47 protein-coding genes and 6 pseudogenes (2 of these 53 running past the window's edge) are annotated in these 57135 nt (G+C 70.2%); 29 read left to right on the forward strand and 24 right to left on the reverse strand.

Translation table 11 applies throughout. The features are described 5' to 3' along the window. Together ACWD26_RS00890 and ACWD26_RS00895 are read left to right on the forward strand one after the other, a co-directional pair. On the forward strand, positions 1-1246 hold the 3' portion of the coding sequence (locus tag ACWD26_RS00890) for an endo-1,4-beta-xylanase (protein WP_451264794.1). 185 nt of this gene lie to the left of the window's left edge; only the last 1246 of its 1431 coding nucleotides appear in the window; its start codon lies beyond the left edge, outside the window; the stop codon is at positions 1244-1246. Positions 1247-1278: 32 nt separating this feature from the next. Further along, positions 1279-2652, forward strand: a complete 1374-nt coding sequence (locus ACWD26_RS00895) for an RICIN domain-containing protein (protein ID WP_451264796.1) — start codon at positions 1279-1281, stop codon at positions 2650-2652. A 65-nt stretch (positions 2653-2717) separates the two neighbouring features. On the opposite strand, the gene ACWD26_RS00900 is transcribed toward ACWD26_RS00895, so the two are convergent. Further along, on the reverse strand, positions 2718-2885 hold the full coding sequence (locus tag ACWD26_RS00900; protein ID WP_451264798.1) for a hypothetical protein: 168 nt from the start codon (positions 2883-2885) through the stop codon (positions 2718-2720). Between the two features lie 347 nt (positions 2886-3232). Here ACWD26_RS00900 and ACWD26_RS00905 point away from each other — a divergent pair. From ACWD26_RS00905 to ACWD26_RS00935, 7 genes and pseudogenes are all read left to right on the forward strand, one after another. Beyond that, a pseudogene (locus ACWD26_RS00905) lies at positions 3233-3458 on the forward strand (GlsB/YeaQ/YmgE family stress response membrane protein). 663 nt (positions 3459-4121) lie between these two features. Beyond that, the gene (locus ACWD26_RS00910; protein WP_023586116.1) at positions 4122-4325 is read left to right on the forward strand and encodes a cold-shock protein; all 204 of its coding nucleotides are present in this window, start codon (positions 4122-4124) and stop codon (positions 4323-4325) included. A 341-nt stretch (positions 4326-4666) separates the two neighbouring features. After that, a pseudogene (locus ACWD26_RS00915) lies at positions 4667-5775 on the forward strand (DEAD/DEAH box helicase); the annotation flags it as partial. Between the two features lie 543 nt (positions 5776-6318). After that, positions 6319-6924: a dihydrofolate reductase family protein gene (locus tag ACWD26_RS00920; protein ID WP_323377619.1), complete on the forward strand. Its 606-nt coding sequence runs from the start codon at positions 6319-6321 to the stop codon at positions 6922-6924. Positions 6925-7087: 163 nt separating this feature from the next. Next, positions 7088-7501 (forward strand): annotated as a pseudogene (locus ACWD26_RS00925) (helicase-related protein); the annotation flags it as partial. Positions 7502-7591: 90 nt separating this feature from the next. Further along, positions 7592-7951 carry a CBS domain-containing protein gene (locus ACWD26_RS00930; RefSeq protein ID WP_451264801.1) on the forward strand — a complete coding sequence of 120 codons (360 nt, stop codon included), beginning with the start codon at positions 7592-7594 and terminating at the stop codon, positions 7949-7951. A gap of 49 nt (positions 7952-8000) precedes the next feature. After that, entirely contained in the window at positions 8001-8276 is a 276-nt protein-coding gene (locus tag ACWD26_RS00935; protein ID WP_451264803.1) for an SCO5918 family protein, read from the forward strand. A 129-nt stretch (positions 8277-8405) separates the two neighbouring features. Here ACWD26_RS00935 and ACWD26_RS00940 read toward each other — a convergent pair whose 3' ends face one another. Beyond that, on the reverse strand, positions 8406-8762 hold the full coding sequence (locus ACWD26_RS00940) for a hypothetical protein (protein ID WP_451264805.1): 357 nt from the start codon (positions 8760-8762) through the stop codon (positions 8406-8408). A gap of 66 nt (positions 8763-8828) precedes the next feature. Further along, positions 8829-9204, reverse strand: a pseudogene (locus ACWD26_RS00945) (ATP-binding protein). A gap of 1313 nt (positions 9205-10517) precedes the next feature. On the opposite strand from ACWD26_RS00945, the gene ACWD26_RS00950 reads away from it, so the two are divergent. Beyond that, positions 10518-10856, forward strand: coding sequence for a MerR family transcriptional regulator (locus tag ACWD26_RS00950; protein WP_451264807.1), 339 nt, complete (start codon positions 10518-10520; stop codon positions 10854-10856). A gap of 598 nt (positions 10857-11454) precedes the next feature. Here the strand turns inward: ACWD26_RS00950 and ACWD26_RS00955 are convergent. Continuing rightward, a pseudogene (locus ACWD26_RS00955) lies at positions 11455-11745 on the reverse strand (IS1380 family transposase); the annotation flags it as partial. Here ACWD26_RS00955 and ACWD26_RS00960 point away from each other — a divergent pair. From ACWD26_RS00960 to ACWD26_RS00970, 3 genes are read left to right on the forward strand one after another with little or no spacing between them, the layout of a single operon-like run. Next, positions 11735-11884, forward strand: coding sequence for a hypothetical protein (locus tag ACWD26_RS00960; RefSeq protein WP_451264809.1), 150 nt, complete (start codon positions 11735-11737; stop codon positions 11882-11884). The pseudogene ACWD26_RS00955 and the gene ACWD26_RS00960 sit on opposite strands and share 11 nt — an antisense overlap. A 38-nt stretch (positions 11885-11922) precedes the next feature. Next, positions 11923-12279: a hypothetical protein gene (locus tag ACWD26_RS00965; RefSeq protein ID WP_451264811.1), complete on the forward strand. Its 357-nt coding sequence runs from the start codon at positions 11923-11925 to the stop codon at positions 12277-12279. 3 nt (positions 12280-12282) lie between these two features. Further along, positions 12283-12609 carry a hypothetical protein gene (locus ACWD26_RS00970; protein WP_451264813.1) on the forward strand — a complete coding sequence of 109 codons (327 nt, stop codon included), beginning with the start codon at positions 12283-12285 and terminating at the stop codon, positions 12607-12609. A gap of 1108 nt (positions 12610-13717) precedes the next feature. Here the strand turns inward: ACWD26_RS00970 and adh are convergent. The 5 genes from adh to xylB all read right to left on the reverse strand — a co-directional run bounded on the left by adh (position 13718) and on the right by xylB (position 20445). After that, the gene (gene adh, locus ACWD26_RS00975; RefSeq protein ID WP_451264815.1) at positions 13718-15241 is read right to left on the reverse strand and encodes an aldehyde dehydrogenase; all 1524 of its coding nucleotides are present in this window, start codon (positions 15239-15241) and stop codon (positions 13718-13720) included. Between the two features lie 144 nt (positions 15242-15385). Further along, entirely contained in the window at positions 15386-16660 is a 1275-nt protein-coding gene (locus tag ACWD26_RS00980) for a GAF domain-containing protein (protein WP_451264817.1), read from the reverse strand. 97 nt (positions 16661-16757) lie between these two features. Then, positions 16758-17357 (reverse strand): N-acetylmuramoyl-L-alanine amidase, encoded by a 600-nt coding sequence (locus ACWD26_RS00985; RefSeq protein ID WP_451264819.1) that lies wholly within the window; start codon positions 17355-17357, stop codon positions 16758-16760. Positions 17358-17700: 343 nt separating this feature from the next. Beyond that, positions 17701-18909, reverse strand: a complete 1209-nt coding sequence (locus tag ACWD26_RS00990) for an ROK family protein (protein WP_451264821.1) — start codon at positions 18907-18909, stop codon at positions 17701-17703. Positions 18910-19002: 93 nt separating this feature from the next. Continuing rightward, entirely contained in the window at positions 19003-20445 is a 1443-nt protein-coding gene (xylB, locus tag ACWD26_RS00995) for a xylulokinase (protein WP_451264823.1), read from the reverse strand. Positions 20446-20590: 145 nt separating this feature from the next. Here xylB and xylA point away from each other — a divergent pair, with 145 nt between their 5' ends. Both xylA and ACWD26_RS01005 read left to right on the forward strand, forming a co-directional pair. Beyond that, complete coding sequence (gene xylA / locus ACWD26_RS01000) at positions 20591-21757, forward strand: xylose isomerase (RefSeq protein WP_257562583.1); 1167 nt, start codon at positions 20591-20593, stop codon at positions 21755-21757. Positions 21758-22202: 445 nt separating this feature from the next. After that, entirely contained in the window at positions 22203-22478 is a 276-nt protein-coding gene (locus tag ACWD26_RS01005) for a hypothetical protein (RefSeq protein WP_451264826.1), read from the forward strand. Between the two features lie 105 nt (positions 22479-22583). On the opposite strand, the gene ACWD26_RS01010 is transcribed toward ACWD26_RS01005, so the two are convergent. After that, complete coding sequence (locus ACWD26_RS01010) at positions 22584-23876, reverse strand: SWIM zinc finger family protein (protein WP_451264828.1); 1293 nt, start codon at positions 23874-23876, stop codon at positions 22584-22586. After that, the gene (locus ACWD26_RS01015; protein ID WP_451264830.1) at positions 23873-26809 is read right to left on the reverse strand and encodes a DEAD/DEAH box helicase; all 2937 of its coding nucleotides are present in this window, start codon (positions 26807-26809) and stop codon (positions 23873-23875) included. The genes ACWD26_RS01010 and ACWD26_RS01015 overlap by 4 nt, the downstream gene beginning before the upstream one ends. A gap of 237 nt (positions 26810-27046) precedes the next feature. On the opposite strand from ACWD26_RS01015, the gene ACWD26_RS01020 reads away from it, so the two are divergent. Then, the gene (locus tag ACWD26_RS01020; RefSeq protein ID WP_200304952.1) at positions 27047-27259 is read left to right on the forward strand and encodes a hypothetical protein; all 213 of its coding nucleotides are present in this window, start codon (positions 27047-27049) and stop codon (positions 27257-27259) included. A 41-nt stretch (positions 27260-27300) separates the two neighbouring features. Here ACWD26_RS01020 and ACWD26_RS01025 read toward each other — a convergent pair whose 3' ends face one another. The 3 genes from ACWD26_RS01025 to ACWD26_RS01035 form a co-directional block, all read right to left on the reverse strand. After that, complete coding sequence (locus ACWD26_RS01025) at positions 27301-28164, reverse strand: hypothetical protein (protein ID WP_451264832.1); 864 nt, start codon at positions 28162-28164, stop codon at positions 27301-27303. A 158-nt stretch (positions 28165-28322) separates the two neighbouring features. Further along, the gene (locus tag ACWD26_RS01030; RefSeq protein WP_451264834.1) at positions 28323-28619 is read right to left on the reverse strand and encodes a hypothetical protein; all 297 of its coding nucleotides are present in this window, start codon (positions 28617-28619) and stop codon (positions 28323-28325) included. A 192-nt stretch (positions 28620-28811) separates the two neighbouring features. Beyond that, positions 28812-29420 (reverse strand): class I SAM-dependent methyltransferase, encoded by a 609-nt coding sequence (locus ACWD26_RS01035; RefSeq protein ID WP_451264836.1) that lies wholly within the window; start codon positions 29418-29420, stop codon positions 28812-28814. Positions 29421-29563: 143 nt separating this feature from the next. Between ACWD26_RS01035 and ACWD26_RS01040 the strand changes: the two genes are divergently transcribed. The 7 genes from ACWD26_RS01040 (at position 29564) to ACWD26_RS01070 (ending at position 36385) form a co-directional block, all read left to right on the forward strand. Continuing rightward, on the forward strand, positions 29564-30337 hold the full coding sequence (locus ACWD26_RS01040; protein ID WP_451264838.1) for an MHYT domain-containing protein: 774 nt from the start codon (positions 29564-29566) through the stop codon (positions 30335-30337). A gap of 52 nt (positions 30338-30389) precedes the next feature. Then, the gene (locus tag ACWD26_RS01045; RefSeq protein ID WP_451264840.1) at positions 30390-32924 is read left to right on the forward strand and encodes a sensor histidine kinase; all 2535 of its coding nucleotides are present in this window, start codon (positions 30390-30392) and stop codon (positions 32922-32924) included. After that, positions 32921-33358: a roadblock/LC7 domain-containing protein gene (locus ACWD26_RS01050; RefSeq protein WP_451264842.1), complete on the forward strand. Its 438-nt coding sequence runs from the start codon at positions 32921-32923 to the stop codon at positions 33356-33358. Before ACWD26_RS01045 ends, ACWD26_RS01050 begins: the two co-directional genes overlap by 4 nt. 20 nt (positions 33359-33378) lie before the next feature. Further along, entirely contained in the window at positions 33379-33795 is a 417-nt protein-coding gene (locus tag ACWD26_RS01055) for a DUF742 domain-containing protein (protein ID WP_451264844.1), read from the forward strand. Between the two features lie 185 nt (positions 33796-33980). Next, positions 33981-34595: a GTP-binding protein gene (locus ACWD26_RS01060; RefSeq protein ID WP_451264846.1), complete on the forward strand. Its 615-nt coding sequence runs from the start codon at positions 33981-33983 to the stop codon at positions 34593-34595. A gap of 211 nt (positions 34596-34806) precedes the next feature. Next, the gene (locus tag ACWD26_RS01065) at positions 34807-35220 is read left to right on the forward strand and encodes a roadblock/LC7 domain-containing protein (RefSeq protein WP_451264848.1); all 414 of its coding nucleotides are present in this window, start codon (positions 34807-34809) and stop codon (positions 35218-35220) included. A gap of 130 nt (positions 35221-35350) precedes the next feature. Further along, positions 35351-36385, forward strand: a complete 1035-nt coding sequence (locus tag ACWD26_RS01070; protein ID WP_451264850.1) for a DUF6397 family protein — start codon at positions 35351-35353, stop codon at positions 36383-36385. A gap of 46 nt (positions 36386-36431) precedes the next feature. On the opposite strand, the gene ACWD26_RS01075 is transcribed toward ACWD26_RS01070, so the two are convergent. Next, a complete protein-coding gene (locus ACWD26_RS01075; protein ID WP_451264852.1) occupies positions 36432-37307 on the reverse strand; it encodes an acyl-CoA thioesterase in 876 nt (291 codons plus the stop codon). A 19-nt stretch (positions 37308-37326) separates the two neighbouring features. Then, the gene (locus ACWD26_RS01080; RefSeq protein WP_451264854.1) at positions 37327-39840 is read right to left on the reverse strand and encodes a DEAD/DEAH box helicase; all 2514 of its coding nucleotides are present in this window, start codon (positions 39838-39840) and stop codon (positions 37327-37329) included. Positions 39841-40006: 166 nt separating this feature from the next. Between ACWD26_RS01080 and ACWD26_RS01085 the strand changes: the two genes are divergently transcribed. Next, entirely contained in the window at positions 40007-40801 is a 795-nt protein-coding gene (locus ACWD26_RS01085; RefSeq protein WP_451264856.1) for a metal-dependent hydrolase, read from the forward strand. A 17-nt stretch (positions 40802-40818) separates the two neighbouring features. On the opposite strand, the gene ACWD26_RS01090 is transcribed toward ACWD26_RS01085, so the two are convergent. From ACWD26_RS01090 to ACWD26_RS01100, 3 genes are all read right to left on the reverse strand, one after another. After that, a complete protein-coding gene (locus tag ACWD26_RS01090; protein ID WP_451264858.1) occupies positions 40819-41289 on the reverse strand; it encodes a DUF5709 domain-containing protein in 471 nt (156 codons plus the stop codon). A 401-nt stretch (positions 41290-41690) separates the two neighbouring features. Next, positions 41691-43472 carry an ABC transporter ATP-binding protein gene (locus ACWD26_RS01095; protein ID WP_451264860.1) on the reverse strand — a complete coding sequence of 594 codons (1782 nt, stop codon included), beginning with the start codon at positions 43470-43472 and terminating at the stop codon, positions 41691-41693. Further along, positions 43469-45319: an ABC transporter transmembrane domain-containing protein gene (locus tag ACWD26_RS01100; RefSeq protein ID WP_451264861.1), complete on the reverse strand. Its 1851-nt coding sequence runs from the start codon at positions 45317-45319 to the stop codon at positions 43469-43471. Before ACWD26_RS01100 ends, ACWD26_RS01095 begins: the two co-directional genes overlap by 4 nt. A 391-nt stretch (positions 45320-45710) precedes the next feature. Between ACWD26_RS01100 and ACWD26_RS01105 the strand changes: the two genes are divergently transcribed. The 3 genes and pseudogenes from ACWD26_RS01105 (at position 45711) to ACWD26_RS01115 (ending at position 49777) form a co-directional block, all read left to right on the forward strand. Next, a complete protein-coding gene (locus ACWD26_RS01105) occupies positions 45711-46406 on the forward strand; it encodes a hypothetical protein (RefSeq protein ID WP_451265257.1) in 696 nt (231 codons plus the stop codon). Between the two features lie 81 nt (positions 46407-46487). Next, positions 46488-48218, forward strand: a pseudogene (locus tag ACWD26_RS01110) (peptide-N4-asparagine amidase). A gap of 143 nt (positions 48219-48361) precedes the next feature. After that, complete coding sequence (locus tag ACWD26_RS01115; protein ID WP_451264863.1) at positions 48362-49777, forward strand: cation:dicarboxylate symporter family transporter; 1416 nt, start codon at positions 48362-48364, stop codon at positions 49775-49777. A gap of 206 nt (positions 49778-49983) precedes the next feature. Here the strand turns inward: ACWD26_RS01115 and ACWD26_RS01120 are convergent, their stop codons facing one another. Then, on the reverse strand, positions 49984-50442 hold the full coding sequence (locus ACWD26_RS01120) for a MarR family winged helix-turn-helix transcriptional regulator (RefSeq protein ID WP_451264865.1): 459 nt from the start codon (positions 50440-50442) through the stop codon (positions 49984-49986). Positions 50443-50601: 159 nt separating this feature from the next. On the opposite strand from ACWD26_RS01120, the gene ACWD26_RS01125 reads away from it, so the two are divergent. Together ACWD26_RS01125 and mltG are read left to right on the forward strand one after the other, a co-directional pair. Next, the gene (locus ACWD26_RS01125) at positions 50602-52611 is read left to right on the forward strand and encodes an ABC transporter ATP-binding protein (protein ID WP_451264867.1); all 2010 of its coding nucleotides are present in this window, start codon (positions 50602-50604) and stop codon (positions 52609-52611) included. Between the two features lie 43 nt (positions 52612-52654). Next, complete coding sequence (mltG, locus tag ACWD26_RS01130) at positions 52655-53524, forward strand: endolytic transglycosylase MltG (RefSeq protein ID WP_451264869.1); 870 nt, start codon at positions 52655-52657, stop codon at positions 53522-53524. 26 nt (positions 53525-53550) lie between these two features. Here mltG and ACWD26_RS01135 read toward each other — a convergent pair whose 3' ends face one another. From ACWD26_RS01135 to ACWD26_RS01150, 4 genes are all read right to left on the reverse strand, one after another. After that, the gene (locus tag ACWD26_RS01135; RefSeq protein ID WP_451264871.1) at positions 53551-54630 is read right to left on the reverse strand and encodes an NAD(P)-binding domain-containing protein; all 1080 of its coding nucleotides are present in this window, start codon (positions 54628-54630) and stop codon (positions 53551-53553) included. Between the two features lie 108 nt (positions 54631-54738). Beyond that, positions 54739-55770, reverse strand: a complete 1032-nt coding sequence (locus ACWD26_RS01140; protein WP_451264873.1) for an ABC transporter substrate-binding protein — start codon at positions 55768-55770, stop codon at positions 54739-54741. Between the two features lie 144 nt (positions 55771-55914). Next, the gene (locus ACWD26_RS01145) at positions 55915-56739 is read right to left on the reverse strand and encodes an ABC transporter ATP-binding protein (RefSeq protein ID WP_451264875.1); all 825 of its coding nucleotides are present in this window, start codon (positions 56737-56739) and stop codon (positions 55915-55917) included. Next, positions 56712-57135 carry the 3' portion of an ABC transporter permease gene (locus ACWD26_RS01150; RefSeq protein ID WP_451264877.1) on the reverse strand. Its footprint extends 470 nt past the window's final position, so only the last 424 of its 894 coding nucleotides appear in the window; its start codon lies off the right edge, out of view; the stop codon is at positions 56712-56714. The genes ACWD26_RS01145 and ACWD26_RS01150 overlap by 28 nt, the downstream gene beginning before the upstream one ends.

Here is a 57135-nt window from a genome sequence, read left to right on the forward strand (position 1 = left end):
CTCGGGCAGGCTGGGCGACTCGGCGTACACGTCGATCGCGAGCCGTGAGTTCAACTCGGTGACAGCCGAGAACGAGATGAAAATCGACGCCACCGAACCGCAGCGGGGCCAGTTCAACTTCGCCGCCGGCGACCGCGTCTACAACTGGGCGGTGCAGAACGGCAAGCAGGTGCGCGGCCACACCCTGGCCTGGCACTCCCAGCAGCCCGGCTGGATGCAGAGCCTCAGCGGCAGCAACCTGCGCCAGGCGATGATCGGCCACATCAACGGCGTGATGGCCCACTACAAGGGCAAGATCGCCCAGTGGGACGTCGTGAACGAGGCCTTCGCCGATGGCAGTTCGGGAGCACGGCGCGACTCCAACCTGCAGCGCACCGGCAACGACTGGATCGAGGTCGCCTTCCGCACTGCGCGCGCCGCCGACCCGGCCGCCAAGCTCTGCTACAACGACTACAACGTCGAGAACTGGACGTGGGCCAAGACCCAGGCCATGTACGCCATGGTCCGGGACTTCAAGCAGCGCGGCGTACCGATCGACTGCGTCGGCTTCCAGGCGCACTTCAACAACGACAGCCCCTACAACAGCAACTTCCGGACCACCCTGCAGAGCTTCGCCGCCCTCGGCGTCGACGTGGCCATCACCGAACTCGACATCCAGGGCGCCTCGGCCACGACCTACGCCAATGTGACCAACGACTGCCTGGCCGTCCCGCGCTGCCTCGGCATCACCGTCTGGGGCGTGCGCGACACCGACTCCTGGCGACCGCAGCACACACCGCTGCTGTTCAACAGCGACGGCAGCAAGAAGCCCGCCTACACCGCCGTCCTCAACGCACTCAACGGCGGCTCCTCCACACCCTCTCCGGGTTCCGGACCGATCAAGGGCGTTGGCTCGGGCCGCTGCCTGGACGTGCCCGGCACCAGTACCACCGACGGCACCCAGCTCCACCTGTGGGACTGCCACAACGGCACCAACCAGCAGTGGACGTACACCACCGCCGGTGAGCTCAGGGTCTACGGCAACAAGTGCCTGGACGCCGCCGGCACCGGCAACGGCACCAAAGTCCAGATCTACAGCTGCTGGGGCGGCGACAACCAGAAATGGCGCCTCAACTCCGACGGATCCATCGTCGGCGTCCAGTCCGGCCTCTGCCTCGACGCCGTCGCAAGCGGCACCGCCAACGGCACCCTCATCCAGCTCTACTCCTGCTCGAACAGCGGCAACCAACGCTGGACCCGCACCTGAGGGGACCTGCCCACAGACGAAAGGGTGAATCGATGAAGACCTACGGTGCGGCTTCCCCCGCCCCTCCGCGCAGACATCGCTGGTGGTCCCGGGTCGCCGCCCTGGTGGCGGCGACCCTCGCCATCGGCATGCTCGCCGCGGTGAATCCGACGCCCGCCGAGGCGGCGACGGTGGACACCAATGCCTGGTACGTCCTGGTCAATCGCAACAGCGGCAAGGCGCTGGACGTCTCCGGCACGTCCACCGCCGACGGCGCGCGCGTCGGCCAGTGGACGCGCAGCGACGGAAATAACCAGCAGTGGCAGTTCGTGGACTCCGGCGGCGGCTTCTACCGCCTCAAGGCCCGGCACTCGGGCAAGGTTCTCGACGTGGCCGGCGCCTCGACCGCGGACGGTGCCGCGATCCAGCAGTGGGCCGACCACAACGGGGCCAACCAGCAGTTCCGCCTGTCCGACTCCGACGCGGGCCACGTCCGGCTGATCAACCGCACCAGCAGCAAGGCGGTGGAGGTCCAGGGCGCCTCCACCGCCGACGGCGGCAACGTCGTCCAGTACACCGACTGGGGCGGCGCCAACCAGCAATGGCAGATGATCAAGCTGTCGTCCGGTGGTGGCGCAGGCGGCTGCGGCAGCGCCCCAACTCTGGCGAGCGGTACGCACACGATCCAGAGCGGCGGCAAGAGCCGCAGCTTCATCCTCAGGGTTCCCGCCAACTACGACAACAGCCGCCCCTACCGGCTGATCTTCGCGTTCCACTGGCGGGGCGGAACCGCCGGCGACGTCGCCTCGGGTGGCACGAGCGGGAGCGCCTGGTCCTACTACGGCCAGCAGGAACAGTCGAACAACAGCGCGATCCTCGTCGCCCCCCAGGGCCTCGGCAACGGCTGGGCCAATTCGGGCGGTGAGGACGTCACCTTCGTCGACGACATGATCCGGCGCATCGAGGGCGGCCTCTGTGTCAACCCGGCACAGCGTTTCGCCACGGGATTCAGCTGGGGCGGCGGCATGAGCTACGCACTCGCGTGCAGCCGGGCGAACGTCTTCAGGGCCGTCGCGGTCATCTCCGGCGCTCAGATCAGCGGGTGCAGCGGCGGCAACCAGCCCATCGCCTACTTCGGAATCCACGGCATCAGCGACTCCGTCCTCAACATCGGGCAAGGACGGTCCCTGCGCGACAAGTTCGTCAGCAACAACGGCTGCACCCCCCAGAGCCCGCGCGAGCCCGCGCCGGGCAGCCGAACGCACATCACCACCACCTACTCGGGCTGCCGTGCCGGATACCCGGTCCAGTGGGCCGCGTTCGACGGGGGCCACATACCCGGTCCGGTCGACGGCTCCACCGGCGAAAGCGGCGTCGCCACCTGGACCAAAGCAGAGATCTGGAGGTTCTTCGCACAGTTCCAGTGACACCCGCACCACGGGGTGGAGCCAGGTCCAGCCTGGCTCCACCCCGTGGACGTCTGCCCTGGGCCCTAGAAGAAGCCCAGCTTCTTCGGCGAGTACGACACCAGCAGGTTCTTCGTCTTCTGGTGGTACACGGCCTCGCCCACCTCTGACCTGCGGCAACGGATGGAATCTCCTTGCGGATAGCTGAGTTGGTCCGCACCTGGTCCGGATCTTGGTGCGCGGTGCCAAGTCATGCCCGTGGTACTACATGGCACATGTCGTAGAACCCGGCCACGGGCGTCCAGTTGGTCCAGGGTGAGCGCGTAAGTCCAGGTCAGAGCCTTGTGACGTGAGTGCGTCCGTGGGGTTGGTGACTCGCCTGTGATTGCTCGTGACACGTGAGGACCCTCGTCGGCTTGCTCCGGCGAGGGTCTTGCACAGACGGGGACCGCGTCCGCACGCCGATGGCAGCCGAGGAACGGGCACGCGCGCATGGTCTCGTCCTGCGGGTTCCAGGAAGGAACCGGTATCCCGAGACGAGGGTGCTCTTTCGGAGGGGGACAGCGGCTCAGAAGAGAACGCTGGAATTGCCGGGTGATTGATGCCGGGCAAGGACCCGGGCGGGCATCATCATCACCATGCTCATCGGCATCGTCGGCGGTCTGCCCGGCGGCTGGCTCGGCAAGGTCATCTTCGGCGTCGACTCCATCGACGGGTTCTTCGATCTCTCCACCTGGATCGCCGCGATCGCCGGCTCCGTCATCCTGCTCGCCCTCTACCGCCTCGTCACCGGCAACCGGCATTCGCACCATCACCCGACCCGCTGAAGGCACAACGCCTCTGGACAGCTCGTGCCTGGCCCAGGCCGGCTTTCAGGTGCTGGGCGACGCGGACAGCGGGGTTCCGGGGCTGCGGGTGACCGAGGTGTCTGCGGGCGCTTTGGTCAGCTGGACGGCCTCGGGCGGGTTCACCGCGCTCGCCCGTGACCAGGCAGGCCGTGCTGCAGACCGCAGTAGGAGGACTGCTGGTCCACACTGCACACACCGTCACCGACACGCCTGATGGCGGTGGGCGTGGTGGTGCTCGCCGAAGCGGCCCTGCCACGAGGCGACAGGGCGAGGCGCAGCTGCGTTTCCTTGGCGCAGCGGCGGCTTTTCGCGCAGCGTGCCGATTGACCACCCTTCCTGAGGCGTTTGAACGCCGAGTGAATCAATATCTGTTCCCGAGGGATCAGTTTTTGGGGGGCCGCGCAGCGGGGGTTTTTGTCGCGAAGAGCAGAGCGGTATTATCCAACGTGCACGGGCCGTTCCGCGTGCTACTGTCTATCTCAGTTGCAGTTGTGGTTCCCAAAACTTCGAGTGCCCCCCGCCAGGCTTCTGCCGGTCGGGAGCACTTTTGTATTTCCGGTCATTTCCGGGCGGGGTAATCATCGCGGCGACACGGCGTCCGCGTGGTGCGGACGCCGATGTACTGCCCCAAGGAGATATGACATGGCTGCTGGTACCGTGAAGTGGTTCAACGCGGAAAAGGGCTTCGGCTTCATCGAGCAGGACGGTGGCGGCGCCGACGTGTTCGCCCACTACTCGAACATTGCCGCGCAGGGCTTCCGTGAGCTGCTCGAGGGCCAGAAGGTGACCTTCGACATCGCGCAGGGCCAGAAGGGCCCGACGGCCGAGAACATCGTTCCGGCCTGATGCTCGCGCTCAATCCGTAGCTGGGGCCCGCATCCTTCGGGGTGCGGGCCCCAGCTGCACGCGTATCCCGCAGCCGCTTTCACCCGCGGGACGACCCGGAGGAATCCGCAGTAGGCATCACAAGCGGTTCCTCCCTCAGGGCGCAGACGCATCCTGAAGAGCTGCACCGCAGCCGGCGCCCGGATCTCAAGGTCCTTATCGCGTCACCCATTTCAGCACCTGTGCCCGATGTTTCCTCCAGCCAGATCTGCTTTCTGTTGTCACCGGTCCATACCTGTAATTCTCCATGCCATTCATCCAGCGGAATTCCTTGATATGTGCCACATCGAGGAAGGTTCCGCATGAACCGCACGTACACGAACGACCGCTCCGCCCGCTCCCGTGACGGCCGTGCCGACGCTGGAAGGGGCGGCGGTTACGGCTCACCGGCACCGCGTCGTACCGGCGGGCCCGTGCGCTCCGGCGGTTACGGCCGCCGGCCCAACGCGGTCCAGGGCGAGTTCGCGCTGCCCAGGACGATCAACCCTGCGCTGCCCGCCGTCGAGGCGTTCGCCGACCTCGGCATGCCCGAGCAGCTCCTGGCCGAACTCGGCAAGCAGGGTGTGACCGTACCGTTCCCGATCCAGGGAGCGACGCTGCCGAACTCCCTGGCGGGCCGTGACGTACTGGGCCGCGGGCGCACCGGTTCCGGCAAGACCCTCGCCTTCGGCCTCGCCCTGCTCGCCCGCACCGCTGGACGGCGTGCTGAGCCCCGCCAGCCGCTCGGGTTGATCCTCGTACCGCAGCGTGAGCTGGCGCAGCAGGTGACCGACGCGCTCACACCGTACGCCCGCTCCGTCAGGCTGCGGCTGGCCACGGTGGTGGGCGGGATGTCGATCGGCCGGCAGGCCGGCGCGCTGCGGGGCGGGGCCGAGGTCGTCGTCGCGACGCCCGGACGGCTCAAGGACCTCACCGACCGCGGCGACTGCAGGCTGAACCACGTGGGCATCACCGTGCTGGACGAGGCCGACCAGATGGCTGACATGGGCTTCATGCCGCAGGTCACCTCGCTGCTCAACCAAGTGAGTCCGGAGGGGCAGCGGATGCTGTTCTCCGCCACCATGGACCGTAACGTCGACCTGCTGGTGCGCCGCTATCTGACCGACCCCGTCGTGCATTCGGTCGACCCGTCGGCCGGTGCGGTCACGACGATGGAGCACCACCTCCTGCACGTCCACGGCGCCGACAAGCACGCCGCCACGACCGAGATCGCTGCCCGCGACGGCCGCGTGATCATGTTCCTGGACACCAAGCACGCCGTCGACCGGCTGACCCAGGACCTGCTCAACTGCGGGATGCACGCCGCCGCGCTGCACGGCGGCAAGTCGCAGCCGCAACGCACCCGCACACTGGCGCAGTTCAAGACGGGGCGCACGTCACCGTGTTGGTGGCAACCAATGTCGCGGCGCGCTGATGGTGCTCTTTGAGCACCCCCTGCTCAGGGGTGTCCCCACAGCTGCTCGCGATTCTCCAGCTGTGGAATGACCTCCTGGGGCAGGGGCCTGTTTGTCCTCGGCTGATGATTAGGTCTGGTTCGCGATCCGGCGGCCGAGCTGTTCGAGGAACTCCTGCAAGCTGGACGCGGTGACCTCGGAGCGGGGCCGTACTCACGGAAGTGCTCCGCCGCCGTCGCACGTGAGTGGATGAAGCACCCGCTGTCGACGTCGGGCAGCGAGGCCTCACCGATCACCCAGTAGAGCGGGGTGGGCCGTTCGCGGGTGGGGCTGAGCTGGGGCTATGACAGAACTCAAACCGCCGTTCCCAATCATGGAGATCATTACCCGACTGCGTGCATAGCGCAAGCATGTGGGCCTCGGGCCCTCCGAAACAGTGCCGCTCCGCCGACCTGATCGGCTGCAGCGTCATGGGCTTTCTCGTTACTCCACAGCGCGGCCGATGAGTTTGTGGCTCCCGGCCGGTCCAAGCTCGTGACACCCTAGGAAAGGACACTGCCATGTCGGAGCTTCTCGTCGACTTCATCACCTCCCTCGACGGCTACGCATCGGGAGAGGGATGGCCCGGGTTCTGGGGCCTCGAGGGCCCGGAGTACCTCGCATGGCTTGGCGAGCAGCCCGAGGCCACCTACCTGATGGGAGCGAACACCTACCGCCTGATGTCGGGCTTCGCCGCAGGCGAGGTCCCGAATGGCCAGGACGAGTTCAGGCCCGAAGAAGAGGCGTCCGTCGACGAGCTCACGCAAGCGTCCAAGGTGGTGTTCTCCTCCTCACTCGAGGAGCCACTGACGTGGGCCAACTCCACGCTTGTCCGTGACGACGCCGTCGAGGCGGTCCGCGCCATGAAGTCGAGTGGCTCGGGGCTCCTCAGTACGATCGGCAGCCTCAGCCTGTGCCGGTCCCTGCTACGAGCCGGACTCGTCGACCGCTTCCGGGTCGTGATGTTCCCGGTGATCACCGGGGCCACGGGCGAGGAACGTATCTACGACGGCTATCCGGACGTTGCCCTCGAGATGATCGAGCACCGCACCTTCGACGGCCGCATCCAGCTGGTCGAGTACAAGCCCCGCGTGCTCGAGCACCCGCCGCTCGGCGTCCCTGCGTGACGTCGCCCCATCCGCCGGTATGGGCGGCCGCCAGGCCGGCGCCGGCGGCTTCGGTCGCTGGGCCCTCACACGCGCTCTTCACTCCCCAGATTCGCCACACGCTTCAAGACGCAACGAAGTGGAGGGAAGACCGTCCCTGGCCGATTTCAGAGATCCTCATCAGCGCGGCATCCACGTCGACAATCTCGACCTGGTCGTCAACGTCGATCCGCCGACCGACCACAAGGACTACCTCCACCGCGGCGGCCGTACCGCCCGCGCCGGCGAGTCCGGCAGCGTCGTCACCCTCGTCACACCGAACCAGCGCTGAGGCATGGTCCGCCCCATGGCGGACGCCGGAATCCGGCCGCAGACCACCCAGATCCGCTCGGGGGGCGAGGCCCTGAGCCGGATCACCGGCGCCCAGGCCCCGTCCGGCATCCGGGCTGGAGGACGGGGCCGAGGTCCGGCCGGTCGTCATCACCGCACCGGTGGCCGAACGCCCCAAGCGCAGCGCCTCCTCCCGAGGTCGACGCCGCCCCTCCTCGGCTACCCGGCGCACCCCCGACGCCAGTCCGTCCTCGACGCGGTGGCCTAGAACCTTCGTGACCGTGAAGCTGACCCATCTCTACAGGAGGCACCTTTTGACACTGGTCAGACGCAGCCCCGCCCGGCGGACGCCGACCCGATGCACAGGACGGCGGAGGAGGTCATGGACGCGGCCGGACCGAAGGTCTGTGACGACATGAGCGTCGAGGTGGCGCTGGCCGTCATGGCCGCCGCACGCTCGGGCCGACTGGTCGTCTGCGACCAGGACGAACAGCGCATCGGCCTGGTGACCCGAACCGACCTCACCGCCGTCCGCGAGAGCGGCGCTCACGCGGACCGCGTCCGCCTGCGCGACATCCTCGGCGACCACGGATCGTTCGCCTCCCCCGTGACCACGATGGGCGAAGCCGAGCACGCGATGCGCTCCCGACGGCTCGGTGCCCTGCGAGTCGTAGACGAGCAAGGCAGCGCCCCGGGCATCCGCGCCCTCTCCCGCTGAACGCCTCGCCCCTGGTCGGACCGTTCTTCCCTTCTCCCTGTGAGGCCACATGCGCTGCGTCATCGCCCGCTTCCCCTTCGAGCTCACCAAGGGCGGAGTGCTGGAATCGATGAAGGGCATCAAGCCCGAACCGGTCACCGGAGAATCGGTGATCATCGGCCGCCACTACCCCGTGAAGCAAGTCGGCCAAGTCATCACCCGCCAGGACCGCCGTGACTTCAGCGCCGCCGAAGTCCTCCGGGCCATGACTCAGCTCGGCTTCACCTGCCGCGCCCTTCCCAAGGCCGCGCCTCTGGGCATCCCCAGCTCGCTGCAGCACGCCTGAGCGATGCTCGGCCCCCCGTGACGGTCTGACCGGGTAAACAGGCACAAGCCGACATCTGACCAGCAGTGTGGGCCCGACCGGTACGCCGGTCGGGCCCACACTGTGTGCAGCGGTTGCCGTCGCCGGCGCTCAGTGGTCGGAATAACTGAAGTCGCCCACGGTCCAGGCGCTGACGTCCTCGATCGCAACCCGGTACATCCCGCCTGTCTCCGGGATCCCCATAGCGCCCTGCAGGATCCGGGCGACATGGAAGTGCAGATGCGTAGGCGGCCCGTTCGTCGCGGGAGTGTTGAAGACAGCGGCGAACTCGCCCAAGCGGGCGGAATCCGTCAGTACCTCCGAGACCCTCTGTCGCCACACTGCTTCGGGAGCCAGCCGACCGGTGATGACAGCACCACCGGTGACCACGGTCAGGGACATCTGATTGCTTTGGCCGGACTCCACCAGGGCGGCGAGGTCAACCAGCAGTTCGTCAGGCTTCGACACGAGGCAGATTATATTCACCGGCCGTCCGGCTGCTTGAGCGGTGACGCTACCAGGCAAGGCAGGCGCTCATGGTCTCTTGCCGCCGGAGGCCCGGCGGGTGACCGTCGTGGTGTGGGCGAGGCGGTTGACCATGGGCCAACCGAAGCCCCCCGGTGCCGGTGTTCAGGTCAAGGGTGCGCATGCGCGGCGCATGCCGACCGCCGTCGTGGACGGCCACCTCGATGGCGTCGGGGTGCGCAGTCAGTTCCAGTGTGCAGCGGCCCCCGTCGTGGCGCAGGGCATTGGTGACGAGCTCGGACACGACCAGGACAACAGTGTCCGCTGCGTCAGGGGCCACGGCCGGCTGCCGCAAACCTTCGAGGAAGGCCCGCGCCGTATCGCGTGCGTCGGCAACGGCCGTTGCGGAACGGACAGCTGCGGTGTCGGCAATCACCATGATCATCAGGGTCACCCTGGTCTCTGGATCGTCCATGCCCTGCCCGTGCCTACCCACCCCCTGTGCCCGCCTCTCACCCGCCGACCCCGCAGAGCCACAGCGCTTGGCCGAAGGGGGGTGAGGACCACAGTCGACGCATGACGGCACCTGCTGCCGTGAGCCCGTGTCTCGGCAGCCCACGGTCTGCTCGGGTCGGGGGCCGTGCGGGGTTCGAGCAACCGGCCCATCCGCGACGATGCCACCGGCTGGGCGAGCACGAGAGAGTGGCCGCGGACGAGGAGGCAGATCCTCGTCACGGCGCTGAGGTGGCAGCAGGAGCGTCGACCCGCAGATCGCGGCACCCGAGTGCACACTTCTACGAGCTGCTCGATCATCCCGGGATCGTCGAGGGCGGCGCAGACCCTCGTGCCGTTCTTCGCGAGACGCAGTGTTGGCCGCTGCCCGCCGACGGTAGCCGCGGCGCGGTCGGCGACGTCACGCCCAGCCCGACGTGCTGCGCGGCGGTAGGGCACTGTGAGCGCCGGACTGAGCCTCGGAGCTGCTTGAACCACCATGGACCGGTCGAGGCGGATCACTTCGTCTTCGAGCGCGCGAAAATCTATGTCAGCTAAAGTAGACATTGGGCTGCGGTGTGGTTAAAGATTCTCTCGTAGCCGAGATCGAGCGAGGCCCGGCAGACATGAACTGCCGGTCAGCAGTGCAGCAGTTGCAGTTCGTAGGACGGTGCGGTGGTGGAGTTCCGAAGCCAGAGCGGTTGCAGGACGGCGACGGGACTGACGACCGGACCGGGTGGCCCGCTGATCAGGGGCCGCCATGAGCAGTACCGCAGTGGCAGTACCCGTAAGTGCAAGTTCGCAGTACCCAGCAGTGAAGTCAGTGAGCAGTACCTCGGTGAAGGCGTCGGCTGCGGGCGCGCGCACCGGGAGGTTCGGCAGTGGGGTTCTAAGCCAGAGCAGACGCAGGACGGGCGACGGGGCTGGCTGCCGAAGAGTGGCGCTGTTCGAGGCCACCAGCAGTTTGCGGTACCAGCAATTCGCAGTTTCCGTCAGTGAGTAGTTGATCAAGAGGGAGAACGGAGGAGCCGAGCGCCATCAGGATCGCCCGGGTGGAAGTCTTGGACCCGGGTACCGCAGGACATCGACAGTGAGGTGGTCTTCGGTCAAGCAACCGCGATCCCCGCGCCCCCGACAGCGTCTCGGTCGGGTCCGCGGAAACAGAGGGCCGGTGCAGTATCAGGGCCGGCAGATGGTGTAGTTCCTTCGGGGCCCTGGTGCCAGTACGGCGCCAGGGCCCCTCGGCGCGTTCCACAGAGAGGTGCAATGACAGCAGACGACACGTTCGGCCGTCTCGACGACGACGATTACCCCGCCTACACCATAGGCCGGGCCGCCGAGATGCTCGGCACCACACAGGGCTTCCTCCGCGCCATCGGCGAAGCCCGCCTCATCACCCCACTGCGCTCCGCAGGTGGCCACCGCCGTTACTCCCGCTACCAGCTGCGCATCGCCGCCCGGGCCCGGGAACTCGTCGATCGGGGCACCCCCGTCGAGGCCGCCTGCCGGATCGTCATCCTCGAAGACCAGCTCGAGGAAGCCCAGCGCATCAACGCCGAATATCGCCGCGCCGCCGAATCAGCGAACCCGACGGCAGCAGCATGAGATCAGCGTGCCTGTCAGCGTCGGCGGGCACCGCACGCACGGTCTCGTGTGCGGCGTGATCACTTCCTATGGTGACGCGGCGTGTGGGCGTGCAGCGTCTGCGTCAGCTGTCGTGGTTCGGAATTCCCTCTTGCCCGCGCCTCTGGTGTGGGCGTTTTGCTGTGCTGTGCCGCAGGGACCAGGGCGATCACCTCCGTCTGCCACATGGAGTGGATGTTGGAGGCCGCGGAGATCGAGCTGGAGCGGCGGGTGATCGCGCGGGAGGAACTGGTCGAGGCCCTGGCTGTGTCCGCCGCCGGGACGACTGCCGTGACCGAGGCGGAGCAGGAAACGGCGTGCTCACCGGTGCCGGGCTCGACGGTGCAGCCATGGCGGGACGGGCTGCCGGTGACGGTGCTGGCACCGGACTACCAGCGTGAACTGAACGGGTTCGGACGCGTACAACAACGACAACAGGGCCTCCAGGAACCGCTCGGAATGGGGTCGCACCCCCGAGCTACCAGGAGGCCCTGCCTTCATGCGCCTACACCGGGAAGATCACCCCGGCGGGAAACCTGTTCGACCCACACGTTCCATGATCGGTTGAGATACGGCTTCTGAGTTCAAGCCAGATGGTGTTGACGTCGAAATGGCGGGAGGGGAAGCGGCCGAAGCCAGTGTTCTTGCCGCACCGGATGTGGTCCTCGACGGTGGCGTGTCCGCGGTGGCGGACCTCAAGGAGCTGTGCGGAGCCGCCGCCGGAGTAAGGGATATCGGTAAGGAATACCTGGTGCCCCAGGCCCTCGTCGTGGTCGAACAGGGACAGTTGGGCGCCGGGGTGCGGTCGTTCGCGCCGCACGGTGATGCGGGTGCCGACCGGGTAACCGGCGAGGTCGACCATGCCGGTCACCCAGCTCGATGACCTCCTCGGCGAGCGATCCAACCAGACGAGGGTCGTCCTCGGCACCCCCGCGACCGGAGTTACCGACATCGGTGACAGCCTGCGTACGGTCGCCGGACGCATCGTCGACTGGAAGCTGCCCCCGTAGGCAACGCACGTGTCTACCGACAGGAAATCACGGGCGGAGTGCCGCGTGAGCGGCGAGTCGTCATCAGCGACTTCGTCAACTACCCAGCACGCCCGGAAGTCTGCCGGGAGGCCGTCGACCAGGCCGAGACACTGCTGCCCGGCGCGCCGGGCGTGACTCGCGCGGTCGTCCTCATTACCGACCCCACCCAATTGGCCCTGTGGCGGCCCCTATTGACGGGCGCCGAACGCACAACGGCTGCTCCCGTCGTGCTGCACCGACACGACCGCCGTACTCTGCGCGTCTGGGCCCAGCGTGTAGAGATGTTCCACACAGAGGACCGCCTGGACCGCCTCTACGGACTGACCGGTGGCTGGCCGCTCCTGGTGGACCGCGCCCACCGCCTGCACGGCTAAGTAGTGGACTCCGACGAGACGTTGCGCCGCTTGGGAGGCCTGGGCACGGCTCGGGCCGAGGCCCGCGCATTCGCGGAGGCGACGGGCCTGTACGCGGACCCGATGCTGGCGACGGGGTACCAGGCTCTCGCTGCGGAGTTCAAGGACGATCCGTCCGACCTGGAGAGCGCGGTGACCGCCGTGGCGGTCCAGGCCGGATTCGAAGATCAGGACGAGAACGAGGCCCGGTGGATCGTCACCTGCTTGGACACCCTCCAGGTCTTCGACCGCGAGGACGGCCAGCAGAGACTGGAACCGCTGCTCCGGGAGTGTCTGGCGCTCCAGAGGTGACTGACACGGCGACGTCCTCGCCGGGTTCGGCGCGACGAGGACGTCACAGCGGCAGAACGCCCTGCACACTGGAAACGTGGAGGGCGCTGCAAGCGATACCCCAGTCGGTCAGTAAGACCCGGCCCGGCAACAGGTGGCTGTCGCTCAGCGTCAGAGCGGCGAGTCGGCGGGCGCGGGTGGGGGCGATGTCGAGGACGCGCAGCGCCTCAGCGGTCTCCGGGCCGGCCCCGTCCGGCGCTTCCCGTCGTCCACGTCTTGATCAGCAGGTCCGAGCGGTCGTCCGGCTTGCTGGTGCTGGTGCTGGTGCTGGTGGGCGGCACTATGAGACCAGGACGGCGTCGGCTTGACGTCCCGGCACCGCGTTGAATCGTGCCGGATCGCTGGGCAGCTGTGCGTCCCCCTGTGGGATCACCGAATCCCGACGAGTTGCCGAGCTGGGGCCTTGGTACGCATGCCGTGCTCCCCGTTAACTCGACGGCGAGACGGACAGCTGCGAGAGTTCCGCGCTACCGTCCGGGACCACGCCGATGGCCTGTTCAGGCGCGACTTCATGCGTCTCCGTCCGAACAGGCCTTGGGCGGCGAACTCTCATTGTGCTGTCCCCTAGTCCGGCCAGCGGCCCACTGTGGCGCTGGGGGCGACAGAGGTGCGCATCGTCTGCTACGACCCAACTGATTGTCTGAGGCTGTGCCGCACAGTGTGTGTTGTTCGCCGTGACTCGCAACGCGCTGCAATACACATAGGAAGCGACGGCTCAAAGACCGGTACCAGTGCCCCGGCCCGTCTTTTCCGTCACTCAGGCCAGCCCTCTGAGCAGCGCTTCATCGGGTCCGAGCCATGTCTGGGCGTCCAGTACGGGGGCGTGTGACAAGCATGGAAGGGCCGCCCGCTCTTGATCTCCCCGGACGGGTTGGGGCATTAGTCGCCACCGTCCCGCCGAGGTTGGTCAGGCCAAGCGAGTCCGCTCCTTGGTCCGTGACTGGTCCGGAAGATCCGCCTCAGGCATAGGCGTATCGGGATAAAAAGGCCAGCCCGGGAGTGGTGTGACGCGTTGGCGATGGAGGCGCCTAGAGGGCAAAGGCCCAGCTGGGCGCCCACTTCAGGCGCCCTAGAAGAACCCAAGTTTCTTGGGCGAGTAGCTACAAAGAATGTTCTTCGTCTGCTGGTAGTGGTCCAGCATCATCTTGTGGGTCTCGCGGCCGATGCCCGAGCCCTTGTAGCCGCCGAACGCCGCGTGCGCGGGGTACGCGTGGTAGCAGTTCGTCCAGACGCGGCCCGCCTGGATGGAACGGCCCGCGCGGTAGGCGGTGTTGGCGTCCCGCGTCCAGACACCCGCCCCGAGGCCGTACAGCGTGTCGTTGGCGATCTTGATCGCGTCGTCGAAGTCGTTGAACGCGGTGACGGAGACGACCGGCCCGAAGATCTCCTCCTGGAAGATCCGCATGCGGTTGTCGCCCTCGAAGATCGTCGGTTGGACGTAGTATCCGCCCTTCAACTCGCCGTCGTGCTCGATGCGTTCGCCCCCGGTGAGGACCTTCGCCCCCTCCTGCCGGCCGATGTCCAGGTAGGAGAGGATCTTCTCCAACTGGTCGTTGGAGGCCTGGGCGCCGATCATGGTGTCGGTGTCCAGCGGGTGCCCGGTCTTGATCTGCTGGGTGCGGGCGACGGCCGCCTCCATGAACTCGGCGTAGTGGCCGCGCTGCACGAGCGCCCGCGACGGGCAGGTGCACACCTCGCCCTGGTTGAGCGCGAACATGGTGAAGCCTTCGAGGGCCTTGTCACGGAAGTCGTCGTTCGCCGACCACACGTCGTCGAAGAAGATGTTCGGCGACTTCCCGCCGAGTTCGAGGGTCACCGGCGTGATGTTCTCCGAGGCGTACTGCATGATCAGACGCCCGGTCGTCGTCTCGCCCGTGAACGCCACCTTCGCCACCCGCGGGCTCGACGCCAGCGGCTTGCCCGCCTCCACCCCGAACCCGTTGACGATGTTCACCACACCCGGCGGCAGCAGATCCGCCACCAGGCTCAGCCAGACATGGATCGACGCCGGGGTCTGCTCGGCCGGCTTGAGTACCACCGCGTTGCCCGCCGCCAGCGCGGGCGCCAGTTTCCATGTCGCCATGAGGATCGGGAAGTTCCACGGGATGATCTGGGCGACCACACCCAGAGGCTCGTGGAAGTGGTACGCCACCGTGTCGTCGTCGAGCTCCGCCAGCGAACCCTCCTGCGCCCGGATCGCCCCTGCGAAGTACCGGAAGTGGTCGATGGCGAGCGGGATGTCGGCGGCCAGCGTCTCGCGCACCGGCTTGCCGTTCTCCCAGCTCTCCGCGACCGCCAGCTTCTCCAGGTTCGCCTCCATCCGGTCGGCGATCTTCCGCAGGACGTCCGACCGCTCGGTCACGGACGTACGCCCCCACCCGGGCGCGGCCGCGTGCGCCGCGTCCAACGCCCGCTCCACGTCCTCACTCGTGCCCCGCGCGATCTCCGTGAACGGCAGCCCGTTCACCGGGCTCGGGTTCTCGAAGTACTGCCCCCGCGCCGGCGGCACGTACTCACCCCCGATGAAGTGGTCGTAGCGCGCCTCGTAGGAGACGACCGCGCCGTCCGTACCGGGTGCTGCGAAACGGGTCATGGATACCTGCCTCCCGGGAAGTGCCACCCGCCCTTGGGCAGCTCTCGCGAGGAGGCTAGAAATCCGAAAGTTGCAACGACGTTGCGGCGCCCCCCTTACGCGAGCAGCTCCTCGATGAGACGGGGCTCGGCGCCCGGGCACTGCTCAGGGGCACCGAAGCCGCCACCCCGGTGGTGCCGTCAGTTCCGACTCCAGTTCGCGCAGCCGCGCCCGTACCGCCGGCGTCGGTCGCACCACCGCGAGGGCCCGCCAAACGTCCAGGTCGTCCTCACCCCACGGCGCGTGCGCCCACTCCGCCAGGAGGTCGGGGTCGCGGCGGCCGATCAGGGCCGCACGCAGCCCCTCGGCCAGCCTGTGCCGCAGCCGTACGACCGCCGGGGCCTGCGAACCGGGCAGCAGCGGACCCCCGTACGACGCCACGGCCGCAGTGATCGCGCCCGTCTCCAGCCTCCGTTCCACCACCGCCACATCGGACTCCACCGCAACCGTGAGCCGGTACGGACGCGAACCCAACAACCCCGGCCCGAGCAGCCGGCGCAGCCGGGCCAGTTCGGCCCGCAGCGTCACCGGTGTCACCGACTCGTCCTCGTACAGCGCGCACAGCAACTCGTCCCCGGACAGCCCTTCCGGGTGCCGGGCGAGCAGCACCAGGATCTCGCTGTGCCGACGGCTGAGCCTGATCTTCCGTCCGCCGACGAGGAGTTGGGCCTCGTCACGGCCCAGAGCGGCCAGTTCGAGGGCGTCGGGTGAGGCTGGGGGAGGGGTGAGCAGGGCGAGTTGGGACTCCGCCGCCCGGGCCACGGCCTGGACGAAGCCCAGGCTGTGCGGATGCGCCAGGCCGTCGCCGCCGGTGATGTCTATCGCCCCGAGCACTCGCCCGGTGCGCGGGTCGTGCACGGGCGCCGCCGCGCACGTCCACGGCTGCACCCGCCGTATGAAGTGCTCGGCCGCGAACACCTGCACGGGCCGGTCCAGGGCGACCGCCGTGCCCGGAGCGTTCGTACCGACCGCGGACTCCGCCCAGCGCGCCCCCGGCACGAAGTTCATCCGGTCCGCCCGCCGTCTCGTCGCCGAGTCCCCTTCCACCCACAGCAGTCTGCCCTGTGCGTCGCACACCGCCAGCAGATGCTCGCCGTCCGCCGCGAACGTGCCCAGCAACTCGCGGACCAGCGGCATCACCCGCGCCAGCGGATGTTCCGCGCGGTAGGAACCCAGGTCACCGTCCGTCAGCTCCACCCGCGCGGTGCCCTCCGGTCCGACACCCGCCCGGGCCGAACGCCGCCACGAGTCGGCCACCACGGAACGCACCGGTCGCGCCACCGTTCCCTGCTGGGTGAACGCCTCATGGGCGCGGCGCAGCACCCGCACTCGTTCGACGGGGTCGGCTCCCGGTTCCAGAGCCACCCAAGGATCGGTCAACTCGGCCTCCCGGAAAGGCGTGCACAGCGGGAACCATCGTCACGCCGGACGCACGCCCCGACAAGCCGCGCGCCCCCGCTTCCCGGCTCGCGTCGCCTCAGACGGCGTTGACGAGACGTATGTAGCGAGCCCAGTCCCAGTGCGGCCCCGGATCGGTGTGGTCGGTGCCCGGGACTTCGTGGTGGCCGATGATGTGGGCGCGGTCCTTCGGTATGCCGTACCTGCCGCAGATCGCCGCGGTGAGTGCCGCGGACTGCTCGTACATGGCGCCGGTGAAGTACTCGGGCCGGTCCACCCAGCCCTCGTGCTCGATGCCTATGCTCCGCGCGTTGTAGTCCCAGTTGCCGGCGTGCCAGGCGATGTCGCGCTCACGCACACACTGGGTGACCCGGCCGTCGGTCGACCGGAGGACATAGTGTGCGGAGACCTGCTTCGCCGGATTCCAGAAGACGGGCAGGGTGTTCTTGTACGTCGTCTGCGTCACATGGATGATCACCAGGTCGACGAGTCGGGCGGTCGGATGGTCGGCCGCCGTGTAGTTGGCCGGGCTGGCCGGCTCCCATCGGGCGGGCTTGTGGTCGACGACCGGAGACCGCGCGCCGGCCCGGGGGCTCGGGAGCAGGGCGTAGGGGATCGCGGCGAGGGCGGTGCCCTGCAACAGCCGTCGCCTGCTCGGCAACGGCCTGGATCGCTCCATCTGGGTCTGCCTTTCCGGGGAAGGGGAATCCTCTCGGACCTTGTGCTCGAAGACGCATCCGCAGGTCGAATGGCTGCGCCTCACGTGAATCACGGTACGTCGATCGCCGATCGGGCCGCCCGGGCATGTGGAGAACGGTGGAAAAGCGGCGGGGTGTGGATAACTCCGTCACCCGGCAGGGGGAATTGACGGCGCAAGCCTGACCATGGTGCGGGGTGCTGACCGCGCCGCGACGAGCTGCGGCCGCGCCACGCCGGGCTACCGCCGAGCCGCCACAGGCCACGACCGCGCCGCGACGGGCTACCGCCGAGCCGCCACGGGCCACGGCCGCGCCGCGACCGAGCTACGGTCGCCCTCCGACCGTCGCCGGATCGTCCAGCACACCCCATACCACCGAATGTGCCGCGCCGAGCAGCGGCCCGTCGGAGCCCAGCCGCGACACGGTCACGGCACACGCAGGTCCGGCCGTCCGCCGTGCCAACTCCCGCTCCAGCGAGGGAAGCAGCCAGGGCGCGAGGGCGGCGAGGGCGCCGCCCAGCACCACCGTCTCCGGATCCAGCAGATTGACCGCACCGGTCAACGCGACACCGAGCGCGGTGCCGGCCCCGCGCAACGCTCGGTGCACGTCCTTGTCACCGGCGGCGGCCCGCTCGGCGAGGAAGTCGACGCGGTGCTCTCCCGGTTCCAGCCCGGCCGCCCGCAGCACGGCCTCCTCACCGGCGTACTGCTCCAGACAGCCACGTCCGCCGCAGGCGCAGTCCGGCCCCTCGGGCCGTACGGGCACATGGCCCAACTCGCCCGCGAAGCCGCGTGTTCCGCGGAGCAGACGGCCGTCCACGACGACCGCCCCACCGATGCCGATCTCCGCGGAGACGTGCAGGAAGTCCCGCGGTGTGCCCTCGCCGAGCCAGAGTTCGGCGAGGCCGCCGAAATTCGCCTCGTTGTCCACGGTCAACGGCAGATCACCGGGCAGCAGGGCGCCGAGGTCCGTGTCGTGCCAGTCGAGGTTGGGGGCGCGGACCACGGTCCGGGCGTCACCCGACACCAGCCCGGGCACGGCGACCGCGAGACCCGCCGGCCACAGCCCCTCGCTCCTCGCTTCGGCGACGACCTGCCGGACGAGCTCGGTCAGCTCGCCGATGACCGGCTCGGGCGACCGGCCGCGGTTGGTGCCGTGGCGTACCGCCCGCACCCGTACCTCACCGCGCAGGTCCACGGCACAGACCGCGAGGTGGTCGACCCCGATCTCCGCGCCGATCCCGGCGGGACCGCTTCCGCTGAGTGCGAGCGCCGATCCGGGCCTGCCGACCCGGCCGGGCCGTTCGGGGCCCAGCTCCTCCAGGAGCCCCGAGCGGATCAGCTCGTCCACCAGCGTCGACACCGCGGCCCGGGTCAGACCGATGCGTGAGGCGACGGCGGCGCGGGACAGTGGTCCCTCCGCGTTGACGGTGTGCAGGACCCGGGAGAGGTTGCGGCGCCGCATGCCCTGCTGATTGTCGGGCAGACGGCGGCCGGAGCCGCTCGGGTGGGCCTCGTGCAGTGGTGCGCTCATGCCTCCCTCGGCTCCTGTCGGCGTGTCCTGGTGGGTGTCCCGTAGATCATGCCGGACGCGGAATTTCGCGCGTCGGACACCCCCTTGCGGCGGTCAGTGGCCGCCCTCGCGCTCCAGCAGCGGGGCCGCGTCGGCGAGGACCCCCGAGATCCTGGCCAGGGTCTCCTCGTCCCGTTCCACAGCCTCCAGGACCGGCCCGCGGGTGGTGTCCCAGCGGCGGGCGACCGCGGCGGGGTCCTCGCCGGTGAGCAGCCCGGCGGCCTGCGCGGCGGCGCCCAGCGCGACCAGTTCCTTGGCCTCGGGTACCTGCACGGCACGCCCCGACAGCCTGCGTACGGTCTGCTGCCATGCCGTGCCCCGCGCGCCGCCACCGATGAGCAGCAGCGGCGCGGAGGTGTCCGCGTCGGCGTCGAGCACCAGGTCGAGGGCGCCGAGCAGCGCGTGGACGGCGCCGTCGTACGCGGCCTGGAGCAACTGCCCGCCGGTCGTGTCGTGGCGCAGCCCGTGCAGCAGGCCCGAGGCGTGTGGCAGGGCCGGGGTGCGTTCGCCGTCCAGGTAGGGGAGCAGGGTGACGCTCGTGCCCGGCTCCACGGCCTCGCGGTCCAGGCCCAGCAGCGCGGCGATCCGGTCCACGGCCTGGGTGCAGTTCAGCGTGCAGGCGAGCGGAAGCCAGTCCCCGCGCGCGTCGGCGAAGCCCGCCACCGTCCCCGTCGGGTCGGCGGGGCGGCGCGTGGAGACGGCGTACACCGTGCCGGAGGTGCCGAGGCTCAGCACCGGGGTGCCGGGGCGCAGCCCGAGCCCCAGCGCGGCGGCCGCGTTGTCACCGGTACCCGGAGCGACCAGGGTGCCCTTGGCGAACGGCAGGCCGTGGACGTCCCGCACGGTCCCGGCGACCTCACCCGGCCGGACCACGCGCGGCAGCAGCGCCGGGTCCAGGCCCACATGGGCGAGGACCTCCTCGTCGTACGCCTCGGTCGCGGAGGCCCACCACCCCGTACCGGAGGCGTCGCCGCGGTCGGTGGTGCCCTGGCCGGTGAGGCGCTCGGTGAGGTAATCGTGCGGCAGGCGTACGGCGGCGGTCGCGCGGATCGACTCGGGCTCGTTCTCGGCCAGCCAGGCCCACTTCGTGACCGTGAAGGACGGTCCCGGCACGCTGCCGGCGCGCTCGGCCCAGGCCTTCGCGCCGCCCAGCTCCTCCACCAGCCGGGCGACCTGCGGCGCCGAGCGCACGTCGTTCCACAGCAGCGCGGGACGGACCGGTTCGCCTCGGGTGTCGAGGGCGACGAGGCCGTGCTGCTGGCCGCCGATCGACACGGCCGCGGCCTCGCGTGCCGCCTCACCGCACTGGTGCAGCGCCTCGCACAGCGCGTCCCACCACTGCCGGGGATCGCTCTCCCGGCCCGCCCCCGAGGAGACGGTGTGCGGCGCCTGCCCGCTCGCCACCACTCGTCCGGTCGACGCGTCGACGACCAGGGCCTTGGTGGACTGTGTGGACGAGTCCACACCGACGACGAGCGGACCCTCGGCTGCTGACATCGGCTCTCCCTCTCACGCGGCTCGTGACTGCCGCTGACGCGGCTGACGCCTCTTTCGGGCGACATCTTGCTCTTCCCAGAGACGCGTCCGCATACTAATTTGTAAATCGCCATGACGAAATAGTCGGAGCGCAAGGAGCCGCGGCATGAACTACCAGCCCACCCCCGACGACAGGTTCACCTTCGGCCTGTGGACCGTCGGCTGGCAGGGGAGGGACCCGTTCGGCGACGCCACCCGGCGCGCCCTCGACCCGGTCGAGTCGGTGCAGCGTCTGGCGGAGCTCGGTGCCTACGGGGTGACCTTCCACGACGACGACCTGATCCCCTTCGGGTCCTCGGACAGTGAGCGCGAGGAGCACATCAAGCGCTTCCGCGCGGCCCTGGACACGACCGGCATGACCGTGCCGATGGCCACCACCAACCTCTTCACGCACCCGGTCTTCAAGGACGGCGCGTTCACCGCCAACGATCGCGACGTGCGCCGGTACGCGCTGCGCAAGACGATCCGCAACATCGACCTGGCGGTCGAGCTGGGCGCCAAGATCTACGTCGCCTGGGGCGGCCGTGAGGGTGCCGAGTCCGGCGCTGCCAAGGACGTCCGGGACGCGCTCGACCGGATGAAGGAGGCCTTCGACCTCCTCGGCGAGTACGTGACCTCCCAGGGCTACGACCTGAAGTTCGCGATCGAGCCCAAGCCGAACGAGCCGCGCGGCGACATCCTGCTCCCCACGGTCGGCCACGCCCTGGCCTTCATCGAGCGCCTGGAGCGCCCGGAGCTGTACGGCGTCAACCCCGAGGTCGGCCACGAGCAGATGGCCGGGCTGAACTTCCCGCACGGCATCGCCCAGGCTCTGTGGGCGGGCAAGCTCTTCCACATCGACCTCAACGGCCAGTCCGGCATCAAGTACGACCAGGACCTCCGCTTCGGCGCGGGTGACCTGCGCTCCGCCTTCTGGCTGGTCGACCTGCTGGAGAGCGCCGGTTACGCGGGCCCGAAGCACTTCGACTTCAAGCCGCCGCGCACCGAGGACTTCGACGGCGTGTGGGCGTCGGCCGCGGGCTGCATGCGCAACTACCTCATCCTCAAGGAGCGCGCGACCGCGTTCCGGGCGGACCCGGCGGTCCAGGAGGCCCTGCGCGCCGCGCGCCTGGACCAGCTGGCCCAGCCCACGGCCGCCGACGGCCTGCAGGCCCTGCTCGCGGACCGTACGGCCTTCGAGGAGTTCGACGCCGAGGCGGCCGCCGCTCGGGGCATGGCCTTCGAGCAGCTCGACCAGCTGGCGATGGACCACCTGCTGGGTGCTCGCGGCTGATCACGCGCGCGTGTGATCACGCGCGCGTGGGAGGCCCCTTCCGCCGAAGCGGGAAGGGCCTCCGCGGGCTCCGGTCGGCCTCCGTCCCGGCCGCCTCCTGTGCATCCCCAGGCCGATCCCTGCACGAAATTCTCCGGAATCATCCGATCCATGGCATGAGTCCGTATCAACTTCCGTACAGGGGTCGCACCTTGCCCGGTTCAAGGCGACTCTGGTCGGTATGGGCATGCCGTCGTCACCGTCCCAGCCGCCGGATGATCCCCCGCCGTCCCACGGCGCGGGATTCGGGCCGCCAACAGGGGGCTACGGCCCTCCGCCGGGCGATCCGACGGGGGGAGGTGGTGGTTGGCAGCCCCCGAGTCAGGGCGGGGGCTGGCAACCACCCGATCCGCCCGGCGGGCCGCCTCCCGGAGGGCGTCGCAAGGCCCTGCTCATCGTGCTGGCCGTGCTCATCGCGGTGGTCGCCGTCACCACGGTGGTGCTGACGACCACCGGGGACGACGGATCGCCGGACAAGAAGCCGCCGGGCGAGACCGGCAGTACGAGCCGTGCGCCGACCCCGTCCCTGAGCCTTCCGTCCGGCCTGCCCAGCGACCTCCCGTCGCTGCCCTCGGGTCTTCCGAGTGACTTCCCGAGCGACTTCCCGAGTGAACTGCCGAGCGAGTTTCCCAGCGACTTCGACTCGTTCTTCCCGGCCCCGGCCGACGACGAAGCGAGGTAGGGCCGTAGGGCCGTAGGGCCGTCACACTACCGATGCCGTACGTGCGCGTGAGGCACATACGGTCCACGCGCGCGTACGGCATCCGAAGCCACTCCGCGACCAGCCTCAGGCCTCGCCCTCCGTGCCGACCGAAGCAAGCGCCGTCGCCGGATCGTGCGCCGCCGGGCCCGCGGGCGCCCAGCGGCCCCGATCCTTGCGGTAGGGCCACCAGCGGCCGTCCCGTCCCAGGCGCAGCTGGGCCGAGCCCCCGGCCACGGTCCACCGGTTGTGCGCGGAGCGCAGCGTAGGCCGCTCGTCCTCGTCCCAGGCCGTCTCCAGGGCGGCACGCGCGCGTGCGAGTGCCTCCGCCTGTACGTGCCATTCCTCGTCCAGTACGGCGAGAGCGGCCACCCCGCCGTACCGCCAGGCACGGACGGCGAGCGCCAGCCCTTCCGGGCCACGCCCGGAGCCATCGGCGAGCCGTGCCCCGATGCGTGGCTCCGGATCACCGGCGGCCAGCCGCACCGCGTCCTGATGGAGCGTCAGCTCCTCGTCCAGCGGCCGCTGCTCGTGTCCGGGCAGGAGAGCCTCGGCGAGCATCCGGTGCGCTTCCCGGGCAGTCCGCGCCGCCAGGAACTCGAGCGCGGTCGGGTCCACGCCGGGTGCGGGCGGGACCTCGGTGTCCAGGGAGGGCGGCAGACCGGGTTCCACGGGCGGCTGGGGCGGCTCGGGGAGCGGCGGCAGGATGTCCCCGGCCGCATACGCCTCGGCGGCGTCCACGCCCTCCTGGAGGCATTGCGGTGCCTCCGGCTCCGCCGCCACGGGAGCGACGCTGCGCACCTGGAGCTCGTCCAGGAGCGCCCGCTCGGCGCGGCCCCGCATCAGCAGCAGGACGAACGGGTCCTGGTCCAGCAGCCGAGCCACCTGGTAGCAGAGGGCCGCGGTGTGCCCGCAGTGGTCCCAGGCGCCGCAGTCGCACTCCGCCTCCAGATCACCGAGCCCGGGCAGCAGTTCGACGCCCGTAGCCGCGGCGTCCTCGACCAGATGCGGTGGCATCTCGCGGTCGAGCAGGGCGGCGATGTGCCCGGCCCGCTCGACCGCCATGCCCAGAAAGCGGTCCCAGTGCTCCTCGGACAGCTCCTGAAGCAGCACGTCGGCACGATGGGCGGTGCCGTCGCGGTCCTGGACGACGGCCGTGACGCGCCCGGGGCGCACCGACACCGCGCCCACGGCGCCCGCGCGCGCGAGCCTGCGCCCCGCCTTGACCTGTGCCCCGTCCAATGCCGCGTCCTCCAGGGCCTTCAGCCAGGCCCGGCCCCACCACGTCCGAGCGAAACCCTGTCCGTGCACAGGAGCCAGCGCCGCGAACGTGCGCTCCTCGTCATCTCCGCCGTGCCCATGTCCGCCGCGTTCCGTCATCGCGCGCCCCCTCGAAGTTCCACCAGATCGGCCAGTTCCGCGTCGGACAGTTCGGTGAGCGCCGCGTCCCCGGCGCCGAGCACCGCGTCGGCCAGCTCCCGTTTGCGCAGCAGCATGTCCGCGATGCGGTCCTCGATCGTCCCCTCCGTGATCAACCGGTGCACCTGCACCGGCCGGGTCTGGCCGATGCGGTACGCCCGGTCCGTGGCCTGCGCCTCGACGGCCGGATTCCACCAGCGGTCATAGTGCACGACATGCTCGGCCCGGGTCAGGTTCAGACCCGTGCCGGCCGCCTTCAGCGACAGCAGGAAGACGGGCACCTCCCCCTCCTGGAAGCGTTCGACCATCCCCTCGCGCTGGGGAACCGGCGTCCCGCCGTGCAGAAACCGCGTGGGCACACCGCGCGCCGCGAGGTGGCGTTCCAACAGCCGCGCCATTCGCACGTACTGCGTGAACACCAGCACGCTCGCCCCCTCGGAGAGGATGGTGTCCAGCAGTTCGTCCAGGAGCTCCAACTTCCCCGATCTGCCCGGGATCCGGGGCCGCTCCTCCTTGAGGAACTGGGCGGGGTGGTTGCAGATCTGCTTGAGCCCGGTCAGCAGCTTCACGACAAGTCCGCGCCGCTCCATGCCGTCGGCGGCGGCGATCTCCGCCATGGTCTCGCGGACCAACGCCTCGTACAGGCCCACCTGTTCCCTGGTGAGGGAGACGGCACGGTCGGTCTCGGTCTTCGGCGGCAGCTCCGGGGCGATGCCCGGATCCGACTTGCGGCGGCGCAGCAGGAACGGTCGCACGAGACAGGAGAGCCGCTCCGCCGCGGCGGGGTCCCGGCTGCCCTCGACGGGTTGCGCGTACCGGGTGCGGAAGGCGCCGAGCCTGCCGAGGAGGCCCGGAGTGGTCCAGTCGAGGATCGCCCACAGCTCGGACAGGTTGTTCTCCACCGGGGTGCCGGTGAGCGCCACACGCGCGCGTGAGCCGATCGTGCGCAGTTCCCTCGCCGTGTCGGAGTACGGATTCTTCACGTGCTGCGCCTCGTCCGCCACGACCAGGCCCCAGGGCACCTCGGCGAGCCGAGCCGCATCGAGCCGCATCGTGCTGTACGTGGTGAGCACGAACTCCCCGTCGGCGAGTCCGTCCAGGCTGCGCCGAACCCCGTGGAAGCGCCGCACCGGCACTCCGGGCGCGAACTTCTCGATCTCCCGCTGCCAGTTGCCCATCAGCGAGGCCGGACAGACCACGAGGGTGGGGCCCGCCGAGGAGGCATCGGACTGGCGGTGCAGATGGAGGGCGATCAGGGTGATCGTCTTGCCGAGGCCCATGTCGTCGGCCAGACAGCCGCCGAGGCCCAGGGACGTCATCCGGGCCAGCCAGCTCAGGCCCCGCAGCTGGTAGTCGCGAAGTGTCGCGGCGAGCCCGGTCGGCTGCCCGACCGGCTCCTGCCCCTCCGGGTCCGACAGCCGCTCCCGCAGCGTCGCCAGCCACCCCGTCGGCCGTACGTCGACCATCCGGCCGTCGACCTCCGTGGAGCCCGTCAGCGCGGCACCGAGCGCGTCGACGGGCGAGACCTTGTGATCCTGCTGCGCACGCGCGCGACGGATCTCCTCCGGGTCGACCAGGACCCACTGGTCGCGAAGGCGCACCATGGGGCGGTTCGCCTCCGCGAGCAGGTCCAGCTCCTGCCGGGTGAGCCGCTGGTCCCCCAGTGCGAACCACCAGTCGAAGGCGAGCAGCGCGTCGGCGGACAGGAAGGATGGGGTGTCCGACGCTGCTTTGTCAGGGCCCTGATCGTCATCCGGTGGGCCGATGACGGCGCGGGCGGTCAGCTTGCGGGCCAGCTCCTTGGGCCAGTGGATGTCGACGCCGGCCGCCGCCAGCAGCCGCGCGCCTTCGCCGAGCAGTTCGGTGACCTCCTCGTCGGCGAGCTCCACGACGTCCGGCACGGCGGCCGCGAGCAGGGGCGTGAGCGGGGCCCAGGCGCGGGCGGCACGGCGCAGCGCGAGCAGGGCGTCCATCCGCGCGCGCGGGCCGAAGCCCTCGGTGCCGGCCCACACGGCGGAGGCATCCGCGACGAGCGCCGGGTCGCTCACGCTGTGCACCTGCGGGACGGCGCGGAACGGCAGCTTCGCCCCGGCCGCCTCGTCGTCCCGGACCGCCGTGAGCCCCGGGACCTCGACGCGCAGCGAGACGCGGACCCCCGCGTCGTGGCCGGCGGCGACATCGGCGGCCCAGGCGCGCTGCTCGGGTACGTACCGCGGTTCCCGCACGGCGAAGGCCGGGCCGCCCGCAGCGACGCCCGCGGCGGCGGAGCGTGGGAGCGAGTCCATGACCGCGTCGAGGAAGTCACGCAGCAGTCGCTCCGGATCCGGCAGTCGCAACGGTGCGCTGGGAGCCACGGGCACACTTCGGTCAACGGGGACGCTGAGGTCCACGGACACGCGGGGGTCCATGGACAGGCTGCGGTCCACGGACAGGCTGCGGTCCACGGGCACCGCATGTGCCTCGGGCGGCATCGCGGCGGCCAGTTCGCGGACCCGGTCCAGATCCTCGGCCCGCAGCGGACCCGCACGCCACGCGTCATGACCGCCGGCCGTCACGCCGGGCAACAGCAGCCCCCGCGCGGCGAGTTGAAGTGCGAGCAGGGCGGCCGCGCCCCAGAAGGCCGTCGACCGGTGGGCGTCCGTGGCGGCCCGCGCGCGCGTGAGCACACCGAGTGCGTCGCGAACCGGGAGCGACACGGCGGGGACCGTCACCGGCTCGACGCCTTCGTCGCCGGGCAGGGCGACCGTCAGTTCCTCGGCGGAGCCGTGTGCGAGCAGGGGTGGTACCGAGCCGTCCGGTCGCCAGAAGGCGACTCGGCCGGTGCGCGCGGGATCCACGGCCACGAAAGAGGCACGGCAGCGGATCAGCTCGGAGACTTGGGGGAGGGTTGCCACGGGGTTCGTCGGCGCAGGGATGGCGATACTCCTCAAATTTGACTACCGCAGCCAGGATCGCCGAGGTTACATCACTTGAAACCTATGAAATGCGGGCAATGGAGTGATGTGAGTCACTTTTCCTGCTGGTTGGTGGGGGCATCTCAGGGTTGTACGGGGGTTCGACTCAGGGATGCGTCAGGGTCGTGGTCCGGAACTGCGGGGAGTCCGATCCCGTTTTCAGGACAGAGAGCGGCAGTGGCCGCGAAGGAGGCGACGGAGATGTCGAAGAGCACGAAGATCGTCGCGGGGGGTGCGGCAATCGGGATCGTCCTGCTGATCCTGTTGCCCTTCCCCTTCTGGGCCAATCTCCTGATAGTCCTGGGGATCCCCACGGCCGCGTACCTCGCGCTGGACCCCTCGCAGCGGCGCAGGTTGCGCCGGGCCGGCCGAAAGGAGATCGGCCGCTGAAGTGCCACCGGCCCGCGTGCGCGGGCCGGTGAGTCACGGCCTCAGTTCGGGCGTACCGCGATCTTGTCGAGGGACTCCAGCAGGCCGGGCAGTTCCGGCCCCCGGCCCACCGGCAGCACTTCGCCGGGCTCCTCGTCGAGAAGGACGAAGGCGATGTCGTCGGTCCTGGCCACCATCGACCAGCCGGGACCGTCAGCACGCAGGGTCCGGGCGTCGCCCGGCGCGAACGAGGAGCGGACGCGCCCGAGGGGCGGCGGGGACTCCACGTACGCGCGTGCCTCCGCGAGCACACGGCGGATGCCCGTGCGGGGCGCGCCCTCGTCCTGCCCGGCGTCCGCCGCGTTCCCGGTCTCCGTCGCGTCACCGGCCGCCGTCCGGCTCGCGCCGTCCTGCCCGGCGAACGAGGCGTCGTCGATCTGCTCCCGCCACATGGACCACTGCAAAGCGATCTCGTCGGCGCCCAGACGCCGCTGGGCGGGACCCCAGGTGCTGGTGTCCGGTGGGCTGAGCGGGGGCCGGTCCGAGACCTCCGGGTCGGGGTCGTGCGGAGCGGGTACCCCCGGGGCCGCCACGGCGACCGCGAGCGGCCAGCCGGGCAGCGCGGCCACGACCGAGTCCTCGTCCGGCGAGAGGTCGTACTCCATGCCGCAGTCCCAGGAGGCGATCGCCACGGCGACCAGTGACACGTCGTCGACCGCCACCGTCCACCGGGCGCCCTCGCCGTCCTGGCCCAGGACGATTCCGTATCCGTCGGCGAGTGGCGCGAGGTCGAGGGCTGCACAGGCCTCTGGATAGTCGTCGCCCAGCACACTGGGGAAGTTCGCGGGCGTGAGCAGTACCGCCGTCAGCACGTAAAGCGCGTCGTCGTCCCCGGCGGTGACGGCGTCGTCGTCCGTCCCGGCCATGCCGGCCTCCCATCGCTCTCGCTCGTCCGTCGGCGCACCCTAATGCGCCCGGCGGGCCCTTGTCACGAGCGTGAACCCCATGCGGAGCTGCAGGTATCGGGGGCCAGCTGCAGGTATCCGGGTGGACAGGGGCGAATCGACCGGCGTCCCTCACTCGTTCAGGCGGCGGGCAGCCCCAGAAGTGACCGTGCCACCGTCTGCGGAGACTCGTCCCGCTCCCGCGCGAGCGCGATGACCGCCCGGCACGCCAGCTCGCTCACCCCGAACGACAGTGCCTCGGGCGACACCCAGGTCACGGCCTCGTCGATCTGGTCCTGGTCGTCCTCGGCGCACGCCGAGATGTAGACGGCGGCCGCCTCGAACAGGTTGTGGGTGCGTTTCGACTCCTGCGCGGTCGTCTCCGCGCGCAACGAGTCGAGGAATCTGCCGAAGGACTTACGAAGACTTCCGAACATATGGATTACCTACCCCCCGAGTCGGTATCGCAGCTCGTTCGCCTGTTCCTACTCAACGTAGAGACGGAGCTGCGGCCACAGAAGAGGCGTGGCGTGGTGAAGCGCTCCAGGGGAGGGCAGGTTCACAAGCCCACCCGCCGCTTCAGAACTCCGCCGCATCACAGGCCCATCTCTCCCCGGCGGGCGCAGCGCTCAGCCGACGCGTGTGGCGAGCGCGAGGAAACGGGTCTCCTCGTCGACATACGACGTCATGTGCCAGCCGGCACGGGCCAGCAGGGGACCGAGGTTCGCCTCCGCGCGCAGGTCCTCGGGGGTGAGCTGCCGGCCCTGGCGCGCCGCGAGCGCCGCCCGGCCGATCGGGTGGAAGAGCGCCAGCGTGCCGCCCGGCCGGACCACCCTCGCCAGCTCCCGCAGGTTCTCGGTGGGGCTCGGGAGATGGGCGACGAGGCCCGCGGCGAACACCGCGTCCAGTGACTCCGCACGCACCGGCAGCCGAACCACGTCGGCGAGCAGCAACTGCCCGTCATGGTCCCGTCCGGCTCGTACGGCGGCCTCCAGCATGGCGGGCGTCAGATCGGCACCGAGCACCACACCGGAGGGCCCCACGGCGGCGCGCAACGGCGTCAGTGCCCGCCCCGTGCCGCACCCCGCGTCGAGCACCCGGTCGCCGTCGCGCAGGCCGAGCTCGGCGACAGCGGCGGCATGCGCCGGCTCGTCGTCGGGGAACCGGGTGTCCCAGCCGGCGGCCCGTGCCGTGAAGAACTCCTGGACGTGTGTGTGGTCGTCGCTCATGCCCCGCATGATCCCTCACCGGAACGGCGGAGGAGGCGACGCGCATGTTCGGGCGGGAGGCGATCGTTCCAGCGCATATATGCGCCACATTCCACCACCTTTCGAAATGCGCCCCCTTCGTGCTCCCGTGCCCCCACTAGCGTCCCGGAGCCATGGGACACCTGGACCACGCCACCTTCGGCTGGCTGACCCCCGCGCTGTCGTACGTCATGGCCTCCATCGGCGCCGCCCTCGGACTGCGGTGCACGGTCCGCGCGCTCGGCGCCACCGGCAGCTCCCGCCGCAACTGGCTCGTCACCGCGGCGTCGGCGATCGGCACCGGCATCTGGACCATGCACTTCGTGGCGATGCTCGGCTTCGGCGTCAGCGGCACCGAGATCCGCTACGACGTGCCACTGACGATCCTGAGTCTCCTCGTCGCCATGATCGTGGTCTGCGTCGGCGTCTTCGCGGTCGCCTACAGCCGGGACCGCACCAGGGCGCTCTTCCTGGGCGGGCTCACCACCGGCCTGGGCGTCGCGAGCATGCACTACCTCGGCATGGCGGCCGTACGGCTGCACGGCGACGTGACCTACGACCCGGCACGCGTCGCGCTCTCCGTGGTGATCGCCGTGGTCGCGGCGACCGCAGCGCTCTGGGCGGCACTCAACATCGAGTCACCCATCGCGGTCACCGTCGCCTCCCTGGTCATGGGTGGCGCGGTGAGCAGCATGCACTACACCGCGATGTGGGCGGTGCGCGTGGATGTCACCCCGTCCGGTGCGGTCCTGCCCGGGGCCACGGCGATGCAGTTCATCTTCCCCCTCGCCGTCGGCCTCGGGTCCTACCTCTTCCTCACCTCGGCGTTCGTCGCGCTGTCGCCGACGGCCGGGGAGCGCGAGGCATCCGCGTCGGCCCAGCGGCCGGTCGAGAAGGCCGCCCACTAGCCGCGCCCGGCGGCCGTCGAGGACGACCCGAACCACCCCGATCGAGGAGGCCATGCGTACACCCCGCAGCACCCCGACAGCCGGCGCCGAGGCGCCGCCCCAGCCCGCGATGCGCGGCCGCCGCGCCCACGCCGGGCCCCCGGCCGACGAGGGCTTCGACCCCGACGAGGCCGGTGGCGCCCCGACGGGCCCGCGCCCGGGCGCGGGACGATGGCACATACGCCCCCGCACCGTCCGGGCCAAGATCGTCTGCCTCCTGATGGTGCCCGTGGTCTCCCTGCTCGCCCTGTGGGCGTACGCCACCGTCACGACCGCCCAGGACGTGGCCCGCTTCCGGCAGCTGCAGCGCGTCGACGCCTCCCTACGCGCCCCGGTCGCCGCCGCCGTCGCCGCCCTCCAGACCGAGCGCGTGGCCGCCGTACGGTACGCCACCCGGCCCTCCTCGGAGCAGGAGCGCACGCTCAAGAGGGTGTCGCAGCGCACCGACCGGGCCGTCGCCGCACTGCGCCTGGGCGACTGGCACACGATCGCCGACGGCACCGACCTGCCCGCCGGGGTCGCCGAACGCCTCGCCGGTTTCGTCACCGGAGCCGAGCGGCTGCCCGCCCTGCGGACCTCGGTGCTCGACCGCCGTACCGGCTGGGCCGAGACGTACGAGCGGTACACCACGACCATCGCGACGGCCTTCGGTATGGGCGGCGCGCTCACCGGCGTCCAGGACACCGATCTCGGCTCGGACGCGCGCGTGCTGCTCGAGTTCTCCCGCGCGGCAGAGGCCCTGGCCCAGGAGGACGCGCTCCTGGCGGGCGCCCGGCTGGCCGGCACTTTCGACCGTGAGCGACTGCGCCTGTTCACCGGCGCCGTCGACACCCGCCGCACCCTGACCGAAACCGCCGGCGCCGATCTGCGCGGCCCCGAACGCGCAGCCTGGCACGAGCTCGCGGACGGAAGCGCTTACGCCAACGTACGGGCCCTCGAGGACGCGGTACTGGCCCGCCACCCCGGCGCCCAGGCGCTCCGCGCCGCTCCCGAAGCCGCCTGGCAGTCCGCCCACGCGCGCGTGCGGGACGACATGCGCGGCATCGAGGCCGACGCCGGACGGGGAGTCGCCGACCGGGCCGACCCGTTCACCCGCGCCCTGCTCACCCCGGCCGGGGCCGCGGTCCTTCTCGGGCTCGCCGCCGTCGCCGCCTCCCTCGTCATCTCCGTACGCATCGGACGCGGCCTCGTCGTCGAGCTGGTGAGCCTGCGCAACGGTGCCCTGGAGATCGCCCGCCGCAAGCTGCCCCACGCCATGCGGAGGCTGCGCGCCGGAGAGGAGATCGACGTGAACTCCGAGGCTCCGCAGGGGCCACCGGCGGAGGACGAGACCGGCCAGGTCGCCGAGGCGCTCGGCACCGTGCACCGGGCGGCCCTCCGGGCGGCGGTCGAGCGCGCCGAACTGGCCAGCGGCATCTCCGGGGTGTTCGTCAACCTCGCCCGCCGGAGCCAGGTTCTCGTCCACCGCCAACTGAGCCTGCTCGACGGGATGGAACGCCGGTCCGAGGACCCCGACGAACTCAGCGATCTCTTCCGGCTCGACCACCTCACCACCCGTATGCGACGCCACGCGGAGAGCCTGATCATCCTCTCCGGTGCCGCCCCCGGCCGGGCCTGGCGCATGCCCGTCTCCCTGACCGACGTGGTCCGCGCGGCCGTCTCCGAGATCGAGGACTACGCGCGCGTGGAGGTACGACAACTCCCCGAGGCGAAGATCGCCGGAGCCGCGGTCGCCGACCTCACCCACCTCCTGGCGGAACTCGTCGAGAACGCCGCCCAGTTCTCCCCGCCCCACACGCGCGTACGGATCACCGGGGAACCGGTCGGCAACGGCTACGCCGTGGAGGTCGAGGACCGAGGGCTGGGCATGGGCAAGGAGACCCTCGCCGAGGCCAACCGCCGCATCGAACAGTCCGAGGCCCTCGACCTGTTCGACAGCGACCGGCTCGGGCTGTTCGTGGTGAGTCGGCTCTCCGCCCGCCACGGCATCAAGGTCCACCTGCGGACCTCCCCCTACGGAGGTACCACCGCGGTGATCCTCCTCCCCACCACCCTGCTGCACAGCGGCATGACGGAACGTTCCCCCAGCACCACCGCCGAAGCACGTCCGACACCCGAGGAACGCGAGTACGCGCGCGTGTCCGCGACCCCGCACCAGGAACCCGTCGAACAGTCCCCCGACCGGCGTGCGCTGATGGCCCCCGTCGCCTCCTCCAGGGAAGCCACGGCGGACGGCCCGTCCGAACCGCCGCCCGGCGTCACCGCCCTGCGGCCGCACCGCCCCCCACCGGAACCGGAACGCACCGACGAACTGCCGCGCCGCGTACGCCAGACGCACCTCGCGCCCCAGCTGCGAGAACAGCGCACCGGCCAACCCGCGCCCACGGCACAGGTTCGGACGGACGACGAGCGCACCCCGGAGCTCGTACGAGACCGCATGACGGCCTACCGCGACGGCTGGGCGCGAGGCGGCGGCAGGGCACCCGGCCGAGGCGCCACCCACGGCCCCGTGGCGGGCAGCGACAGCAGCGAAGGAGACCCCGCATGATCCAGGACCCGAGCGCCAGGGCCACCGAGCGGTCCGGTGAACTCGACTGGCTGCTGGACGACTTGGTCCTGCGCGTCCACGAGGTACGGCACGCCGTGGTGCTGTCCAACGACGGACTCGCGGTCGGCGCCTCCAGCGACCTCAAGCGCGAGGACGCCGAGCACCTCGCCGCCGTCGCCTCCGGCTTCCACAGCCTCGCCAAGGGCGCGGGCCGTCACTTCGGCGCCGGCGGCGTACGCCAGACGATGGTGGAGATGGACGACGGCTTCCTCTTCGTGGCAGCCGCCGGAGACGGCTCCTGCCTCGCCCTTCTCACCTCGGTCTCCGCCGACATCGGGCTGGTGGCGTACGAGATGGCACGGCTGGTGAAACGCGTCGGCGAGCACCTCCACACACCGACGCGCGCCGGTGCGCGCCCGCCCGCGGCCCGATGAGCCAGGGACGGGCCGTGTTCATGACCGAGGGCAGCACAGGCGCATCGCACGAGCCACCGGGCAGCCAGTGGTACGACATTGAGGCCGGGCCGCTCGTCCGCCCCTACGCCATGACGGGCGGCCGCACCAAGTCCGGCCCGAGCGGGGTCCGCTTCGACCTGATCGCGCTGGTCTCGCTCGACACCGGCGCACCCGGCGTCGACGACGACACCTCGCTCGGCCCGGAGCACCGCACCCTCGTCGAGCTGTGTCGGACCGAGACCCAGTCGGTCGCCGAACTCGCCGCGGGCGCCGATCTGCCCGTCGGCGTGGTACGGGTGCTCCTCGGCGACCTCCTGGAGCTGGGCCGCGTCACCGTCAGCCGCCCGGTCCCGCCCGCACAACTCCCCGACGAACGGATCCTGCGTGAGGTGATCGAGGGACTGAGGGCCCTGTAAATGAATGCCCATCTGGGTCCTTCCCGTACCGACTTGCGCATCCGACCGGCAATGAAGAGACACCGAACAATCGGTGTCAGGAAATAACGGTCCAACCACACCCGACAGGGGCGGTTGCCAAGATGCTGACTCCGCACAGCCGTACCGATGTCGACCGCGGCCGACACTCCCGAGAGAAGTGATCGATGGTCTCCGAGCACTCCGAGCACTCCGATACGACAGACGGCGACACGGGCGCCCTGGCATTGAAGATCCTTGTCGCCGGTGGATTCGGCGTGGGCAAGACAACCCTGGTGGGCGCGGTCAGTGAGATCAGGCCGCTGCGTACCGAGGAACTCCTGAGCGAGGTGGGCCAGTCGGTGGACGACACCGACGGTGTGGACCAGAAGGTCACCACCACCGTCGCCATGGACTTCGGACGCATCACCATCAGGTCCGGGCTCTCGCTCTACCTGTTCGGTACACCCGGGCAGGACCGGTTCTGGTTCCTGTGGGACGAGTTGGCGCAGGGAGCGTTAGGCGCCGTCGTCCTCGCCGACACGAGGCGACTGCAGGACTGCTTCCCGGCCGTGGACTACTTCGAGCACCGGCACATCCCGTTCGTGGTCGCCGTCAACTGCTTCTCGGGAGCCCGCGCGTACGGCGCCCACGACGTCTCCCGCGCCCTCGATCTCGACCAGGGCACACCGGTGGTCCTCTGCGACGCCCGGGATCGAGACTCCGGCAAGGAAGTGCTGATACGGCTCGTCGAGTACGCCGGACGGATGCACACCGCCCGGTTGCTCGACTCCGTGAGCTGAACCGGCCCCGACACGGCCGACCTTGGCCGGATTCCTGCCCTTGACGGGGGTATTTCCGGCGTTTGTTCCGGGAGGGACGCGAACCCGCCATTCCTTGTCGGTCATCTTCCTTGCCATGTCCCCATCCTGCTTGCTCCGAGGGCAGCGGTGGGGAAGGCTGAATCGTCGGATCCTCCTCGCCAGGGGGAACGACGAAACGGGGAGTACGGCAATGGTGGAGAACGCGGGACTCGGTTGGCTGCTGGACGACCTGACCGAACGCGTGGAACCCATACGGCACGCCTTGGTGCTGTCCAACGACGGACTGGTCACGGCGGCGAGCACAGGTCTGCGGCGCGAGGACTCCGAACACCTCGCCGCGGTCTCGTCGGGGCTGCACAGCCTGGCCAAGGGCTCGGGCCGTCACTTCGGAGCCGGTGACGTACGGCAGACGATGATCGAGTTCGACGACGCGCTGCTCTTCGTCATCGCGGCCGGACCGGGCAGCTGCCTGTGCGTGCTCAGCGCCGCCGAGGCGGACATCGGTCAGATCGCCTACGAGATGACCCTGCTGGTGAACCGCGTCGGAGAACACCTCCGAGTCGACGCCCGAAAGCCCGAACATTCGGCTGCGATGGATCGCTGACCTGCTGTTTCGCGAGTTCGGGCAGAGTTATCCACAGGCCCGCCACGACTTTCGGCAATCGGGCTACGGTTTTTCCCGAGGCGAGCGCGAGACCAGCGCGAGCACGACACCGCACGGGGGGAGAACCGCCATGTCCGGCAACACCATCACACGATCCGCCACTCACGCCACGACAACCGATCCCGGCACGCCCACCACACCGAGCACCGCTCCGGTACCGGCCGGGGTGACCGGTGGCACCCTCGCTCTCAGCCGTGCCGCCCGTGAACTGAACCTGAAACGGAGCGAGCTCGACGTTGCCGTACAACTGGGATTCCTGCAAACAGTAGTCGACGACGGGGGCGGAGGCCGCAGGGTCACACGGGCGGAGATCGACCGGCTCCGTGCTGAGAACGGCTTCCCGGAGGCGCTGCGGGAACGGGTCGAGGTCGTGCGTTCCACCGTGGCCGCCGAGATTCTGGAGGTGCCGGTCTCCCGGTTCATGCGTCTCGCACGGCTGGGGATTATCACGCCGGTCAAGTTCTATCTGAACCGCTACCGCGCCGTGGTGTGGCTGTATCTGGCGCAGGAACTACGGCAGTTCGCCGCCGACGAGAAGAACGCCCAGTGGCTGACGGGGCGCATCCCGGAGGAGCTGAGGCACCAGTTGGACGCGGGGCTGGACCTGCGCCCCCGTAACTGGCGAGGCCGTCACCTCGGATTCCTGCTGCGGGAGGCCGACGAACCCTGGCGGCGCGCCGCGGCTCCGGCCTCCCTGCTCGATCCGCTCCAGGTCGCGAAGATCGTCCAGGACCCCTACGAGCGGGCTTACTTGCACCGCCACCGGCCCGCACGGGCCGACGACGGCCCCCCCGACTCGCCCGCCGCTCAGATCACCGCGCGGATCATGACGGCGGACGACCCCGATGAGATCGCATGGCTGCGGACGGACCTGCGGCAGTCCCTCATCGAGGCCCGCGCCCACCGCCTCGCGCCGAGGCCCCGCCCAAAGGCGCCGGCACCGACCGCTGTCGTCCCGCACGAGACACCCCGAGGCGTGGCAGCTCGATCGGCGCCGCATTCGCCCAAAGGCAGGCGGCCTCCTGGGAAGCCCCGACCGACGACGGCCACAGCCCCCGAGGGGCGACGCGGCCTCCTGGGCTGGCTCCGCCGGAGGAACCCCTGACCTGTTCCGGACGGGCACAGCACGACGTCGCTCGCCCCAGCCCCGGTCAGGTGCCGAGCTTCCGGAACAGCCCCTCCTGGACGACCGACACGAGCAGCCGTCCCTCCAGGTCGTAGATGCGGCCCCGGGCCAGTCCACGGCCACCCACCGCGATTGGGGACTCCTGGTCGTACAGGAACCACTCGTCCGCGCGGAACGGCCGGTGGAACCACATGGCGTGGTCCAGCGACGCCATGTCGAAGCCACGCGGCCCCCAGAGGGGTTCGACGGGGATCCGGACGGCGTCCAGGAGAGTCATGTCGCTGGCGTACGTCAGCGCGCAGGTGTGCACGAGCGGGTCGTCGCCGAGGGGACCCACGGCCCGCATCCACACCGCGCTGCGGGGCTCGGCGTTCTCGACCTCCTCGGGGGTCCAGCGCAGCCGGTCGACATACCGGATGTCGAAGGGCTGACGCCGGGCCATGCGCTCCAACTGCTCGGGGAGCGCGCCCAGATGCTCGGTGATCTCCTGCGTCACCGTCGGCAGCGACTCGGGGTCCGGCACCTCGCGGGCCGGCGGCAGCTGGTGCTCGAAGCTCCCCTCTTCAGGCTTGTGAAAGGAGGCGGTCAGATTGAAGATCGTGCGGCCCTGCTGCACGGCGGTGACCCGGCGCGTGGTGAACGACCGCCCGTCGCGGACACGCTCGACCTGGTACACGATCGGCACCCCCGGACGGCCCGGGCGCAGGAAGTACGCGTGCAGCGAGTGCACCGGCCGGTCACCGTCCGTGGTGCGCCCGGCCGCGACCAGCGCCTGGCCGGCGACCTGGCCGCCGAAGACCCGCTGCAGGGACTCCTGCGGGCTGCGACCGCGGAAGATGTTGACCTCGATCTGCTCCAGGTCGAGCAGGTCGACGAGCCGCTCGGCGGGGTTGGTCGTCATGTGTTGGCCTCTCCTGTGCTCACAGTTGGCCGACGTCGGTGACCTTGACGACGGCGCGTCCCTCGGCGTCGGAGGCCGCGAGGTCGATCTCCGCGCTGATGCCCCAGTCATGATCGCCGTTCGGGTCGGCGAAGGTCTGACGGACGCGCCACAACCCGTTCTGCGGCTCCTCCTCGATCATCAACAACCGGGGGCCGCGGGCGTCGGGGCCGGTGCCGAGCTCCTCGTACTCGTCCCAGTACTTGTCCATCGCCTCGCCCCACCGCTCGGCGTCCCAGCCGGACTCGGCGTCCATCTCGCCCAGCTCGTCCACCTGGTCGAGGGCGGCCAGCTCGACACGCCGGAACATGGCGTTGCGGACCAGGACGCGGAAGGCGCGCGCGTTGGAGGTGACCGGTTTGACCTGATCGGCCTTCTCCTGGGCCTCCTCGGCCGTCATCTCCTCGGGGTTGGCCAGCTGCTCCCACTCGTCGAGGAGGCTGGAGTCGACCTGGCGCACCATCTCGCCGAGCCAGGCGATCAGGTCCTCGAGGTCGTCCGACTTCAGGTCGTCGGGGACGGTGTGGTCGAGTGCCTTGTAGGCGCCGGCGAGGTAGCGCAGCACGATGCCCTCGGTGCGGGCCAGCTCGTAGTGGGACACCAACTCGGTGAAGGACATGGCCCGTTCGTACATGTCCCGGATCACGGACTTCGGCGACAGCGGATGGTCACCGACCCAGGGGTGGCTCTTGCGGTACGTGTTGTAGGCGTGGAAGAGCAGCTCCTCCAGCGGCTTGGGGTAGCTGACGTCCTGGAGCCGCTCCATGCGCTCCTCGTACTCGACCCCGTCCGCCTTCATCGCGGCCACGGCCTCACCGCGCGCCTTGTTCTGCTGGGCGGCGAGGATCTGGCGCGGATCGTCCAGCGTCGACTCGACGACGGACACCATGTCCAGGGCGTACGACGGCGACTCGGGGTCCAGCAGTTCGAACGCGGCCAGCGCGAACGTGGACAGTGGCTGGTTCAGCGCGAAGTCCTGCTGGAGGTCGACCGTCAGCCGGACGATGCGGCCATCGGCGTCCGGCTGGTCGAGTTTCTCGACGATGCCGCCGTCGAGCAGCGAACGGTAGATCGCGATCGCACGGCGGATGTGCCGCAGCTGCTGCTTGCGCGGCTCGTGGTTGTCCTCCAGCAGATGACGCATCGCCTCGAAGGCGTTGCCCGGCCGGGCGATCACCGACAGCAGCATCGTGTGGGTGACCCGGAAGCGGGAGGTGAGCGGTTCCGGATCGGAGGCGATGAGCTTCTCGAAGGTGTTGTCCGTCCAGCCGACGAACCCCTCGGGGGCCTTCTTGCGGACCACCTTGCGGCGCTTCTTCGGGTCGTCGCCGGCCTTGGCGAGCGCCTTCTCGTTCTCGATGACGTGCTCGGGCGCCTGCGCCACCACGAAGCCCGCCGTGTCGAAGCCGGCCCGCCCGGCGCGGCCGGCGATCTGGTGGAACTCACGGGCGCGCAGTGTCCGCACCCGGTTGCCGTCGTACTTCGTGAGCGCGGTGAACAGCACGGTGCGAATGGGGACGTTGACACCGACGCCGAGCGTGTCCGTGCCGCAGATGACCTTCAGCAGACCGGCCTGGGCCAGCTTCTCCACCAGACGCCGGTACTTGGGCAGCATGCCGGCGTGGTGCACACCGATGCCGTGCCGCACGTACCGGGAGAGGTTGCGGCCGAACTTGGTGGTGAAGCGGAAGTTGCCGATCAGCTCGGCGATCTGGTCCTTCTCCTCCCGCGTGCACATGTTGATGCTCATCAGCGCCTGCGCCCGCTCCACGGCCTGCGCCTGTGTGAAGTGCACGATGTAGACGGGGGCCTGCTTCGTGGCGAGCAACTCGGTGAGCGTCTCCGTCAGCGGGGTCAGTACGTACTCGTAGGACAGGGGCACCGGGCGGGTCGCCGAGCGGACCACGGAGGTCGGGCGACCGGTGCGCCGGGTGAGGTCCTTCTCGAACATCGAGACGTCGCCGAGTGTCGCCGACATCAGGATGAACTGGGCCTGCGGCAGCTCCAGGATCGGGATCTGCCAGGCCCAGCCGCGATCGGCCTCCGCGTAGAAGTGGAACTCGTCCATCACGACCTGACCGACGTCGGCGTGCTTGCCGTCGCGCAGCGCGATGGACGCCAGCACCTCGGCGGTGCAGCAGATGACGGGGGCGTCGGCGTTCACGGACGCGTCGCCGGTGAGCATGCCGACGTTCTCGGTACCGAAGATCTTGCACAGCTCGAAGAACTTCTCCGACACCAGCGCCTTGATCGGGGCCGTGTAGAAGGTGACCTCGTCCCGGGCGAGGGCCGCGAAGTGCGCACCCGCCGCGATCATGCTCTTGCCGGAGCCCGTGGGCGTCGACACGATCACGTTCGCGCCGGAGACCACCTCGATGAGCGCCTCCTCCTGGTGCGGATAGAGGGTGAGACCGCGCTCCAGGGCCCACGCCTCGAAGGCTTCGTAGAGGGCGTCGGGGTCGGCGGTCCGCGGCAGCTGATCGATGAGGGTCACGCCCCCATCTTGCCTGCCCGCGCACCCGATGGGGGAATCGGATGCCGGACCGAAGATCGCGAACGCTACGCTGTGGCGCCGACGAAGCGTCAGCGCACATGGACAACTGGACAGCGGCACAAGGCGACTGGACAGCGGCACGAACGGAACGGGACGGGGCACGGCCATGATGGGACCAGCACACTCACTGTCGGGAGCCGCGGCCTGGCTCGGCGTAGGGGCGGCAGCGGCCGCCGCCGGGCACACGATGCCCTGGCCGGTCCTCCTGGCCGGTGCGCTGATCTGCGCGGGTGCCGCGCTCGCCCCGGACCTGGACCACAAGGCGGCCACGATCTCGCGCTCCTTCGGTCCGCTGTCGCGCTGGGTGTGCGAGATCGTCGACAAGCTCTCGTACGCCGTCTACAAGGCGACGAAGAAGCAGGGCGACCCACGCCGCTCCGGTGGGCACCGCACACTCACGCACACCTGGCTGTGGGCGGCGCTGCTCGGCGGTGGCGCCTCGGTCATCGCGATCACGGGTGGCCGCTGGGCGGTGCTGGCCATTCTCTTCGTGCACATGGTGCTGGCCATCGAGGGTCTGCTGTGGCGGGCGGCCCGGGGGTCGAGCAGCGATGTGCTGGTGTGGCTGCTGGCCGCGACCAGTGCCTGGATCCTCGCGGGTGTCCTGGACAAGCCCGGGAACGGGGCGGACTGGCTGTTCACACAGCCGGGCCAGGAGTATCTGTGGCTCGGGCTGCCGATCTTCCTCGGTGCGCTCGTGCACGACATCGGGGACGCGCTGACCGTCTCCGGCTGCCCGATCCTGTGGCCGATACCGATCGGACGCAAGCGCTGGTATCCCCTGGGCCCGCCGAAGGCGATGCGGTTCCGGGCCGGCAGCTGGGTGGAGCTGCGGGTGCTGATGCCGGTGTTCATGGTGCTCGGGGGAGTGGGCGCCGCGGCCGCGTTGAACGTCATCTGACGCGCCGCCCCGCAGGGTCAGCCCGACACCGCGTCCTCGTCCACGATGTGCACGGCCGCCTCCTCGGCGGAGGCGGCGGCTCCGTCGATGCCCACGTCGGTGGCGATCAGCCCGCTCTCCTCGTCCTCGTGTGCGCCCTCGTCGGGTGCGACGAGACGGCCGGACCGAACGTCGCCCACCTCGTTGTCCAGAGGTTCGCCGTCGGTGTCCTGGGAGTCACCGATGCCGTCCCCGTCGGGGTAGGCGATGTCGGGGAGTTCTTCGGCGAGGCGCTGGTCCAGGGTCTCGCCGCGCAGGCGCTCCGCCGCGGTCACACCGGTGTGCTCCACCGCCCATGGCCGCTCCGGTGGCGACCAGCCCCGGTCGAGCGGGTCGGCCACGCCGTCGGCGACCAGGGTGTCTTCGGCGTCCAGCAGCCCCGCGTCGTCCTGGATCTCGGATCCGTCTGGCTGGTAGACGTCGTCTCCCCATCCGCCGGCTTTGTCCACGGGAACCTCCAGTGGTGGGACGGGCCCGGTGCCACCGCTCGGCGACGGTGGGCGCGCGGACCGCTGGGCGGCGGCCCGAACCCCGTGAACCGGGCGGCTCACGAGCGTCCCCCGAATCAGTGCCCACCACCAGACTTCCACTCGCGCTCGGCACCGCGCAACGGCAGGGCACCGCGGCCCCGGCGCCAGGCCGACATCGGCTACTCGTGCCGGGACCGCTCCCGGCACGGAGGCAGGGGTGCGGAGGCGCTAGCCCGCCGGTAGGCATGGTCCCGGCGGGGGCCACCCGGGCGAGGCAGACCTCCGTGACGGTGTCGGCCTCACGCCGGTCAGCCGCGTCCGCGCCCGTGATCGCCTCATGGCGGTCCGTCGCACCCGTGCCCGTGACGGCCCCCCTCCGGTCAGCCGTGCCACGACCTCCACAGTGCCGCGTACGCGCCGTCCGCCTCGACCAGTTGGTCGTGGCTGCCCAGTTCGCTGATGCGGCCGTTCTCGACGACGGCGATGACGTCGGCGTCGTGAGCGGTGTGCAGCCGGTGAGCGATGGCGACGACGGTGCGGCCGTCGAGGACGCGGGCGAGGGAGCGTTCCAGGTGGCGGGCCGCGCGCGGATCGAGGAGCGAGGTCGCCTCGTCCAGCACCAGCGTGTGCGGGTCGGCGAGGACCAGCCGGGCCAGGGCGATCTGCTGGGCCTGCGCCGGGGTGAGCGTGAACCCACCGGAGCCGACCTCGGTGTCCAGTCCCTCGTCCAGCGCCCGTGCCCAGCTGTCGGCGTCGACCGCGCCCAGCGCCGCCCACAGCTCGGCGTCCTCCGCGCCCGTGCGGGCGAGCAGCAGGTTGTCACGCAGGGAGCCGACGAAGACGTGGTGTTCCTGGTTGACGAGCGCCACGTGGGAGCGGACGTCTTCGGCGGGCATCCGGGACAGCTCTGCGCCACCCAGGGTGATACGCCCGTCGCGGGGAGCGTAGATCCCGGCGAGCAGCCTGCCCAGGGTCGACTTGCCCGCACCGGACGGGCCTACCAGGGCGAGCCGGGTGCCGGGGGCGACCTCCAGCGACACCTTGCGCAGGACGTCGACGCCTTCGCGGTACCCGAAGCGCACCTGGTCGGCGTGGACATGGCGTCCGTCGGGGGCCACGGCCGGGTCGCCCGCGTCCGGCTCGATGTCCCGCACACCGACCAGACGGGCCAGCGACACCTCGGCGACCTGCAGCTCGTCGTACCAGCGCAAAATGAGGTTGATCGGGTCGACGAGCATCTGGGCGATGAGCGCGCCCGTGGTCAGCTCGCCGAGCCCGAGCCAGCCCTGCAGGACGAACACCCCGCCGATGATCAGGACCGAACCGAGGACCGTGGTGTGGGTGAGGTTGATGACGGGGAAGAGCACCGACCGCAGCCAGAGCGTGTACCGCTCCCAGGCGGTCCACTCGCGGACGCGCTGGTTCGACAGGTCGATGCGGCGGGCGCCGAGCCGGTGGGCCTCGACGGTGCGGCCGGCGTCGACGGTCTCGGCGAGGACGGCGGCGACGGCGGCGTACCCGGCGGACTCCGAGCGGTAGGCGGAGGGCGCGCGCTTGAAGTACCAGCGGCAGCCGACGATGAGCACAGGCAAAGCCAGCAGCACCGCGAGGGCCAGTGGGGGCGCGGTCACGGCGAGTCCGCCGAGGAGAAGCGCGACCCACACCACGCCGATCGCCAGCTGGGGCACGGCCTCGCGCATGGCGTTGGCGAGCCGGTCGATGTCGGTGGTGATGCGGGAGAGCAGGTCACCCGTGCCGGCGCGTTCCAGGACGCCCGGTGGCAGGCCGACCGACCGTACGAGGAAGTCCTCGCGGAGGTCGGCCAGCATCCGCTCGCCGAGCATGGCACCGCGCAGCCGCACTTCCCGTACGAAGAGGGCCTGGATGACGAGGGCGACGACGAACACCGTCGCCGTGAGTTCCAGATGGAGTTCGCGGGCCCCGTCCGAGACCCGTTCTACAAGTGCGCCGAGCAGGTAGGGGCCCGCCATGGAGGCCACGACGGCGACCGTGTTGACGGTGATGAGCAGGACGAAGGCCCGGCGGTGCCGGCGGAACAGTTCGGCCACGTAGGCGCGTACGGTCGCGGGGGCTCCGACGGGCAGGGTGTTCGCCGTCGTCGGGGCGGCCGGGTCGTACGCCGGTGGCGCCACGCCGATCATGCGGTCTCCTCGATCTCTTCCAGTTCGTCCAGCACGTCGCTGAGGGTGGTCGTGCGGTCCGGCTGCCCGTTTGCCGAGGCGGCCTTCCCGCCGGGGCCGACTGCCAGGGCGGCCTCCTCGTCTGTCTCTCGGGTGACGACGGCGCGGTACCGGGGTTCCTTGTGGATCAGTTCGCGGTGCACGCCGACAGCGGCGACCTCGCCCTCGTGCACCAGGACGACGCGTTCGGCGTGGTCCAGCAGGAGGGGCGAGGAGGTGAAGACGACGGTCGTACTGCCCGCCCTCAGGGACCTGATGCCGTCGGCGACCCGGGCCTCGGTGTGCGAGTCGACGGCGGAGGTCGGCTCGTCCAGGATCAGCACGCCCGGGTCCGTGATCAGGGACCGGGCCAGGGCGAGCCGCTGGCGCTGGCCGCCGGACAGGGACCGACCGCGCTCGCTGATCCGCGCGTCCATCGGGTCCTCGGCGTCGAGCGATCCCTGCACCAGAGCCTCCAGCACGTCACCGCACTGTGCGGCGGCCAGCGCCTCCTCGGCGGTGACCCCGCCCGAGGCGGGTACGTCGAGGAGTTCGCGGAGTGTCCCGGAGAGCAGCACCGGGTCCTTGTCCTGGACGAGGACGGCCGTGCGGGCGGAGTCGAGCGGCAGTTCGTCGAGCGGTACGCCGCCGAGGAGGACGGGAGTGCCCTCCTCCGGGGCGTGGCCGCCCAGCCGTTCCGCCAGCCGTCCGGCCGCGTCCGGGTCGCCGCACACCACCGCGGTGAGACACCCGGCTGGCGCGAGCAGGCCGGTTGCCGGGTCGTACAGGTCCCCGGTGGGCACGGCTGCCTCGCGGGACCCCTCGGTGTCCGTGGCCCGTTCCAGCGACAGCACCCGGGCGGCCCGCTTGGCGGACGGACGGGAGAAGGAGTACGCCATGGCGATCTCCTCGAAGTGCCTGAGCGGATACGTCAGCAGCATGACCGCGCTGTACACGGTGACCAGTTCGCCGACCGTGATCCGGCCCTCCTGGGCGAGACTCACGCCGTGCCAGACGACCGCGATCATCAGCATCCCAGGCAGCAGCACCTGGATGCCGGAGATCAGGGCCCACATACGGGCGCTGCGGACGGCGGCGTGGCGGACCTCCTGGGAGGCCCGGCGGTAGCGGTCCAGGAAGAGGTCCTCACCGCCGATGCCGCGCAGCACCCGCAGGCCGGCGACGGTGTCGGAGGCCAGCTCGGTGGCGCGGCCCGCCTTCTCGCGCTGGAAGTCGGCGCGGCGGGTCGCTCGGGGCAGGAGCGGCAGCACGGCGAGGGCGAGGACGGGCACGCCCACGGCGACGACGATGCCGAGTGCGGGCTGGTAGACGACCAGGCCGACACAGACCAGCACCACGGTGAGGGCGGCGGCGGTGAACCGGGAGACGGCCTCGACGAACCAGCCGATCTTCTCGACGTCGCCCGTGGAGACCGCGACGACCTCACCGGCCGCCACCCGCCGGGTCAGCGCCGAGCCGAGCTGGGCCGTCTTGCGGGCCAGCAGCTGCTGGACCCGCGCGGCGGCGGTGATCCAGTTGGTGACGGCCGACCGGTGCAGGAAGGTGTCGCCGAGCGCGATGGTGAACCCGCACAGCACCAGCAGTACGCCCGCGAGGGCTAGCCGGGCGCCGGAGCGGTCGACCACGGCCTGGATGGCGAAGCCGACGCAGAACGGCAGCCCGGCCACGGAGGTGAAGTGCAACAACCCCCACGCCAGCGCCTTGAACTGTCCGCCGAGCTGATTCCGGCCGAGCCACCACAGGAATCTGGGACCCGAGCGCGCGTCCGGCACACCCGGGTCTTGATACGGAAGGTCTTGAATCTGCATGACGTCCCAGAGGCTCGTGTCAGGGGTGGGGGAGAAGTGGGGAGAAAAGGGGCGGTCGAGGCCCAGTGACCGGTCGTGAAAGGTTCGCGTCGCAGCGTGGTCGGAAGCAAACGGTTTTCCGGCGCCGGGCAAAGTTTCGGCCTGGACCACCCGTACGAAGCCAGGCGGGCGGGGCGGCGGGCGCGTGTGTGCGGTGCGCGGTGCGACGATGGAGCGCATGCGAATAGGCGGTACGACGCGGGGACGAGCCGACGGCATGAACGGCATGAACGGCATGAACCGCGTGAGCGGCACGGGCGGTGCGAACGGCACGGGCGGTGCGAGCGGAGCGGGTCGAGTGAGGGGCGTGGTGCGCGTCCGGCTCGCGGTGGTGGTCTGCGGCGCGCTGGTGATGTCCCTGGCGGCGTGCGGTGGTTCGGGCGGCGCGACCGACGGGACAAAGGCCGACGCGAACGCCACGAAGTCCGGCGGCAAGGCCGATCGAGCCGAGGCGCGGACGGTCGACCTGACCCGTATCCCGGACGTCGGTGACCGTCTCCAGAAGCAGATCCCCGCCGCATCCCGCCAGGTCGTGGCCGTCTACGGCGAGGGCAAGGACGATGCCGACGCCACGATCGTGCTCTACACGAAGAGCGGTTCCACCTGGAAGAAGACCCGCAGCTGGGAAGGGCACAACGGCAAGAAGGGCTGGACCACCGACCATCGGGAGGGCGACAAGCGCAGTCCCGTGGGTGTGTTCACGCTCAGCGACGCGGGAGGCGTGCTCGCCGACCCGGGCGCCAAACTCCCGTACAGCAGGTCGGAGTCGTTCCAGGCGCCGCACTACTGGGCCAAGTCGCACTGGCACGACTTCGACTATGTCATCGCCATCGACTACAACCGCGTCAAGGGCACCTCGCCGATCGACCCGACGCGGCCCGAAGGTCAGTCCAAGGGCGGAAGCATCTGGTTGCACATGGACCACGGCAGCGGTACCTCGGCGTGCGTCAGCCTGTCCAAGCCGGGAATGGAGTATCTGCTGCGCACGCTCGACCCGGCACAGCACCCGGTGATCGTGATGGGCGACAAGGCGGAGCTGAAGGCCTGAGACGCCGGGCGCTCCCGCGCCCGCGCTTGTGGCCGGAGACCTCATTGCGGTGGAGCGCCGACTCCCCGTAGAACTCCGGCCATGAGAAACCGGATCATCATGTCCATGCTCACCGGAGGGACCCTCCTGGTGAGCACCCTCCTCGGGGCCACGCCGGCCCAATCCGCTGCCACGCCAGGCCAATCCGCACCCGCCCCATCCGCACCCGCCCAATCCGCTGCCACTCCCACCCGAGCAGACGCGTCCACCCGGACTGCCCACTCTCCCCAATCCGCCGACGTCCCCGTCGAGTTCGGTACCGACTGGCACGACCCGATCACCGCCGCCCCGCCCGTCACCAGGCCCGAGAACACCAAGTCGTGCGAAGTGACGGTCGCGGAGGCGTAGTTCAAGGACTTCACGCCGTACCAGGGCTCCTACGCGCCCCCGGCTGACTGCGGCAAGCGGTGGAGCAAGGTCGTCCTGCGTCTCGACGGCAAGGTGAAGGGCCGTCAGTTCGACCGCCTCGGCTATCTGCACATCGGCGGTGTCGAGGTGTTCCGGACGTCCACCCCGCAGCCCTCGCCCGACGGCATCGAGTGGTCCGTGGAGAAGGACGTCACGCGCTACAGCGACACCCTGCGCAGCGCGCAGCCCGTGGAGATGCTCATCGGCAACGTCGTCGACGACACGTACACCGGCATCCTCGACGTCAGGGTCACGCTGACCTTCTACGCGGCAAAAGGCAGACCCGACGTGAAGGCGGCGCAGGCCACCCCGGACCGCGTCCTCACCCTCCAGGACGGCAACACCCTCACCACCCCGCGCAACAGCGAACGCGTCATCGCCGAGGTGTACGCGACCGGGTCCGGCGGCGGCTGCGAGGAGTACTGGTATCTGACGGTGCCCGAGGAGGCGCCGTACTCCTGCAAGGCGGACGAGGGGCCGTACCGTGAGGTGCGGATCGAGGTGGACGGGCAGCTCGCCGGAATCGCCGCGCCGTTCCCGAACGTGTGGACGGGCGGCTGGTCCAATCCCTTCCTCTGGTACGTCGTCCCCGGGCCCCGCGCCTTCGACATCCAGCCCCTGCGTTACGACCTCACCCCCTTCGCGGGCATCCTCAACGACGGCCGCCCGCACCGGATCGAGGTCTCCGTCGTCGGCGTGCCCGAGGGGCAGACCGGCTGGAGCGCTCCGGTCAACGTCCTGGTCTGGCAGGACGCGAAGAGCGAGCGCGTCACCGGTGCCCTGACGAAGGCCGAGGCGGGCGACCTCGTCAACACGTCCACGTACACGCCCGGCGCGGAGCATCGCCTCGACACCGAGGGCGGCCACCGGCTGACCGTCGCGGGATATGTCGACACCTCGCACGGCCGGGTGACGACCACCGTCCGCCGGAGTCTCGCCAACATCTCCACGCACACCTGGTCGGACGGTGAGAACCCCGACGCGCTCGACGCGAAGTGGAGCGACGACGAGACGGTCACCGTCGACGGAGGCGGACGCGGACCGGCCCGGACGACGCACACGCGGCGGTCGTACACGATGGACGGAACGACGACGCTCGGCGCGGGCGACCGGTTGCGGACCGTGCTCACGCTCGGCGACCGGGCGACGGTCACCGAGACGCGCGGGGAGCGGCGTACGGCGTGGTCCCGGCTCGACGGCACCTACACGGGTGACGCCACGTACACCGCGTTCGTGCCCCGTGACCAGCGCCACGCCGTCGGGACGACGAGCGAGCGCTACCGAGCGTACGGATCGGACGGCTGCTACGACCGTTCGCTGGTCTCCGTACAGGGAGTGCTGACGGGGGACCGAATGGGCTGTTGATGCCGTATGCGTGTGATGTGACATGTGTTCGATGATTTACATCGGCGAAACACGACGGTCTTCCCTGCGAGCGACGACTCCCCGATAGTGATCCGCGCGGAAGCGCTTTTCCGCATACCAGAAGTCCCTCCGGAGGAGTGCCCGTGCCGCAGTCCGTACCGTCCCTGCCGCGACGCGTCGCACGCATGCTGCGTACCTCATTGTTCGCACAAGTCGGTGTCGCGCTTGTGCTCGGAATCGTCGTCGGAAGGTTGTGGCCGGAGACGGCCACGACTTTCCAGCCGCTCGGCGACGGTTTCATCCGTCTCATCAAGACGGTCATCTCGCCCCTGGTGTTCTGCGTGGTCGTCGTCGGCATCGCCAAGGCCGGCAATCTGAAGGCCTTCGGGCGGATCGGGCTCAAGGCCCTGATCTGGTTCGAGATCGCCTCGACGGCCGCGCTGCTCATCGGTCTGATCGCCGCCAACGTCTTCGGCCCCGGCTCGGGCATGAACGTCGACCCCTCGAAACTCGACACGTCGGCCGTCGACGCGAAGACCGCAGGCGGTGAGCTGCCGACGACGAGCGAGTTCATCCTGAACGCGCTGCCGCAGAGCGCGATCGGCGCGTTCGCCGAGAACTCGCTGCTCCAGGTGCTCGTGCTCGCCTGTCTCACCGGCGCCGCGCTGCTGCACCTCGGCCACACCAAGGTGCCCAAGATCCTGCCCGCCATCGAGCAGGCCCAGGAGGTCATCTTCGCGATCGTCGGCTTCGTCATGAAGCTGGCCCCGCTCGCGGTGTTCGGCGCGATGGTCCACCTGGTGGGCGAGTACGGCCTCGGCGTCATGAAGACCTACGCCAAGCTGATCATCCTCTGCTACGCCGTCGCCCTCGTCTTCCTCGTGCTGCTGGGCATCGCGCTGAAGCTGATGACCGGGCTGAGTCTGTGGAAGTTCGTCCGCTACACGCGGGCGGAGATGCTGCTGGCGCTGGGCACCGCCTCCAGCGAGAGCGTCATGCCCCGCATGATGCAGAAGCTGCGGCAGGCGGGCGCCCGTGACGACGCCGTGGGTCTGGTGCTGCCGACCGGGTACTCCTTCAACCTCGACGGCGCGTCCATCTACCTCTCCATCGGCACGCTGTTCATCGCGCAGGCCGTGGGTGTAGACCTCAGCCTCAGCCAGCAGGTCACCGTCATCCTGGTCCTCATGCTGACCAGCAAGGGCATGGCCGGCATTCCCGGTTCGGCCTTCCTCGCCCTGTCGGCGACCGCTGCCTCGCTAGGCGCCATCCCGGCCGGTGCCGTCGCCCTCCTCCTGGGTGTCGACCGCATCATGGACTCGATGCGCGTCGCCACCAACCTGCTCGGCAACTGCGTCGCCGTCTTCGCGGTGTCGAAGTGGGAGGGCGCGCTGGACACGGACCGGGCGAAGAAGATGCTGGACGGAGAGATCGAGTTCGTGGAGGAAGAGGACGAGCCCGGTGAGGGCGCGGCCGGAACCGCCGAGGCCCCCGCGAAGGCGGAGGTTCCCGTGCTTGCCAAGGTCGAGACGAAGGAGCCCGCCCCCGAGGCGAGTTGACCCGCTCTTCCCTCATCTCCCCAAACGGAAGGGGCCCGGCGCAGCACCCCGCGCCGGGCCCCTTCCGTATGCCCCCGGCTCGGCGGCACCGCTCCGGCCCCGCTTGGCTCGGCGGCCCCGCTCCGGCCCCGCTCCGGCCCCGCTTGGCTCGGTGGCCCCGCTCCGACGCAGCGGCCGCGCCCGACTCAGCAGCCCCCGCTCCCGACTCAGCAGCCCCGTTCCACCCCCGCCGGCGCCCCGTCGATCAAAGTGTCGAGCAACCCGCCGAGCACCCCCCGCTGATCGTCCGACAGCGGCGCCAGGATCTCCTCCGCCGCCGACCGCCGGGCATGGTGCAGCTCCCGCAGGGCCTTGCGGCCCTCGTCCGTCACCTCTATCCGGATCACCCGCCGATTGGTGGGATCGGGCGCCCGGCGCACCCGTCCGCTCTCCTCCAACGCGTCGACCAGGGTCGTCACGGCCCGGGGCACGACCTCCAGCCGTTCCGCCAGATCGGCCATGCGTGGCGGTGTGTCGTAGTGCGCGAGAGCGCGCAGCAGCCGTGACTGCGCCGGGGTGATCTCCAATCCGCTCTGCTGGAGATGGCGCTTCTGGATGCGGTGCACACGGCGCGTGAGCCGCAGCAACTGCTCGGCGAGCAGGCCGTCGGCGTCGGGGGTGGTCATACGGGGAACAATATCAGGACCATGTTCATTGTGAGTATAGGTAACAATGAGCTAGGCTCCGTAAGCCTGTTCTCGCCTCAGCTCGGTAAGCCAGCTTCGCCTCAGTAAAGCCCACTTCGCCTCACCTCCGTATTCACCGCACCCCTCCCGAAGGAGCCCATGCATCCCGGCAACGAACCCACCTGGGCAGCCCCCGACGGCGCGACGGAGCAGCCCCGCCAGGTGCGCCGCATCCTGCGTCTGTTCCGTCCCTACCGAGGCCGGCTCGCGATCGTCGGCCTGCTCGTCGGCGCCGCGTCGCTCGCGTCGGTGGCCACGCCCTTCCTCCTCAAGGAGATCCTGGACACCGCGATCCCCGAGGGCCGCACCGGCCTGCTGAGCCTCCTCGCCCTCGGCATGATCCTGAGCGCGGTGCTCACCAGCATCTTCGGCGTCCTGCAGACGCTGATCTCCACGACCGTCGGCCAGCGCGTCATGCACGATCTGCGTACCGCCGTCTACGGCCGGCTGCAGCGCATGTCGCTCGCCTTCTTCACCCGGACCCGCACCGGCGAGGTGCAGTCCCGCATCGCCAACGACATCGGCGGCATGCAGGCGACCGTCACCTCCACGGCCACCTCCCTGGTATCCAACTCCACCAGTGTGATCGCCACCGTCGTCGCCATGGTCGCCCTGGACTGGCGGCTCACCGTGGTCACCCTGCTCCTGCTGCCGCTGTTCGTGTGGATAAGCCGCCGGGTCGGCGACGAGCGCAAGAAGATCACCACCCAGCGGCAGAAACAGATGGCCGCCATGGCCGCGACGGTGACCGAGTCGCTCTCCGTCAGCGGCATCCTGCTCGGCCGCACGATGGGCCGCGCCGACTCGCTCACCAAGTCCTTCTCCGAGGAGTCCGAGGGGCTCGTCGACCTGGAGGTCAGGGCGAACATGGCCGGCCGCTGGCGCATGGCCATCATCGCCGTCGTCATGGCCGCCATGCCCGCCGTCATCTACTGGACCGCCGGCATGGCGCTCCAACTCGGCGGCCCGTCCGTGTCGGTCGGCACGCTCGTCGCCTTCGTCTCGCTCCAGCAGAACCTGTTCCGGCCGACCGTGAGCCTGCTGTCCACCGGCGTCCAGATCCAGGCCTCACTCGCCCTCTTCCAGCGCATCTTCGAGTACCTCGACCTGCCCGTCGACATCACCGAGCCCGAGCGCCCGGTCCACCTCGACCAGGTCAAGGGCGAAGTCCGCTTCGAGAACGTCGAGTTCCGCTACGACGGCGACGATCACGGCGACCACGGCGACCACGGCAGCCAAGGCGACGCCGGTGGCCAAGGAGGCGACGGCAAGGCGCGCCCGATCCTCGACGGCATCGACCTCACCGTCCCGGCCGGCGGCAGTCTCGCCGTCGTAGGCCCGACCGGCGCCGGGAAGTCCACGCTCGGCGCCCTGGTGCCGAGGCTGTACGACGTCACGGGCGGCCGGGTCACCCTCGACGGGGTCGACGTGCGCGATCTGGACTTCGACACGCTGGCCCGGGGCATCGGCGTCGTCTCCCAGGAGACGTACCTCTTCCATGCCTCGGTCGCCGACAACCTGCGCTTCGCCAAGCCGGACGCCACCGACGAGGAGCTGTACGCGGCGGCGCGGGCGGCCCAGATCCACGACCACATCGCGGCCCTGCCCGACGGCTACGACACGGTCGTCGGCGAACGCGGCCACCGCTTCTCCGGTGGTGAGAAGCAGCGCCTCGCCATCGCCCGCACCATCCTGCGCGACCCGCCGGTCCTCATCCTCGACGAGGCCACCAGCGCCCTGGACACCCGTACCGAGCACGCGGTGCAGGAGGCCATCGACGCCCTCTCCGCCAACCGCACCACCGTCACCATCGCCCACCGGCTCTCCACCGTCCGGGAAGCCGACCAGATCGTGGTCCTCGACGCCGGCCGCGCCGTCGAACGCGGCACGCATGAGGAGCTGCTGGAGCTGGGAGGGCGGTACGCGGCACTCGTACGGCGGGACGCGCGGTCGAAGCCGGGTCGAGAGACGGTCCCGGCGGCGAAATCGGAATCGGCGGTGCAGAAAGCGGGATCCACGGGGCCGAATTCGGAATCGAAGGGGGCGGAATCGGAATCCAAGGGGCGGGAATCGGAATCAAAGGCGCCGAAACTGGAACCGACAAGATGAAGATATGCCGGGTTTGAGGTGATATGCAGGTTACCGTGCCCGCATGCAGATGAACACTCCGCCACCGAGCACGATCCGACTGACGCGCCGGGGCCGGGCCGCCCTCATCGCGGCCGGGGCCGTCGTGGCGGCCACCGCCGTGGCGGTGCCGCTGCTGACCGTGGGCAGCGGCGACGGCGAGGCCGAACGGCCCGCGTCACTGGTGATCCCGGAGGGCTGGCGCTCCGGCCAGGTCTACGAAGCCGTCGACAAGGCCCTCGCCCTGCCCGCAGGATCCACCAAGAAGTCCCTGGCCAAGGCCAAGCTGACCCTCCCGGCCGACGCCGACGGCAATCCGGAGGGCTATCTCTTCCCGGCGACGTACGCCTTGAAGGAGAAGTCGACCCCGGAGTCCCTGCTGACGTCCATGGTCGAGACCGCGCACAAGAAGTTCAACGGCGGTCAGGTCACGGCCGGGGCCCAGCGCAACGCGATGAACGTCTACCAGGCGGTCACCGTCGCGAGCATCATCCAGGCCGAGGCGGCCACCGAGGAGGACATGGGCAAGGTGTCCCGGGTCGTCTTCAACCGCTTGGAACGCGGCATGCCGTTGCAGATGGACTCCACCATCAACTACGCGCTGAACCGCTCCACGCTGGACATGTCCCTCAACGACACGAAGATCGACAGCCCCTACAACTCGTACCAGCGCATGGGGCTGCCGCCCACGCCGATCGCCAACCCGGGCGAGGACGCGATGCGCGCGGCGATCAACCCGACGCAGGGCGACTGGCTGTATTTCGTCACGGTCAAGCCGGGCGACACCCGTTTCACGGCGAACTACGAGGAACACCTGCGCAACGTCGCCGAGTTCAACAAGAACCGGAAGCGGCCGTCGGCGGACGCCGGATCACCTTCGCGGGCACCTCGCTGACGGTCCTGCTGAGCCGGTTCGTGACGTCAGGCGGCGGCGACCGGCTCGGCGGCCAGTAGTCGCCTGATGTCCCTCACCGCCTCGCGCCCGGCGCGGTTGGCGCCGATGGTACTGGCCGACGGGCCGTAGCCGACCAGGTGGATCCGTGGGTCGGCGACCGCGCGGGTGCCGTCGACGCGGATGCCGCCGCCGGGCTCGCGCAGCCGCAGCGGGGTCAGATGGTCGAGGGCGGCGCGGAAGCCGGTCGCCCAGAGGATGACATCGGCGTCCACCCGGCGGCCGTCGTCCCACTCCACGCCGTCGGGAGTGATCCGGTCGAACATCGGCAGCCGGTCCAGGACACCGTCCGCGAGGCCCTGCCGGATCGCGTCGTTGAGGGGCAGCCCCGTCACCGACACGACGCTCCTCGGCGGCAGGCCCTGCCGGACCCGCTCCTCCACCAGCGCGACCGCCGCGCGCCCCGCCCCCTCGTCGAACGGCCCCTCGCGGAACACGGGCGGACGCCTGGTCACCCATGTCGTCGCGGCGGCGTACGGCGCGATCTCCAGCAGATGCTGCGTCCCGGAGGCGCCCCCGCCCACCACGACCACCCGCAGCCCGGCGAACTCCTCCGGCCCCGGGTACCGCGCGGTGTGCAACTGCCGCCCCTGGAACGTCTCCTGACCGGGGTAGCGCGGCCAGAACGGCCGGTCCCACGTTCCCGTCGCGTTGATCAGCGCCCGCGTCGACCACGTACCGTCCGAGGTCTCCACGAGCAGCCGCCCGCCCTCGCCCTCCCGCACCGCGTGGACGTCCACCGGACGCCGCACCCGCAGGTCGAAGGTGTGTTCGTACGTGGCGAAGTACTCCTTGATGACCTCGGAGGACGGCCGCGCCGGATCGGCCCCCGTCAGCTCCAGCCCCGGCAGTGCGTGCATCCCGTGCACCTTGCCGTACGTCAGCGACGGCCAGCGGAACTGCCAGGCGCCGCCCGGCCCGGGGGAGTGGTCCAGCACCACGAAGTCGCGCTCCGGCTCGAAGCCGGATCGCCGCAGGTGATAGGCGCTCGACAGGCCCGCCTGACCAGAGCCTATGACGACTACCTCGACCTCGCGTGAGTTGTTCACGTTTCTACTAACCGTGGAGGAGGCGCGGATCTTCCCGCACGTCGGCCGCTCGGTGTGCTGCGCGTGGTACTCGATGTCTGCGAGCAGCGGTGGAGACGGACGATCACGTCATGAGCCCTCCGAGGCGCGGGGAGCGGTGGTCGACGGCGGGAGGTCGCCGTTGAAGCGGGGGTCGGTGAAGTCGCCGAAGTCGACCTTGTTCGGGATGAGCTTCAGCTCGGTGAAGGTGTCCGCGATCTTCTGCTCGGAGGCGATGAGCGGCTTGTCGACGGCCACCGCGATCCGGGTGGTGTACGTGCGCTTCACCGCGGCCAGCGCCACGTCCTCGGGCAGCCCGGTGTCCTGCGCCCAGACCCTCGCCCACTCCTCCTCGTGGGAGTACACCCACGTGTAGGCGCGCCGCAGCCGCTCCAGGTAGTCCTTGACGGCGGCTGCCTTCTTCTCGTCCCCGAGCGCGGTGGGCGCCGCCACCTGGAAGGTCAGGCCGTTGGTGACCCCCTCACCCGTGGTCAGGACACGCCCCTGCTTCGCCTTGAGCACCTGCGAGGTGTACGGGTCCCACACCGCCCACGCGTCGACCTTGCCGGAGGTGAACGCGGCGAGCGCGTCCGCCGGCTGGAGGTACTTGACGTCGACGTCGCCGAGCGACAGCCCGGCCTTCTCGAGGGAGGCCACCAACTGGTAGTGCGCGGACGAGCCTTGGGCCACGGCGACGGACCTGCCCTTGAGCTGCTCGGGCTTCGTCAGCTTCGAGTCGTTCGGTACGAGGATGGTGTCGCCGTCGGACGTGCCGTGCCAGGCCGCCACGACCGTGATCCTGGAGTCCGCCCCGGCCGCGAAGACGGGCGGAGTGTTGCCGACGCCGCCGATGTCGACGGCCTTGGCGTTGACGGCTTCCAGGAGGGGAGGACCCGAGGTGAACGTCGACCATTTGATCTTGTAGTCGAGGCCGTCGAGCTCCCCGGCCGCCCGCAAAATGGCCTCCGAACCGCCCTTCTGGTCACCGACGTTCAAGGTGAGCGAGCCCTTGCCGTCGGTCCCGCCTCCGGTTGCCGAGGTACTGGCCGAGGAGTTGCCGCCGCAGGCGGAGAGGAGCATGGCCAGGGGGAGAAGCAGGGCGGGGGCGAGGCGTCGTCGCATAAGGGATTCCGTTCGGTTGGTTCGAGTAAGGGCGAGCGGGAGCTGGTGTGGCGGGCCCAGGTGTTCGGGGGTTGTCTCTCGGGCGCCTCTCGGGCGGGCGCCTCCCGGGCCGCTCGGGGGAGGGGTCGGCTTCGCGAAGGGAGGTCAGGCGGCTTGGGTGGCGGGGTCGACGCCCAGTCGTTCGAGGAGTCGGCCGCGCAGCTCGGCGAACCGGGGGTCGGTGATGTCGCGGGGCCGGTCCAGATCGACTGGCGTCTCGTAGGCGATGACGCCTTCGTCCATCACCAGGACGCGGTCGGCGAGCAGGACCGCCTCCTCGACGTCGTGCGTCACGAGCAGCACCGCGCAGCCGCGCCGCTGCCACAGCTCGCCGACCAGACGCTGCGCCTTGATCCGGGTGAGCGCGTCGAGGGCGCCGAACGGTTCGTCGAGCAGCAGCAGATCGGGTTCGCGGACCAACGCCCGGGCCAGGGAGGCGCGTTGGGCCTCACCGCCGGAGAGCGTCTTGGGCCACGCCCCCGAACGGTGGTCCAGACCGACTTCCTTGAGCGCCTGCTCGGCAAGGGCGCGTTCGGGCTTGCCCGGCAGACCGAGCAGAACGTTCCGCCACACCCGCTTCCACGGCATCAGCCGCGGTGCCTGGAAGGCGACCGCCTTACGGCGCGGCACGAGGACGGTGCCCTCGATGTCGCGGTCCAGCCCGGCGAGGATGCGCAGCAGGGTGGACTTGCCGCAGCCGCTGCGGCCGAGCAGGGCGACGAACTCACCCGGCCGGACGTCGAGTCGGAGGTCGTCGATGACGGCGCGGCCACCGAAGGAGCGGGTGAGCCCCTCGACGTGCACGGCGTGAGGCACAGGTGCGGGGGCGGCGGGTGTGGGTTTGGTGGGTGCGGGTTCGGGGGCGGGTGCGGTATCGGGGGCCGGGTGGGCCTTTTTCGTTGTCACCGGCCGGTGAACGTCGGTCGCCATTGCAGCAACAGCCTTTCGAGGGAGCGGACGATGAAGTCGGCGAGCAGGCCGAGGAAGGCATAGACGATCAGGCAGACCACGATCACGTCGGTCCGCAGGAAGTCCCGTGCCTGCACCATGAGGAAGCCGATGCCGGAGTCCGCGTTGATCTGCTCGGCGAAGACGAGCGCGAGCCAGGCGATGCCGAGCGAGTACCGCAGACCCGTCATGGCGCCGGGCAGCGCACCCGGCAGCACGACATGCCGTACGAGCCCCCAGCGCGACAGTCCCAGGGACTCCCCGGCCTCGATCAACTGGGCGTCGACGCCACGGATCCCGGCGTACACGTTGAGATAGAGAGGGAACGACACGCCGAGGGTGATGATCGCGACCTTCGGGGCCTCGCCGATGCCGAAC

The organism is Streptomyces sp. NPDC002787, from assembly GCF_053592095.1.

Excerpts from the sequence above, each read along its gene's own strand:
- ACWD26_RS01055 (WP_451264844.1), top strand. The coding sequence starts at position 33,379 with ATGACCGAGGGCAGCACAGGCGCATCGCACGAGCCACCGGGCAGCCAG.
- ACWD26_RS01120 (WP_451264865.1), bottom strand. The coding sequence starts at position 50,442 with ATGACCACCCCCGACGCCGACGGCCTGCTCGCCGAGCAGTTGCTGCGG.
- ACWD26_RS01070 (WP_451264850.1), top strand. The coding sequence starts at position 35,351 with ATGTCCGGCAACACCATCACACGATCCGCCACTCACGCCACGACAACC.
- ACWD26_RS00900 (WP_451264798.1), bottom strand. The coding sequence starts at position 2,885 with ATGACTTGGCACCGCGCACCAAGATCCGGACCAGGTGCGGACCAACTC.
- ACWD26_RS01025 (WP_451264832.1), bottom strand. The coding sequence starts at position 28,164 with ATGGCCGGGACGGACGACGACGCCGTCACCGCCGGGGACGACGACGCG.
- ACWD26_RS01030 (WP_451264834.1), bottom strand. The coding sequence starts at position 28,619 with ATGTTCGGAAGTCTTCGTAAGTCCTTCGGCAGATTCCTCGACTCGTTG.
- ACWD26_RS00935 (WP_451264803.1), top strand. The coding sequence starts at position 8,001 with ATGCGCTGCGTCATCGCCCGCTTCCCCTTCGAGCTCACCAAGGGCGGA.
- ACWD26_RS00930 (WP_451264801.1), top strand. The coding sequence starts at position 7,592 with ATGCACAGGACGGCGGAGGAGGTCATGGACGCGGCCGGACCGAAGGTC.
- ACWD26_RS01060 (WP_451264846.1), top strand. The coding sequence starts at position 33,981 with ATGGTCTCCGAGCACTCCGAGCACTCCGATACGACAGACGGCGACACG.
- ACWD26_RS00895 (WP_451264796.1), top strand. The coding sequence starts at position 1,279 with ATGAAGACCTACGGTGCGGCTTCCCCCGCCCCTCCGCGCAGACATCGC.
- ACWD26_RS01105 (WP_451265257.1), top strand. The coding sequence starts at position 45,711 with ATGTCCCTGGCGGCGTGCGGTGGTTCGGGCGGCGCGACCGACGGGACA.
- ACWD26_RS00910 (WP_023586116.1), top strand. The coding sequence starts at position 4,122 with ATGGCTGCTGGTACCGTGAAGTGGTTCAACGCGGAAAAGGGCTTCGGC.
- ACWD26_RS00950 (WP_451264807.1), top strand. The coding sequence starts at position 10,518 with ATGACAGCAGACGACACGTTCGGCCGTCTCGACGACGACGATTACCCC.
- ACWD26_RS00990 (WP_451264821.1), bottom strand. The coding sequence starts at position 18,909 with ATGAGCGCACCACTGCACGAGGCCCACCCGAGCGGCTCCGGCCGCCGT.
- ACWD26_RS01050 (WP_451264842.1), top strand. The coding sequence starts at position 32,921 with ATGATCCAGGACCCGAGCGCCAGGGCCACCGAGCGGTCCGGTGAACTC.
- ACWD26_RS01100 (WP_451264861.1), bottom strand. The coding sequence starts at position 45,319 with ATGCAGATTCAAGACCTTCCGTATCAAGACCCGGGTGTGCCGGACGCG.
- ACWD26_RS01085 (WP_451264856.1), top strand. The coding sequence starts at position 40,007 with ATGATGGGACCAGCACACTCACTGTCGGGAGCCGCGGCCTGGCTCGGC.
- ACWD26_RS01125 (WP_451264867.1), top strand. The coding sequence starts at position 50,602 with ATGCATCCCGGCAACGAACCCACCTGGGCAGCCCCCGACGGCGCGACG.
- adh (WP_451264815.1), bottom strand. The coding sequence starts at position 15,241 with ATGACCCGTTTCGCAGCACCCGGTACGGACGGCGCGGTCGTCTCCTAC.
- ACWD26_RS01010 (WP_451264828.1), bottom strand. The coding sequence starts at position 23,876 with ATGACGGAACGCGGCGGACATGGGCACGGCGGAGATGACGAGGAGCGC.
- ACWD26_RS01145 (WP_451264875.1), bottom strand. The coding sequence starts at position 56,739 with ATGGCGACCGACGTTCACCGGCCGGTGACAACGAAAAAGGCCCACCCG.
- ACWD26_RS01140 (WP_451264873.1), bottom strand. The coding sequence starts at position 55,770 with ATGCGACGACGCCTCGCCCCCGCCCTGCTTCTCCCCCTGGCCATGCTC.
- ACWD26_RS00960 (WP_451264809.1), top strand. The coding sequence starts at position 11,735 with ATGCCGGTCACCCAGCTCGATGACCTCCTCGGCGAGCGATCCAACCAG.
- ACWD26_RS01065 (WP_451264848.1), top strand. The coding sequence starts at position 34,807 with ATGGTGGAGAACGCGGGACTCGGTTGGCTGCTGGACGACCTGACCGAA.
- ACWD26_RS01045 (WP_451264840.1), top strand. The coding sequence starts at position 30,390 with ATGCGTACACCCCGCAGCACCCCGACAGCCGGCGCCGAGGCGCCGCCC.
- ACWD26_RS01095 (WP_451264860.1), bottom strand. The coding sequence starts at position 43,472 with ATGATCGGCGTGGCGCCACCGGCGTACGACCCGGCCGCCCCGACGACG.
- mltG (WP_451264869.1), top strand. The coding sequence starts at position 52,655 with ATGCAGATGAACACTCCGCCACCGAGCACGATCCGACTGACGCGCCGG.
- ACWD26_RS00985 (WP_451264819.1), bottom strand. The coding sequence starts at position 17,357 with ATGGAGCGATCCAGGCCGTTGCCGAGCAGGCGACGGCTGTTGCAGGGC.
- ACWD26_RS01075 (WP_451264852.1), bottom strand. The coding sequence starts at position 37,307 with ATGACGACCAACCCCGCCGAGCGGCTCGTCGACCTGCTCGACCTGGAG.
- ACWD26_RS00920 (WP_323377619.1), top strand. The coding sequence starts at position 6,319 with ATGTCGGAGCTTCTCGTCGACTTCATCACCTCCCTCGACGGCTACGCA.
- xylA (WP_257562583.1), top strand. The coding sequence starts at position 20,591 with ATGAACTACCAGCCCACCCCCGACGACAGGTTCACCTTCGGCCTGTGG.
- ACWD26_RS01040 (WP_451264838.1), top strand. The coding sequence starts at position 29,564 with ATGGGACACCTGGACCACGCCACCTTCGGCTGGCTGACCCCCGCGCTG.
- xylB (WP_451264823.1), bottom strand. The coding sequence starts at position 20,445 with ATGTCAGCAGCCGAGGGTCCGCTCGTCGTCGGTGTGGACTCGTCCACA.
- ACWD26_RS01035 (WP_451264836.1), bottom strand. The coding sequence starts at position 29,420 with ATGCGGGGCATGAGCGACGACCACACACACGTCCAGGAGTTCTTCACG.